This window comes from Caulobacter sp. GW821-FHT10C03 (genome assembly GCF_059415485.1).
In genome coordinates this window covers 1-57671 of the sequence record NZ_JBWKNI010000001.1, presented here as the reverse complement: position 1 = coordinate 57671, position 57671 = coordinate 1, and the positions used below count along the sequence as shown (strand labels likewise).

Genomic DNA, 57671 nt, shown 5'->3' with positions numbered 1-57671 from the left:
GCCTGGGGCGTCACGCCCTGGTCGTTGACCACCTGCTGCTTGGCGTCGAACAGGTTGTCGACGCCGAGGCTGACCCGCGAACCCTTCAGCCAGCCGTAGCGTTTGGCCCAGTCCTTGCGCGCATCGAGGTCGATGAAGCCCTGCAGGCCCAGCGTCGGCAGGTCGGAGAAATAGAGGTCGTCGCCGTTCAGGCCGCCGTCCACCCAGGTGGACGAGCGCCAGTTTCCCCGCAGGGTGGCGCCCATGCCGCTGCGCGCCAGCACCGCCTGAAGGTAAAGTTCGTGGCGCGGCGTGCCGCCCCGGCGGCCCAGCGAGGCGCCGTCCAGCAGGTTCAGCGGCGCCATGCCGTCGCGGATCACCACCTCGTCCTTCAGCCGCCAGGTGTGGTTCATCGAGATCTGCAGCCGGGTCTGGCCGGGCGGGATGGCGCCGCCGCCCATCCGGGACATCATGCCGCCGCCGGTGACCTGCACCCCGCCGGGAGGACGCGAACCGCCCGAAGGGCCGCCGGAGGTCGTCGTCCGCGAAGGCGCGCCCACCGCGCCCGTCCCGCCCACTGGCGCTGCGACGGTCGCCCCCGTGGTCGTTCCAGTCCCTGGGGCCGGCCTCGGCGCCGGACCGGGCGCGGCCGGAGTCGGCCCGCCCCAGCGCAGATTGTAGTTCACGCCCCAGCGCAGGATCTGGTTGTCGGCGTGGGCGAAGTTCACCGGCCGGCTGTCGACCGAGATCAACCGTCCCACCTGCGTCGGATCCGTCGAGGCCTCGCGCACGAAGCGCGACGGGAAGGCCGCCTCCAGTTCGGGCGAGATCGACGGGAACGAGGCGATCTGGTCGTCGATGCGGCTGGCCGTGTAGTTGCCCCAGAAGAAGAAGTCCGTCTTCTCGAACGGCTTGTAGAAGAAGTTCAGCTTCACGACCTGCCGACCGTCGGGCTTCAGGTTCGGGTTGCCGCCCTCGATGCGGGTGACGTTGACCGTGTCGCCGGTGGCGAAGTCGTACATCGAGATGTTGGGCGTCTGCACGACCGGGTCGTTGACCTGCTGCGGCGTCGGCTCGCCCTCTTCGGTGCTGTAGTTCAGCCCCAGGCTGACGCCCTTTATCGGCTGCCACGACACCCCGCCGCCGGCGGTGACCAGGCCTCCGATGTCGGAGAACTGCTCGTAGAGCCCGTTGCCGTTCAGCGACACCGAGCCGATGAAGCCCAGCGGCCCCTCGCCGCGCTCCAGCAGCGGCAGGTCGAGGCTGGCATAGGCGGTGGCGCGGTCGCGGGTCAGGTCGCGCTGGGTGGCGACGCCCGAGCGGACGCTGTCGGCGTCGACCCGGCGGCTGTCGACCCCGGTCTTGAAGGTGGCGCGCAGACGGCCCGTCGGCAGCTGCGCCAGGGCGCCGGACGCGGTGAACTCTGCCTTGGCGTTGGTGGTGACGGAGTCGGCGGTGTCCTGGGCGTTGTAGCGCAGCAGGTTGGCCGGGATCGGCCCGAACGGGTTCACCGTCGGGTCGTTGGCCTTGACCGCGGCGGTGAACAGCGAGGTGTCCACGCCCCGGCCGGTGCGGGTGGCGCTGTCGGTCAGGTCGAAATTGCCCGACAGGCTCCAGCGCCAGCCGCCGAACATGCCCAGCGCCGTCGTCGCCAGTTCGATCTTGTCGGTGTCGACCTTGCGGCGCAGGGCGTCGCGCACGTCGAGATAGCGATAGAGCGCCACGTCGCCCGCGAACGGCGAAAACGGATTGTCGTCGTAGAGGTCCAGCTTGACCCCGGTCAGGCCCAGATAGCTGATCCGGCTGGTGCTCTCGAGATTGCCGCTGAACGACACAGTGGTCTTGCCGAAGTTGCGGCTGTAGCCGCCCTGGATCGATCCCTCCTCGCCGCGCGGCAGCAGGGTGCGCGAGGCGGTCAGGTCGTCGGTCGCAAAGCCGCCCGCGCCGGCGACGAAGTCGGCAAGGCTCGGCGCGACGCCCGCGAAGGTGCCCGGAACCGCGGCCTTGGTCACGGTCGAGCCGACCAGGGCCGACAGGGCCGGGTCGATCTCGGTCGGCGTGGCCAGCGGCGGGCCGACGATGTTGCCCTGCAGGTCGTAGGGCGAGGTGCTGGCGCGGACGATGTCGCGCTCCTGCTCGTAGAGCGGGGTCTCGCGGCGATAGCGGACATTGACGGTCCAGCGGCCGTCGGCGTCGACCTTGAACAGGCCGCCCCGCTCCTCCGAGAAGGTGCGGCCGCCCTCGGTGGAGAAGCGTCGCTCGTCCTCGACGGAGACCTGGCGGAAGTTCTTCTTGAGGACGAAGTTCAGCACCTTCTGGTCGGCGCGATACCCATAGGCGAGCGCCTTTTCCTCGGGATAGATCTCGGCCTTCTGCACCGCCTCGGGCGGGATGCCGTTCATCTCCTGCGGTCCGGAGATGCGCTGGCCGTTGATGACGATGATCGGCGGCTCGTCGCCGCCCCGGCCGCGCGAGGAGACGGTCAGCGGCGCCAGGGCCGTGACCAGCTCCGACAGGCTGCCCGCGCCATAGGCCTGGATGTCGGCCTCATCGAGCACGTGCTCGGCCTCGATCGGCCCCTCGGTCTTGCCGCGCGGCGCGGCGTCGACCGTCACGCCGGCGACGCTGTCGATGTCTTCGGTGGTCGTGCTGGCGGGCGTAGTCTCGACGGGCGCGGTTTCAACGGGCGCGGCCGCCGAAGACGTCGTCGAGGATTTCGCATCCGACGACTTGGCGTCCGAGGCGGCGGCCTCGGCGCTCGCCGGCTCGGCGGGCTTGGTCTCGCCCGGCTGGCCGCTTCCCACGGCCAAGGCGGCCGCCAGACCTTGCAGCAGCGTTCCGCCCAGCGCCATCGCCCCACTCCCCACGCTCGCCCCGACGCTCAACCGTCGAGTGCCGCCCACAACCGAACCTTGGCCATGGATTTTGGCTGGATAGCGGCGTTTTCGCGGATGCGAAAATTAAAGCCCTGTAAGGTGGGAAACCGGTTTCTCTGGTCCCGGAAAGTGGGAGTTTCTACTCCTCCTTCGCCGCTTTCTGGGCGGCCAGCTTGGCCAGCACCCGGCCGCGCCCCTTCGACAGGGCGGTGATCACGCCGCGGAAGGTGCGGACCTCCTGGTCGGTCAGGCGCGCGCGGGCCAGCGGGACGCGCAGGTTGCGCACCATCGACGGCCTCTTCTCGGGCGGATGGTAGAAGCCGGCCTTGTCCAGCTCGCCTTCCAGATGCTCGTACAGGCCCTGCATCGCGGCCTGGTCGGCCGGCCCCTCGACGTTCAGTTCGAACCTCTTCCAGGGGCGGTCGTCGACCGTCATCTTCCATTCGTAGGCGTTGATCGACACGGCCTGGGCCAGGTTCAGCGACCGGAAGCGCTCGTCGATCGGGATCGAGACGATGGCCTGGCACAGGGCGATGTCGTCGGTCTCCAGCCCCGCGCGCTCGCCGCCGAACAGCAGCCCGACCTTGCGGCCCTGCTCGACCTCGGTCGCCAGATGGCCGGCGGACTCGCGCGGGGTGTAGACCGGCAGGCGCGTCTCGCGCGGGCGGGCCGTGGTGGCGTAGACCAGATGCAGGTCGGCGATGGCCTCGGCCAGGCTGCCGAACACCTTGGCGTCGTCCAGCGGCCAGCTGGCGCCCGAGGCGCTGGCCCAGGCCCGCTCCTGGGGCCAGCCGTCGCGCGGATTGACCAGCCGCAGCTCGTAGAGGCCGAAATTGGCCATCACCCGCGCCACGGCGCCGATGTTCTCGGCCAGCTGCGGGGCGCTGAGGATGACGCACGGCGGCGTGCGGACGACGTCTTCGGGAGCAGTTTCGGTGGTCATGGGCGTCCCTTTGCCGCCGCCGCGCGCCTCCGCGCAAGTCCGAAGCGCGTTCTGGCGCGTTTAGCCTCCGCTCACGCTTGTTCCGACCGGAGGCCCCATGCACCGCCGCGCCCTGCTCGCCGCCCTCGCCGCGCCGGCCCTGGCTGGGACGCTGGCGGCTTGCCGCGGCGGCTCGCAGGCCGATCCGGCCTTCGACCCGGAGACCCTGAACCCCAAGCTGGCGACCCTGGCCGAACGGGCCAGCCCCGGCATCCTCGGCGTCGCGGCCCAGGACCTGACCACCGCCCAGCGCATCGCCACGGCCGGCGACCTTCCCTTTCCGATGGACGGGGTCTGGAAGGCGGCCCTGGGCGCGGCCGTGCTGTCGGAGATCGAGGCCAAGGCCCTGTCGCCGTCCGAGACCCTGGCGATCGAGGATGTCGACCTGTCGCCGCCGCCCGGCGCCGTGGCCGACGCCTGGCCCGCCCACGGCCGCTACACGGTCGAGGACCTGCTCAAGCGCGCCGTGGCCCTGTCCGACAACACCGCCGCCGACGTGCTGCTGAAGCGGATCGGCGGCCCCGGCGCGGTCACCGCCTGGCTGGAGCTGCGCAAGGTCGAGGGCGTGCGTCTCGACCGCTACGCCCGCCAGCTGCTGCCCGAGCGATCGGGGACGGCCTCGTTCCGCGCCGACTGGAAGGGCCAGGCCTGGCGCAAGGCGGTGCTGGCGACGCCGGAGGCGCAGCGCCGGGCCGCCCGGCAGCGCTATCTCGCCGACCCGCGCGACACCGCCACGCCCCTGGGCGCGGTGCGCTTCCTCGAAGCCCTCAACCAGTTCGAACTGACCAGCCAGGACGGCCGGGGTCGCCTGCTCCGCCTGATGGAGGCCGCCGCCGGCGATCGCCTGCGCCCCGCCCTGCCCGCCGGCGCCCGCCTGGCGGCCATCACTGCCTCCGCGCCCTACGACCTTGGCCTCTGCGCCGCCGACGCCACCCTGGCCATGGTCCAGCTTCAGAACGGCCGCCGCTTCGCCCTGGCGATCTTCCTCAAGGCCTCGCCGCTGGAGGACGAGGATCGGACTGCGCTGGTGGTGGACATCGCGCGGACGGTGCTGGCGGCGGCGGAACAATCGGGCCGATAGCGGCAAGCAAGCACGACCTGACAGCGATCGCCGCCATCGGCTATGCTTGGACCTCACTCACGCGAGCGACCGCCATGTCATCCGCCGCCCCGCCCGACACGCCGCCCCTCGCCCCGGAGGAGACGCCCGGCCCGGACGGGCTGGCCATGCTGGGCCCCGCGGTGCGGGTCGACTGGCGCCGGCCGCCGGGCCGTGACGCCACGGTCGATTGGCGGATATTCTGGCTGGATGCCGAGGTGGCGGCGGGAACCCTGACCCGCGCCAATCCCACGACCGGCGTGTCGATGGTCGAGGCGACGCTGGCCGGCTCGATGAACCTCAGCTTCCTTCCGGACATGACGCTGTGGTGCGAACTGCGGGGTCCGAACCTGCCATGGACGCGGAAGACCCTGCAGGTCTGGCCCGCGCCGGCCGAGCTCGGCGAAACGGCGGACGGTTGCGCCCAGGAAAGCCCCGCGCTCTCTACTCCGCCGCACTGACCTTCGTCGTAAGGCGCGTGCGGGCGCCGGCCAGGGCCTGGACCAGCAGGCCCGGATTGAGCGGCTTGGCCACGTGCAGATCGGCGCCGGCGGCGTGGGCGGCGGCGATATGTTCGTCCATGGCGTTGGCGGTCAGCATGATCACCAGCATCCGCCGCGCGCCCTGGGCCGCCTCGCGGGCGCGGATGGCGCGGGTGGCGGTCAGGCCGTCCATCACCGGCATCTGCATGTCCATCAGCACCGCGTCGAAGGGCTGCTCGTCCAGCGCCCGCAACGCCGCCTCGCCGTCCTCGACCATGGTCAGGTCGACGCCGAACGGCTCCAGCACGATCTCGACCACCTTGCGGTTGCCCGGATGGTCCTCGGCCACCAGCACCCGCAGACCCTCCAGCGAGATCGGCCCGTCGTCCTCGTCGTCCTCGTGGCCGAGGATCTCGGTCGAGGGCTGCAGCGGCAGGTCGACGATGAAGGTCGCGCCCCGTCCGGTCACGGCCCGGGCGTCGATCGAGCCGCCCATCATCTCGGCCAGGGCCGCGCAGATCGACAGGCCCAGGCCCGTGCCGCCGAACTGGCGGGTGATCGACTGGTCGGCCTGGACGAAGCGCTTGAACAGGCGCTCGCGCACCGCGTCGTCGAAGCCCACCCCGGTGTCGCTGACGCTGAAGCGGACCACGTCGCCGATCCGCTCGACCGACAGGTCCACCCCGCCGACGCTGGTGAACTTCACCGCATTGCCCAGCAGGTTCGACAGGATCTGGCTGATCCTTCCGGCGTCGCCCTCGTAGCGGCCGATCGCCTCGGGCGACACCGACCACGAGAAGGTCAGGTTCTTGGCCTCGGCCGAGGCGCGGTGCAGCTCGGCCATGCCCGCCACCAGGGTCTCCAGGTCGAAGGGCGCGAAGGTCAGCTGGAACTCGCCGGCCTCGATCTTGGAGACGTCGAGAATGTCGCCCAGCACCTGCTCCAGCAGGCGGCCCGACGAGGCGACCAGGGCCGCCAGCTCGCGGCGGCGGGCCGGATTGCTTTCTTCGGCCAGGCGATCGCCGACGGCGATGACGCCGTTCAGCGGCGTCCGCAACTCGTGGCTCATATTGGCCAGGAACACCGACTTGGCCTGGTTGGCCTTTTCCAGTTCGCGGGTGCGGTCGGCGACCCGGTCCTCGAGCGAGCGCAGCAGGTCGTCGTGCACTTCCCGCTGCTTGCGCAACGCCCTGGCCAAGGCGCCGATCTCGTCGCCGCGGGCCTCGATGCGGGCGGCCGCGACGCCGTCGTCCTCGCGATGGGCCTCGGCCAGGCCCCGCAGCGGCGAGACCACCTCGCGCGCCATCAGGCGATAGAGCAGCAACAGCTGGGCGATCACCCCGACCACGCCGAACAGCAGCACCCACGAGGCCGTCTTCACTGCGTTCCAGACGATCTGGTCCGAGCGGAAGGTCATCAGGAAGTACCAGTCCGGCTCCTTCATCCGGCCATAGGCCACCACCCGGTCGCCGCCCCGGTCGCGCAGGGCGCCGACGTCGCCCCCATTCTTGCGGATCTGGGCCACCAGGTCGGCCACCCGCTCGCTGGACTGCACCCGCGCCAGCTGGGCGGCGTCGACCACCCCGTCCTTGGCCAGGCCCGGCGCGGCGATCAGCTCGCCGTCGGACGAGACGATCAGGTTCTGGCCGCCCGGCAGGGCGTCGCCCACCGCCCGCAGCAGGAAAGAGTCGAGCGACAGGCTGGTGCCCCAGGCCCCGACGTGGCGTCCGTTGAGGTCGAAGGGCGTCATGCAGGCCGCGTTCAGCCCGCGCCCGCTGGGATTGGAGATCAGCTTGCGCAGCTTGGTGCATTTCATCACCCGCTGCGGATTGGCCTCCGGCCGGGTCAGCAGGGTCATCTCCTCCTTGGAGATGTCGAGCGTCGGCGGCGCGTCCTGCCGGTAGTAGAGCAGCCGGTCCTTGCGCTTGGGGCCGAACATCACCAGCCGCGTGTCGGGCGTGAAGAAGTAGAAGTTGTCGTAGTGGCCGATCTCGGTCTCGCCGGCGTTGGCCACCACCTCCATGGCCCCCACCAGCAGGGCCTTGTCCGCGCGGGTCAGGTCGGCGGCGTGGGGCACGAAGCCGCCGATGCCGTAGACATAGTGGTTGCCCGTCCGACCGCCGTCATAGAGGCGCGGGGCGGTGCGGCGGGTGCCGTCGCCATGGTCGGGGAACAGCAGGTCGAACTGGCGGTCGATGTCGGGCTCGATCTCGCGCAGGCGGCGCAGCAGGGCCAGGCTGGAGGCGTCGTGCACCTTGACGAGGTCGGAGAACAGCCGGTCCTCGGTCTTCACCCGCTCGCCGACATATTCGGCCAGGTGGCGCATCTGGGTCTCGGCCGCGCTCTGCTGGACGAAGTAGAAGGTGACCGCCGTGACCAGCCCCGTGACCGCGATCGACACCAGGGCGGCGAAGGCCAGGAGCCGTCGCGCCAGGGGCGATTTCACGTCCGTATGGCGCCACAGGCTGCTCACGCATCTCCCCCAAACCGTCCCCCGCCAGGGACCTTCCGCACGATCTCAACCCATTAGGGCGCTGCGGGGGTGATGTCGCCTGCGGTGGAATGCCGCGCTCCCGCGCGAGGCGCCGCCACGCAGCCTTTCCCCAGCGGCCGCAACAGTCTATAGGGCTCGCCGTCCGCGCCACGTTCCGGCCCTGTGCGCCGAGCGTCAGAGCGCGCCACCGCGAGAGGAAGACCCCGCAATGGCCAAGATTAAAGTCGCCAATCCCGTCGTCGACATGGACGGCGACGAAATGACCCGGATCATCTGGAAGCTCATCAAGGATAAGCTGATCTTCCCGTATCTGGACCTGGAACTGGACTACTACGACCTGTCGGTCGAGAACCGCGACGCCACCGACGATCAGGTGACCATCGACGCGGCCAACGCGACGAAGAAGCACGGCGTGGCCGTGAAGTGCGCCACCATCACCCCCGACGAGCAACGCGTCGAGGAATTCAGCCTGAAGAAGATGTGGAAGTCGCCGAACGGCACGATCCGCAACATCCTGGGCGGCGTGATCTTCCGCGAGCCGATCATCTGCCAGAACGTGCCGCGCCTGGTGCCGGGCTGGACCCAGCCGATCATCGTCGGCCGTCACGCCTTCGGCGACCAGTACCGCGCGACCGACTTCAAGTTCCCGGGCAAGGGCACCCTGTCGATCAAGTTCGTCGGTGAAGACGGCGAGACCATCGAGCACGAAGTCTTCAAGGCTCCGGACGCCGGCGTCGCCATGGCGATGTACAACCTCGACGACTCGATCCGCGACTTCGCCCGCGCCTCGTTCGCCTACGGCCTGAACCGCGGCTACCCGGTCTATCTCTCCACGAAGAACACGATCCTCAAGGCCTATGACGGCCGCTTCAAGGACATCTTCCAGGAGATCTTCGACGCCGAATACGCCGACCAGTTCAAGGCCAAGGGCATCCACTACGAGCACCGCCTGATCGACGACATGGTCGCCTCGGCGCTGAAGTGGTCGGGCGGCTACGTCTGGGCCTGCAAGAACTACGACGGCGACGTGCAGTCGGACATCGTCGCCCAGGGCTTCGGCTCGCTGGGCCTGATGACCTCGGTGCTGATGACGCCGGACGGCAAGACGGTGGAAGCCGAAGCCGCCCACGGCACCGTCACCCGCCACTACCGCCAGCACCAGAAGGGCGAGTCGACCTCGACCAACTCGATCGCCTCGATCTTCGCCTGGACCCGCGGCCTGGCGCACCGCGCCAAGCTCGACGACAACCAGGAACTGGCCAAGTTCGCCGCCACCCTGGAAAAGGTCTGCATCGACACCGTCGAGAGCGGCTTCATGACCAAGGACCTGGCCCTGCTGGTCGGCGACAAGCAAGGCTGGCTGACCACCGAGGGCTTCCTCGACAAGATCGACGAGAACCTCCAGAAGGCCATGGCCGCCTAAGCGGTCCGACCTTTCGGAAAAGAGAAGGCCCTCCCTCACGGGAGGGCCTTTTTCTTTGGGCGTCATGGCCCAGGGCTTGCCGAAGCTCCCCCTCAAACATCCCGTCATTCCCGCCCTTGTGGCGGGAAACCCTCTATCAGCCGCAAGGGCGGAAGGAGCGGACTGCTCAGCAGTCCGCTGGCGCTTCACGTGCGAGCGGAACCAGGGGTTCCCGCCACAAGGGCGGGAATGACGGGAGAAAAGGGGTGGGATTGCACCAGCGTTAGCGCCCATGTCCGCTTAGCGGCGCCGCTCGCCACGATCCTGACGCGGGGGAGTGTTCACCTGCACGGGCGTCGGCGTTCCGGCGCTCGCCACGGACGCGTGATGCCAAGACCGCTGATCGACCACCCCGCCCGCCGCCGCCCCTCGCGCGCGACGCAGCTGGCGGCCGGCCTGGTCAGCGTCGGCGCCCACGGCCTGGCCCTGCTGGCGGTGCTGATGGCGCAGCCGGAGCCGCGTCCGCCCGAGCCCGAGCCGATCGCGGTCGATCTCGTCCAGCCCCCTCCCCCGCCGCCGCCCGAGCCGGAGCCCAAGCCGCCGGCCCTGGAGCCGAAGCCCGAACCCACGCCCGCCCGGCCGCCCTCGCCCGCCCCGCCCAAGCCGGACCCGAAGCCGCCGACCCGCACCGCTCGCCCGGCCGTGCGCCCGCCCGACGTCGAGCCCCTGGTCGCGACGCCCGCCGACACCACCATGATGGCCGCCGAACTGGGCGAGGCCGATCTCGCCGGCGCGACCACCGTGGGAACCGGATCCGGCAACGGCGCGGGCGACGGCGCCAGCTGCGACATGGTCCGGCGGCTGCAAGCGGCCCTGCGGCGCAATCCGCGCGTCCGCTCGGCCCTGGCGTCGGCGCATGGCGAGGCCGCAGCCTCCGGCAAGGCGGTGCTGGTCTGGCGCGGCAAGTGGCTGCAGAGCCCCGGCCAGGTCGGCAAGGGCCTGGCGGGCGTGCGCGAGGCGATCATCATGGAGGTCGGCTTTGCTCCAGCCGCCTGCCGCGCCGACCTGATGCGCGGCCTCGTCGTCGTCAGCTTGGCCGACGGACCCGGCGCGCCGCGCCTGGCGCTAGGCGACGCCTCCTGGCGCTGGTCGGACCTGCTGTTCGCGCCCGGGACGCGGCGGCCGTCTAGAGGATGACGACCTCGCCGTCCTCCTTGGTGAAGCTGGCCGGACGGCGCTCCAGCAGGTCGAGCACCCGCTCGGACGGACGGCACAGGGCCACGCCCTTGGGCGTCACCACGATCGGCCGGTTCACCAGGATCGGATGCTCGACCATGGCGTCGAGGATGCGCTCGTCGGAGACCCCCTCGGCCAGCAGGCCCAGGTCCTGGGCGGGCGTGCCCTTCTCGCGGATCAGGTCGCGCAGCGGCAGGCCGGCGCGGGCGGCGAGGTCGCGCAGCTGCTCGGCGGTCCAGCCGGCTTGCAGATACTCGACGACGACCGGCGCGTAGCCGGCGGCCTCGACCATGGCCACGACGTTGCGCGACGTGCCGCAGGCGGGGTTGTGGAAGATGGTGATCGGGAAGTCGGTCACGACGCGGTCTCCGCTTTCAGCAGCCAGCCGAAGACGCCCGCCGCCAGCAGGGCGCCGGCGAGCTGGGCGAGGATGAAGGCCGGGGCGCAGGACGGCGCGATCCCGGCGAAGGTGTCCGACAGGCTCCGCGCGATCGTCACCGCCGGATTGGCGAACGAGGTCGAGGCCGTGAACCAGTAGGCGGCGGTGATGTAGAGGCCCACCGCCATGGCCGTGCTGTCGGGCTTGAAGCGCACGGTCGCCAGGATCGTCGCCACCAGGCCGAAGGTCGCCACCACCTCGGCCAAGGCCTGGGCGCCGCCCGCTCTCAGCTTGGTCGAGACCTGGACGATCGGCTCGCCGAACATGGCGTGGGCGATCCAGACGCCCAGCACCGCGCCGGCGACCTGCACGACCGGATAGGCCAGCGCCAAGCGCCACGGCAGCTCGCACCGCAGCGCCGCGACCAGGGTCACGGCCGGATTGAAGTGCGCGCCGGAGATCGGTCCGAACACCCCGATCAGCACCACCAGCGCAGCCCCCGTGGCCAGGGTGTTGCCCAGCAGGGCGATGGCGACGTTGCCGCCCGCCAGGCGCTCGCCCATGATCCCAGAGCCGACCACCACCGCCAGCAGCAGGGCCGAGCCCAGGGCTTCGGCGACGAGGCGGCGCGACAGGTCGAAGCGCGCCATGTCAGCAGCAGGCCCCGGCCTTGGCGACGATCGCGCCCAGGGGCGCGCAGACCTCCGGAGCGCCATTGCAGCAGTCCTCCATCAGGAAGCCCAGCAGGCCGCTCATCGCGCCGTAGTCCGCCGAATAGATGATCGACCGGCCCTCGCGCCGCGAGGTGACCAGCGCCGCATGCGACAGGACGTTGAGGTTAGCCGACAGGCTGTTGGGCAGGACATCCAGCGTCCGCGCGATGTCGCCGGCCGCGATTCCGACGGGACCGGCCTTCACCAGCAGGCGGAAGATCGCCAGGCGCCCTTCATGGCCGAGGGCGGAGAGCATGTTGACAGCGGACTTCGATTCCATATTTCCAATATGATGGAATTATTGGACAGTTCAATGACGCTCTTGGAGTCGCCCGTGACCGAGTTCCCCGCCCTCGACCGCAAGTTCCTCGCCCCGGTGGATCAAGCCCGGCTCGCCGTGGCGGCGCCCGCGACGCATCCGCCCCGCATCCTGCTGCTCTATGGCTCGCTGCGGGAGCGCGCGTTCAGCCGGCTGCTGGTCGAGGAGGCGGCGCGGATCCTCCAGGCGCTGGGCTGCGAGACCCGGACCTTCGACCCGCGCGAGCTGCCCCTGCCCGACGCCGCCGGCCCCGACCATCCCAAGGTCCAGGAACTGCGGGCGCTGTCGCAGTGGTCGGAGGGCCAGGTCTGGTGCAGCCCAGAGCGCCACGGCGCGATCACCGGGGTCATCAAGTCGCAGATCGACTGGATCCCGCTGGAGATCGGCAGCGTCCGCCCCACCCAGGGCAAGACCCTGGCGGTGATGCAGGTCAGCGGCGGCTCGCAGTCGTTCAACGCGGTCAACACCCTGCGCCTGCTGGGCCGCTGGATGCGGATGATCACCATCCCCAACCAGTCGTCGGTGGCCATGGCCTACAAGGAGTTCGACGAGAACGACCGCATGAAGCCGTCCAGCTACTACGAGCGCGTCGTCGACGTGATGGAGGAACTGGTGAAGTTCACCCTGCTGACCCGCGACCGGGCCGACTATCTCGTCGACCGCTACAGCGAACGGAAGGCCGACGGGCGCATCCCCGAGCATGTCGCCCTGGGCGCCGAAGCCATGCGCCACGAGACCGTGGCGGCTGACTAGCCGTCGGTCGGCCAGGGACCGATCATGTCGACCACGCGGCCGGCGCCTTCGGCCCCGCCGAGGGCCTCGGTAAAGGCGCGGCTCTCGATGAACTGCAGGCCCATCTGGCCGTCGCCCTGCCAGACCATGCGGGTCAGGTGGACGAGGCGCCGGGCCGGGTCGACCAGGTGCAGCGGGCCGGCCTGCGGCGACAGCTCCGGCCCGGCGATGCGGGCGCCGCCCTTGGCGATGTCGATCAGGCGACAGCGCAGCGGCTCGCCGCCCACCACGAGGTAGGCCTTGCGCGAGGCGGGGTAGCGTCGGTAGGCGCGCTTTTCCATTCCCTGGACTTCAATCTGGCTCATCGCGGCGATTCTACACCCGACTTGGTGAATACAGCTTTGCGATTGTACGAACCGCGTCTTCGGCCTCGGCGCGGTCCGGCGTCTCGTCGGCGACGCCGTAGCCGAACATCTCGCTCTCGCCCACCTGCTGCACGACGATCCCGTCCGGACGCGGCAGCACCGAGACGTGACGGTAGTAGAGGCCGTAGCGGACCTCGGGCTGCGGCGCCAGCCAGGCGATCTGGCCGCGCACCGGCGTGACGCTCTCGTCCTTCCACAGCGCCCGCGCGCCATAGCCCGTGCAGTTGACGACCACCGCCTCCTTCAGGCGGGCCAGATCGGCCGGCGTGTCGAAGGTCATGGTCTCGATGCGCCCGCCTTCCAGCAGGAAATCGGTGGTCAGCTGGTGGGCCAGGTCGGCGACGTTGAACTGCATCTGCACGCCCCGCCGCGCGCGGGCGACCGGGAACGGATGCGCGCCCGGCGGCAGGTCGCGCATGCTGGGCACCAGGCCCGCCAGGCGCTCGTTGTAGGCGGCGAAACGCACCGCCGGCGCGGCGTTGACGGGGCCGGGGCCGCGCGGCGGCGGCAAGGCGTCGAACAGGGTGTAGCGGTCGCTCCACGCCACCGGCTCGCCCGGCAGGCCCAGCAGGGTCTGGTAGGCGGCGTAGGAGGTGCGGGCCATCCGCTCCCACAGCGCCGGAAAGTCGGCTGACACACGGTCGGCGTCGGCGATGCGGCTGTCGGGCGACCAGGTGCCGGTGGCCCGGGCCGAGCGGGTGTAGGGCGTGCGCTCCTTGGCGTAGATCGTCACCTTGGCGCCGGCCCGCTGCAGGGTCAGCGCCGTGGTCAGGCCGATGGCCCCGCAGCCGATGACGGCGACCTCGCGGGTCCCGCCCTCCAGCGCCTTGCCCGCCGCGATCTCGGCAGAGCCCCACGACAGCGACCAGCCGCTGCCGCCGTGGCCGTAGTTGTGCACCACGCGTTTTCCGACGACGGTGTCGACGTCGAGACGCGGACCCGCCGCCCGGAACGGACGCAGGCAGACGGTGATCTTGGTGATCCGGTCGACCTCCATCCGCAGCGGGGCTAGCGGCGTCGCCAGGAAGCCGGACGGGCCGGCGACGGCGGGAAGACCCCGCCCCGTCGTGGCGCAGGCCGACAGGCTGGCGGCGCCCAGGCCGCCCAATCCCGCCAGCACCGTCCGCCGGCTGCTCGCCCCCGCCATGCCCCGCCTCCTGGAAATCCAGGGGCGAGCCTAGAGGCGCGGGGAAAGCCAGGGCAAGGCGCGAGGACGGATGGTCCCCAGGAAGATGAGAACTGACCCAAAACGAGGAACCTCCCCCTCTGGGGGAGGCGATCGCGCAGCGATCGGTGGGGGGAGCGACTGCGAGATCAACTCATTCAGCGAAAGCTGAGAACGCCCCCCCTCCGGCCTTCGGCCGCCTCCCCCAGAGGGGGAGGTTCCAGCCTACCCCGCCAGCTTCGAGTGCTTGCGCGAATAGCCGAAGTACATGACGCAGGCCGCCGCCGCCCACAGGCCGAACAGCAGGTAAGTGTCCCACGGCAGGCCGATGATCAGGTAGAGGCAGAAGGCCACGCTCAGCACCGGCAGCACCGGATAGAGCGGCACCTTGTAGCCACGCGGCAGGTCGGGCCGGGTGCGGCGCAGGATGATCACCCCGGCCGAGACGATGGCGAAGGCGATCAGCGTGCCCATGCTGGTCAGGTTGACCAGCACGTCCAGTGGCACGAAGGCGGCCAGGAAGGCGATGAAGGCCGCCACGATCACCGTGTTCCAGACCGGCGTGCGGGTGCGCGGGTCGGTCTTCTGGAAGAGGCGCGGCAGCAGGCCGTCGCGGCTCATGGCGAACAGGATCCGCGTCTGGCCGTACATCACGACCAGGGTGACGCTGAAGATCGAGATGATCGCGCCCAGGCACAGGATCAGCGAGGTCCAGCCCGCGCCGGTCAGGTTGCGCAGGATCACCGCCAGCCCCGCTTCCTGGCCCGCGAAGGCGGTCCAGGGCTGGGCGCCGACGGCGGCCACGGCCACCAGCACATAGACGGCGGTGACGATCAGCAGGCTCAGCACCACGCCCAGCGGCAGGTTGCGGCGCGGGTTCTTGACCTCGTCGCCGGCGGTCGAGACCGCGTCGATGCCGATATAGGAGAAGAAGATCGACGAGGCCGCCGCCCCGATCCCGGCCACGCCCATCGGCGCGAACGGCGTCAGGTTCTCCGACCGGAAGCCGGTGAAGGCGATGACCACGAAGAACAGCAGCACCAGCAGCTTGGCCACCACCAGCACGGCGTTGACCGTGGTCGACTCCTTGGCCCCGCGCAGCAGCAGCACCATGCACGAGCCCACCAGCACCACCGCCGGCAGGTTGAACACCCCGCCCGCTCCGGGCGGCGCGGCCAGGGCCTCGGGCAGGCGCCACCGGAAGAGGTCGAAGAACAGTTCGTTCAGGTACTGGCCCCAGCCCACCGCGATGGCCGAGGCCGAGACGGCGTATTCCAGCAGCAGGCACGCCCCGACCAGGAAGGCGACGAACTCGCCCAGCGTCGCATAGGCGTAGGAATAGGACGACCCCGAGACCGGGATGGTCGAGCCGAGCTCGGCGTAGCACAGCGCCGTCAGGGCCGCGGTGATCCCGGCGATGACGAACGAGACGATCACCGCCGGCCCCGCCAGCGGCACGGCCGTGGTCAGGGCCACGAAGATGCCGGTGCCGATCGTGGCGCCGACGCCCAGCATGGTCAGCTGGAACAGGCCGATCGAGCGGTGCAGTTCACCGGACAGGTCGTTGGGATTGTCGTCCCCCTCGGCCGCGATCGCGCCCACGGGCTTGCAGCGGAAAAGATCGGCGAGACGCGGGCCGGCCATGGGCGCTCCGGAAATTCCTCAGGGGCGGCGGGCGCTTAAGCGCCGCCGCGAGCGGCGACCCCATAGAGCGCCCAGGCCCGTCAGGAAAGCGGATTCCATCAATGGAACTCCCGGCGCGCGAACGCCCTTGCAGGAAGGGCATGAATGCCCATTCTAGGCGGCGTTAACCGTGCGGGGGCGCAATGACTTTGCAGAAGCGGATCTGGGACCTCATCGTCCTGGCGATCTTCGTGTTCGCCGCCGCCTACGCCACGGCGCCCTGGTTCGCGTTCCGCGCCCTGAAGGCGGCCGCCCAGTACGAGGACGTGCAGGCGATCGGCGAACTGGTCGACTTTCCCTCGGTGCGCCGCAGCCTGACCGGCCAGCTGGACGAAGCCGCCCCGGCCGCCAAGCCCGAGGCCCCGTCGATCTGGAGCAACCCGCTGGGCGTCTTCAAGCGCGCCATCGAGCCGATCGCCCCGCCCGAGCCCAAGGTCGACCGCTACCTCACCGTCCCGGGCCTGCAGGCCCTGACGCGCGGCTACGCCCCAGGCGCGGCCCCGCTGTCGCCGCCGCGCCCGCCGACGGTGCTGGCACGCATGCAGGCCGTCGTGCGCGGCCCCTACCCGACCATCGCCTACTGGGACCCCAACCGCGTCCGCATCGCCGTGCGCCGACCGGACGCCAAGGATAAGGCGACGATCTTCACCTTCCAGCGCCGGGCGCTGTTCGAGTGGAAGCTGGTCCACATCCGCCTGCCCGGCGACGAGCGGTAGCCTGCCTCAGGCCACGTAGGTCTTCTGGAACTGCTGGGTGAGCTTGATGGCCGCGCCCTTCGACGCCTCCGGGCCGGCGTTGGTCGCGGCGATGATCGCCGCGCCGCGGCCGGGCGCGATCAGCACCACGTCGTGCCACAGGGTGTTGGAGCCCTCGTGGGCCAGGATTGGACCCCGGCTCCAGGGCTTTTCCGGCACGACCACCCAGCCCAGCGCATAGGTCGCGCCCGGCGCCGGCGTGGTCAGGCGGCGGATGCTGTCGGCCGAGAGGATCGCGTTGTCCTTCAGGAAAAGCCGGGCGAAGCGGGCGTGGTCCTGGAGCGTCATGTGCACCGTGCCGGCCGGACCGAGCGCCGGCGGATTGTCGGCCGGTCCCGCCGGATCGACCGGCGTCAGCCCGCCGCCCGGCGCGGACACGTGCCCCCAGGGGACGTCGCCCTTCGGCGCGCCGAAGCCGGCGCTTTCGATCCCCAGCGGCTGGAACAGGCGCGTGCGGATCGCCTCCTCCCAGGCGACACCGGTGATCGCCTCGATCGCCGCGCCCGCCAGCACGTAGTTGAAGTTGGCGTATTCGAAGGTCCCCGGCTTGCCGGTCGGCGGCGCGGACAGCACCTGGGCCGCGACCTCGGCCCGCTGGACGGGAAGCAGCCGCTTGTCGAGATTGGCGCGGACCAGCCACGCGCCGGCCATCACCGGCCCGTCACGGAGCCCCGCGCTGTGGCTCATCAGCTGCTCGATCGTGGTCTCGCGCCAGGCCGGATCGAGCTTAACGCCCGGAAACAGCGCGCCCAGGGTCGCGCCCCATTTGGCCTGGCCGGCCTCGACCAGCCGGGCGTAGAGCGCCGCCGTCATCGCCTTGGTGTTGGAGCCGATATGCCAGGGATCGGAGGTCGTCGCCGGATCGGCCGCGCCCAGCCGGCGCACGCCGCCCGCGACTTGCGCGATCACCTTGTCTCCGTCGCTGATCAGCCCGGCCACGGCCGGGGCGCCGGTCTCGGCCAGCACCGCCGCCGGGTCGACCGGCGCGGCGGGAGCGAGCGCGGCCTGCCGCGCGACCGCCAGGGACGGCGCGGCTCCCGCCACGGCGGCCAGGGCGAGCAGTCGGCGGCGGTCGAGCATGGTGAACCCTTCGCGTACAGAACGAGGTTCGTTCAAGCTCAACCCCTCGGCGATGGCAAATGAAGGATCGGTAAGGCCGGCTTGCCGAGCCGGCGCACGATCGCTACGAGCGAGGCCGAACGGCGGGGGCGACCATTCTCGACATGACGAAATTCCGACTGAACCGTCGCTACTTCTGGCTGGGCATGGTCCTGACCATCGCCTTCACCGCCGCCGCGACGGCGATCCATCCCTCCGCGATCAACGGCGCTTTCGTCCTGCCATGGGTGCTCGTCCATGCCGGGCGGATGCGCGACCTGGGACTGCGCGGGGCCTGGGCCGGCTATGTCATCGCCGCCGTACTGTTCGCGCTCAGCACCCTGGCCGTCGTCTCGCCCCCGCCGTTGATCGCCGGCGGCATGGCGCTGGCGATCCTCTTGGCCGCGTTCGGCTTCACGGCATGGCTGGGCGTTCGGCGCGGCCAGGCCGACGACAACCGGTTCGGCCCCGCCCCGAGGGGCTGGCGGCTGGGCCACGCGGCCTAGCTCCGCGCCTCTAAGACCCGCGTCCACCCGCAGCAGATCGCCCCACGGCGGCTCCTCGACGCCTGGCCGGCCGACCTCGCCGTCCGGCGACGCTTTTGACCCCGGCGCGGGACGGGTGGTATCAGCGACCCCGCGTTTTCCGCCGAGGCCCTCGCGCATGACTCTGTTCCCGCCCGCCAAGGCGCATCCGGCGTGATCGCCCTGACGCTGGAGGTCCTGGCGCGGGCCCTGCCGTTCTTCATGCTGGTCGGGGCCGGCGTGGTGCTGGCCCGGCTGCGGCTGTTCGACGGCCGCATGGCCCAGGGCCTTTCCGCCTACGTCTACTGGATCGGCTTCCCGGCCCTGCTGGTGCATTCCCTGTCGCGCATGGGCCGGCCGGGTCACGACCTGACCCTGGGCCTGGCCGCCTACGCCGGCTGCCTGGCGGCGATCATGGGCCTGCTGGTGCTGGCGGGTCTGGCCTTGCGCTGGACCCGCGAGGAGCGGGCCGGCACGGCCATGGCCGCCGGCGTCGGCAACAGCGCGTTCCTGGGCCTGCCGGTGGCCGCCGCCGTGTTCGGGCCCGAGATCGCCCGCCTGGGCGCGGGCCTCGTGGCCGTCGACTTCGTACTGGCCACCGCCCTGGGCGTGGCTTTGCTCGGCTGGGCCGGCGGGCGCTCGGTCTGGCGCTCAACGATGCAGGCGTTCCGCAACCCGATCGTCGCCGCCGCCCTGTTCGGCGCGGCCCTGGCCCTGATCGGCCTGCAGCTGCCCGGCGTGCTCGACCGCGCGGTCGGTGCGGCCGCCGCCTCGGGCAGCCCGGTCGCCCTGGTGGCGCTGGGCGTGGTGCTGGGCCTGCCGGTCGAGGCCGACGTCCCCGCCCCGCGCTGGAGCCCGGTGATCGCCGCCGCCCTCGCCAAGCTGCTGGTCCTGCCGCTGCTGGTCTGGACCGTGGTCGGCCTGACCCCGGCTCCCGCCGCCTTCCGCCTGGCCGCCACCCTGCTGGCGGCGACCCCGACGGCCGTCAACGTCTTCATCCAGACCCGCGCCTACAACGTCTTCGCCCGCGGCGGCGCCCGCATCGTGGCCCTGACAACGGTGGTCGCCTGCGTGACCCTGTCGGCCGTGGCGGTGTGGCTGAAGAGCTAGAGCCGCTGGGGTCTGAGAATGGACAGGAGCGGTTTCGCCTCCCTTTTCGAGACCGCCCTGCAACGCTCGCTGGAGCAAGCCGGCCTGCCCTCCAGTGGGAGCGACCTGCTTGTCGAATTCCATGGCCGCCCCAATCCACGCGATCCCGTCAGGCTGGACCAGGTCATCGACCTGCCGTGAATTTCGGCTGATCGCTTCTACTTTATCGTGGACGTCGGCGTGATCTTCGAGGGCGCGAAAGCGCCGCTGATCTTTGCAAGGCCGAGCGGCCACTTGCCGACCGATCAAATGTCCGGCGTCGTCTGGCAGATCATCACCCGGCCGGATTGAAGGCAAATATCTCAGCCCCCTGCGGGCCGGGCTCGTGACCTTGGCCTACGCCGCGGCCGCGCCCAACGAGGAAATCATGGGCCAGATCCGCCCCAGCACTTTGAGACCATGCGGGGCCATGTCCGCCGCGCCAAGCTCGCCGGAAGAGCCAGCAAGGTCGGGCTCTAGCTTGCCAGCGACTACCCGATCAACGCCATACCCGCGGTACCTTGACCTTGGCCAGCCATCGGGATGGTCTTCTTCCATTCCCGGGGGAATATCCATCATGACGATTTCGACCGCACGACAGGCTTTGGAGGCTTTCCTCTTGGGGCCCATGGCCCAGAGCGTGGCGATCACCGGACGCTGGGGCGTCGGAAAAACCTATACTTGGCGACGCGCGCGCTACGCAGCCAGCCGCAAGGCAACGCTGCCACCCTACAGCTACGTGTCTCTCTTCGGCCTCGCGGACATTCAAGCGGTCCGACGCACCATCTTTCTCAACGCTGTCGCGCCCGAGCCTGACACCCCGACGGCGCTTGTCGAGAAAACGCGGCACGGGATCGATAAGCATCTCAAGAAACTGTACGGCGTCGTTGAAAAGGCCATACCGCACCTCAAGGACGCCGATACCGCTACGTTGCTCAGCTGGTTCGTGAAGAACAACCTCATCTGTTTCGATGACCTTGAGCGCCGCAACCCCTCGCTCAAACTTGCCGATCTCATGGGCTTAGTCTCCTTCCTCAAGGAAGAGTGCGGCTGCAAGGTCGCCGTCATCGTCAACGACGAAGCATTTAAGGACGAAGCTCCCGATTTTCGCCGCTACTTCGAGAAAGTCTTCGACACATCGGTCCTCTTCGAGCCGTCGATAGACGAAGCCATGGACATCGGCGTCGCCCACGAAACGCGCGCATCACAGGCGCTAAAGGCGCACGCGCGCACCCTGGAAATCACTAATATCCGGCTGCTCCAAAAGCTCGATCGGTTTGCGCAGCGGTTCGACGCGGCCCTGACCCGCAGCGAGGCGCCGATCGTAGACGAGGTGATCCGATCGCTCGTCGTACTAGGCTGGTCGATGTTCGATCCCGACCACGCCCCTCCGTTTGAGTTTATCGACGAGAGCAGGCCGGAACGCGCACTGAGGCTACTTGGCCACCAACAAGACGCCGAAACCCCGAAAGAGGCCCGCTGGCGGGGGCAACTACGCTCCGTTGGCTTTTCCGGCCTTGGCGAGCTCGATCATCTGATCAAACGCGTGCTCGAAGGCGGTATCCTGGACGATGTGAGCCTGCAGGCCTTGTGCAAAGAGGGGGACGATAGATTTCGCCGTAACGTCGAATGCAAGCCGTTCATGGCGGCGATCACCGAGCTTGAGGTCGGGTGGGGCGGCTCAGTCGAGGACTTTATTCCTCGTCTTCTCGAGGCGATGCGCGCCGCAGGCGCGAACCTCTACACAGGCGATGTTGACTATGCCTACAAACTACTGTGCGAGTTCGGTCGGCCAGACTTGGCGGAGGCGGCTGCACAGGAATACCTGAGTCTCGTTCACCCGGCGCACCCGATCTTATTCTACGAAAACTCCAAGTTTGCTGACGGTTTCAACGCCCTAATTCGAGCTCACCGACAGCCTCATGCCGATGACCGTCCGACTTCCGAGATCCTGCGCTTCATCGTGGATGATCCCCACCACGTATCCGCGCTCGAGCACCTGGCGAAAACCGATCCTATGGAAATCGCTGCGGCGTTGAAGGTGTTCGGTGGTTCCGTTGATAAACTCTACCGCGAGGTCAAAATGCAAGGCGCAGCACCGGAGGCGCTCCCTCGCCTAGTGGCGGCCATTGACATCGTGGCTCGGGAATCCGACCTCAATGCTTTCCGGCTCCGCCACCTCATCGCAGCCGCCAGGATCGACCTCCAGCCGGCCGAACCTAACGCGGTCGACTGAATGACGGCGACGCCGCATCCGCTCTCGCATCATCGCCAGCACGGAGGCCGATGTCCTGCTGATTTTCGAGGCGTGCTTTCACGACAAGGTTGATCCATCGGATGGAGATCCCCTTCGCCAATTCGACCCCAAGCGTACGAATTGAGTGGTTAGGCACATGCCCAAGTTCCGCAACGGGTCGCGAGCCTCCTCCAGCCCCCTACCCGCCCCTCTTCCGCCCCAGCCGCGCCAGCCAGGGCTGGGTCGGGTAGGCGATGGCGCCGGCGACGCTGAGGGTGATGGTCGTGCCCTTGCCGGCGGCGCTCTCTATGGCCAGCTGGGCGCCCATCTTGCTGGCCCGCTCGTGCATGCCGATCAGGCCGTAATGGCCCTCGCGGCTGGCCCAGGCCATGCGGTTGGCGCCGATGCCGACGCCGTCGTCGCGGATGGTCACCTGCAGCTGCCGCACGCCGTACGAGACGCGCACCTGCACCTGGCCGGCGCGAGCGTGGCGGGCGGCGTTGAACAGGGCCTCGCCGCCGATGCGGACGATCTCCTCCTGCACCAGCGGCTGGATGGCGCGGGCCACGCCCTCGACCACCAGCTCGACCTTCACGCCGGGCTCGAACGGCTGCTCGGCCATCAGCTCGCGCAGCTGGATGTCGAGGCGGCGGGTCTCGCGGCCGCGCAGGTCGCGCACCCGGTCGCGGCCCTCGACCAGCATCTGGTCGGCGCGGTCCAGCGCCTGGTTGATGACGTCCTTGGCAGGCAGGTCGTCGGGGATCTGATAGGCCACCGACTGGAAGCGCATGATCAGGCCCTGGACGCTCTGCAGCAGGGTGTCGTGCAGCTCGCGGGCGATGCGCTCGCGCTCGGCGGCGCGCTCCTCCAGCCGGTCCTTGATCTGGGCCGACACCCGCCGCAGCCGCAGGGCGTAGACGCCCCACAGCGCCAGGCCCACGGCCGCCATGCACAGCAGGCGGAACCACCAGGTCTCGGCCAGGGTCGGCGGGATGGTGACGACCACCTGTGCGCCCTGCTCGTTCCAGACGCCGTCGTTGTTGGCCGCCTTGACCCGGAAACGGAAGGTCCCGGGATGCAGGTTGTTGTAGAGCACCTCGCGCCGGCCGCCGGCGTCCACCCAGTCGCGGTCGACGCCCTCCAGCCGGTACTGGAAGCGCACCCGGCCGGGCACGGCGAAGCTGAGGGCCGTGTACTGGATGCGCAGGCTGGTCGTGCCGGCCGCCAGGCGCACGGCCGAGGGGTCGGCGAAGCGTCGCTCGCCCGCCACCACCGCGCGGATCGCCACCGGCGGCGCCACGGTGTTGAGCGCCAGGCGGGCCGGATCGACGACCAGCACGTTGCGCCGGGTCAGGATCCAGACGCGGCCGTCGCCGCCGGCGGCGATCTGGGCGCCCGGCGACTTCTGCACGAAGCTGTTGAGGCCGTCGCGGAAGTCGAACACCTGCCGGGCCAGCGGCGCGCCGGGCTTGTCGAGGGCGCGGTCGAGATCGGCCGAGCGCATCCGCACCACGCCGGCGTCGCCGATGGTCCAGGTGTCGCCGGCCGGGGTCTGGACCAGGCCGTTGACCGAGGCCAGCCACGGATAGCGCTCGGCGTCGAGGGTCGCGGTCTTGCCGTCACGCAGGCGGGCCAGGCCCTGGCCGCCGCTGAGATAGAGCGCCGCCGCCCCGGGCAGAACGCCCTCGATCTCGCCGATCGCAAAGCGCTCCTTGTAGAGGGGCTCGAACGGCGGCCGGCCTTGCAGCGGCGGCGGGGTGCGGAACAGGATCGCCGCCCGACCGTCGGGCTGCACGGCGGCGTTTGAGGCCACACCCAGGGTCGGCGACAGGCCCGGCCAGCGGTTCCAGGTCCCGCCCTCGCGCCAGTAGAGGCCCTTGTCGAGCGCGGCCATCCACAGGCGGCCCTCGGCGTCCTGCGCGCAGCCGTAGGCGCTGGCCTCGGAGGGCTTGGGATAGGTCTCGACCTTGTCGGCCCGCACCTTCAGCACCGTGTCGCGCAGGGTGACCCAGACGCCGTCGTTCTCGTCGGCGCACAAGGCCCCGGCCGACCAGCTGGTCCGCGCGACGGGCCTGGGCGCCTTGCCGGGGGCGATGGCGTAGACGGTGTGGGCGTCGGCGACCCAGACCGTACCGTCGCGGGTGGCGGTCATGCGATAGCCGCGCGCGGAGTTGGGCGGGATCGCCTGCTCCACGACCACGCTGGCCGGCCGCATCATGTCGAGACCCAGCTCGGTGCCGAACCAGACATTGCCCTCGCGGTCCTCGAACACGGCGTGGGTCTGGTCGGAGGTCAGGCCGTGCACGGCCTTGTAGGCCTGGATGCGCAGGCCCGCCGCGTCGGCGCTGCGGGCCGCCACGCCGGGCGCTGGAATGTGCACGACGCCGTCGGTCCAGGTCGCGCCCCACAGGTCGCCCTTGTGGTCGAACAGGATCTTCGAGCCGCCCACCTCGTCCTGGCGCGGATAGGCCCGGGCCAGCGACGAGGCGGCCGGGGCCTCGCCGGCCAGCAGCCGCACGCCCTTGGTGTCCGACACCCAGAGGCGACCAAGGGCGTCCTGCGCCAGGCTGGCGCGGCGGGCGACCTTGACGCCGGTGGCCGAAAACCGGGTCTGGCCGGGCGCGCGGCGCAGCACGGTGTCGCCCAGCACCAGCCACTGGACCCCGTCACGGCTGAAGAAGATCTGCCAGACCTCCTGCTCGGGCACGCCGGCCTCGGCCCCGAACTCCTGCCAGCGACCGTAATGCCAGCGGGCCAGGGTGTTGCGCTTGCGGCCGCCGCGCGCGACCCAGATCCCGCCTTCGCGGTCTTCGGCCAGGCTCGTGACCTCGCGCGAGGGATTGGGCATGCGGGCGTCGATCAGCTGGCCGTCGCGATAGACCGCCACCCCGCCGCTGCGGCCAAGGCCCACCCACAGCGCGCCGGACTTCGCGCCCAGCACCTGCGAGACGTTCAGCCGCCCGGGCTTGGGCCCGCCGCGCTGGATCTGCTCGAAGGCGACGCCGTCGAAGCGGAACAGGCCGTCGACGCTGCCGATCCATAGATAGCCGTCCTTCGACTGGCCGATGCTGTTGACCCGGCTGGGCGCGCCGCCCTCCAGAGACCAGCTGACGCGCTTGTATTCGGCCAGGGGCTCGAGCCCCGGCGCGGCCTGCGCCGAGACGGCGAGGCCCAGGGCGAGCGCGACGCCCGCCAGTGCCGTGCGAAAGCCCCCCGCCCGGCTCAAAGGTCGATGATGCCGCGCTTGGCGGCCACGGTCACCGCGTGGGTCCGGTCGTTCACATAGAGCTTGGCGAAAATGCTCTTGATGTTCGACTTGATGGTGTCTTCCGAGAGGTTCAGCTCGCGGGCGATGTGCTTGTTGGAATTGCCGTTGGCGATCAGCTGCAGGACAGTGATCTCGCGGGCGTTCAGCGTCTCGTCGATGGCGTGGATGGCGATGCGCTCGGCCACCTCGGCCTGCAGGTGGCGGCGTCCGGCGTGGACGCCGCGGATGGCGTCCAGCAGGTCGCGGCGCAAACTGCTCTTCAAGAGATATCCCGCCGCCCCGGCGCGCAGGGCGTGCAGGGCCTGGGCGTCGCCGGTGAAGGTGGTCAGCACGATGATCCGCGCCTCGGGGTGAGCCCGGCGGATGGTCTCGATAGCGACCACGCCATGGCCGGGCATCTGCAAATCCATCAAGGTGATGTCGGGACGCAGCGCCTCCCAGCTGGCGACCGCCTCGTCGCCGGTGGCGGCCTCGCCGACCACGACCATGTCGGCTTGCGTCTCCAGCACCGAGATCACCCCTTCGCGCAGCATCGGGTGGTCGTCGGCGATCAGTACGCGGATGCGCTCGTCGCTGGCAGGGGACGCGCCGCTGGCGGGGTACTCGTTCATTTCGGCGGCGTCCGGGGACCGGTCCTTGCGCATGGGACTCGTACAGGTGACGTGTTTGGCGAACCGCGACCATACACGAAAGCGGCGCAGCATTACCCTTTCGGGGGTTGACGTGGAACCGGCCCGATCAAGCCTGCGCGGGAATGGGACGCCCATTGGCCAGAGCCCAGTCGAGGGCGAAGTCGGCGACGTCCTCCCAGCCCGGCTCGTTGCACAGCCAGTGCGAGCGGCCCGAGAAGCATTGCAGGTCGGTGCGCGAGGCCGCGCGGCGCTGCTGGCGGGCGCTGGCCGCGACCATGGCGACCGGCGCGACCCGGTCCTCGTCGCCGGCGATCAGCAGCAGCGGCGGCCGGCGACAGCCCGTTCCCTTGCGACGCCTCCAGGGGCCTAGCAAGGCCTGGCGCACCACCCTGGCCGGCGCGGACACGATCTGCTCGGCATAGGCCGCGCGGCGGTCGGCCTCGGGCAGGGTCTGGGCGAACAGGGCGGCAAAGCGCTCGGGGCTCAGCGGCGCGGCGCCGTCCCAGTCGCGCCAGCGGGCCAGGATCCGCCGCAAGGCCCAGGCCGCGCGCGGCCGCTCCAGCAGGCCGAACGGCGGGGTCGAGGCGATGGCCACCCCGCAGGCGCCGCAGCCGCGATCCAGCAGAAGCTGCACCACGAGACCGCCAAAGCCGTGGCCGATCAGGATCGGCGGCTCTGAAAGCGCGGCGGCGCGGGCGGCGTAGCTTTCAACCACCTCCTCCAGGCTCAGCCGGCCGAAGGCGCGGGGCGGCGAGCGGCGCAGGGCCTCGACCGGCGCGTCCAGCAGCGGCCAGGCCGGCGCCAGCACGCTCAGGCCGCGCGCGGCGTAGCGGTCCTGGAAGCGATCCCAGTGCCTGGGCGTCAGCCAGGCGCCGTGGATCAGCAGGACGGTGGCGGTCACGACGGATCCTCGTTCATTCCGCCGCGATCAGCGGCCAGGCCGCCTCGCGCTCGCCGCCGCGCAGGCGACGCCAGACGCTGGGCGACTGGCCCTCGAAGCGACGGAACATCCGGCAGAAGTGGGCTTGGTCCGACAGGCCGCAGGCCAGGGCGATGGCGGCCAGGCTGTCGCCGGTCGACAGCATCATGTCCTTCGAGCGGGCGATCCGGCGGCGGTTGACGTAGGTCTTGGGCGCGTCGCCGAAACTCGCCCGAAAGGCCCGCGAGAAGTGGCTGGGGCTGAGGCGGGCGGCGGCGGCCAGCTCGGCGCTGGTCACCCGGTCGGCCAGCCGAGCCTCGACCAGCGCCTTGACCCGCAGCACCTGCCAGGGGGCCAGGCCTCCGCGTTGCAGGGCCGGCGAGGCGGCAGGCGCGCCCGCCGTCTGGGGGGCGAAGCTACGGGAGGCGGCCGCGTCGATCTGCGGCAGCAGCCGCACCGCCACGGCGATGCAGCGTTCGGCGTCGGCGGGGTCGGTCGCCAGGACGTGGCGGGCCTGCTGCAACAGCTGGCGGATCTGGTCGTGCGCCGGTTCGGGGGCCGGTTCGGCGCCTGTGTCGGAGGCGCGGGTCATGACGGTCTGGGCTTGCATCGTCGCTCTCTTGGGAAGGTGGTCAGTCCAGGACGCCGCCGACCACTTGCCGGCGCAGGAGCAAACTCAACCAAGGCGCGCCGCCGCGCCATTCCCGCACGGGTGAAGCGCACTCACCCAGGCGGGTGAAAAATCCCGCCCCTCTGGGACCGCTATCTCCTCCCCCTATTTCACCGCCACGCCCCGGGCCTCGTCCGAGAACAGCGACAGCAGGCCCAGCGCCGCCGACGGCCAGAAGGCCGCGGGCCCCAGCAGGGCGAAGGCCAGAGCGCCAAGGCCGCAGCCGGCCGCGAACAGGCCGACGGCCACCGACAGCTTCCTGATCCGGGCGATCGAGGCTCCCCGATCGGGTCCCCGGCGGATCAGCTCGGCGACGTCGAGCATGATCTGGGTGGTCGAGCCGGTCATCAGGGTGGTGGGCGGCGCGGTCGGGATGTGCACCCGGTGGGCGGCGTTCTGGATGGCCATGGCGCAGACGAAGACCGCCGCCACCAGGATCAGCTGCCAGCTGTCGCCCTTGGCGAACGGCGCCAGGGCCACGGCCAGGGCCGAGCCGGCGACCAGCAGCAGGGTCTTCACGCCCAGCATGATCCGCAGCACCGGCAGGCCCTCGGCCTCCAGCCGGAACGTCACGAGTCTGCTGATCACCACCGCCGCGCAGAAGATCGGCAGCACCAGCAGTTTGGCCACCGCCCCGTCGGCCCCGTGGATCATCGCCGCGCCGAAGGTGACGAAGTTGCCGGTGACGTGGGCGACGAACAGCCCCTGCAAGGCCAGGAACCCGACCGTGTCGAGATAGCCGCCGTTGAAGCTCATCACCTTGGAGAGGCCGGGAAAACGCATGGTCACCATCCGTACTTGAGCTCGACGCCGAGATAGTCGCTGTCGTCCCGGCCGGCGGCGCGCAGGGCGCTTCCGGCCTCGAAATGGACGGCCTCGATGGTCCCCGTTAGGCTCCGATTGAAAGCATAGTCGGCCCGCAGGTGGCCGTAGGCGCCGGTCCAGCGACCGCCCTGCCCGGCCGTGCCGGCATAGGCTGCGAAGGGCTGGCCGTAGATCGCGTCCGCGCTCGTGCGCCGCCACTGGCCGGCCAGGGCCGCCATGACGGTCAGCTTGCCGGTCGGCGACACCGTCACCGACGGCTTCAGGTGCGCGATGTTGGCGTAGCCGGTGTAGCCGGCGCGGGTGAAATAGGCGGCGTTGGGATAGAGCGGATTGAAGGTTCCGAGCCGTCCGTCCCCCTTCCGGGTGTCGCCGCTGGCGAGATCGCCTTGCAGCCCCAGACGCGGCGACCAGGGGATGCCCGCGAACGTCCAGCCGCCCCGCGCCCCGGCCGCCCAGGCGCGGACGTCGGCCGAGCCGACCTCGCCGCGCTGGGTCATGGCTTCGAGGTCCCAATCGAGGGCTTTGGCCTTGCCGGCGTAGCGCAGGTCGTAGATCTGGCGATCCTCTTGCCCGACCGCGTCGCCATAGCGGGCGGTCGAACGGGCCAGGCGGCCGGCATAGGCCGAGACCGCGCCGCCGAAGGCCTTGCGCTCCACCCGTGCGAAGTCGAGCCGCACGTGGCCGCTGGACGCATCATCGAAGGCCTCGTCATCGGCATATTGCACCGGCTGGCTGACGACGCCGGCCAGGGTCCAGGGACCCCGGCTCCAGTCGACCCACACCGCGTCGAACGACTGGCGCACGCCCGGACCGTCGCGGGCCGACAGGAAGCGCTGCTGGTCGATCGGAAAGTCCTGGCGGCCGACCCGCACCGTCGCCTTGCCGCCGGCCAATTGGCCCGTGCGGTCGATGAAGGCCAGGCGCAGATCCAGGCGGTCGGCGTCGGCCCCGCCGACATGCCGACGGCCGAAGGCGCGCACGTCCTCCAGCATGACGAAGGCCCGCCAGGCGCCGGCCCGGGCGTCGGCGTGGATTTGCAGGCGCTGCGACAGGCTGGTGTCGGGCGTCTCCTGGCCGAAGGTCGCCGCGTCGCCCAGCTCCAGCCGCTCGCGCAGGGTCAGGCCCAGCGACAGGAAGGCGTCGTCGCCGAGCGGGACGTATTTCAGGCCGTCGAGAGGCTCGGTGCGCTTGGCCGGATCGGCCAGGACCGACCAGTCCTCCTGCCAGCGGTTGACCTTGATCGCGGGACGCTCGGCCGCCAGGGCGGGACCGGTAGCCGCGAGCACCAGGGCCGCGGCCGCCAGCGTCCTCATGACCCTCTCCGCGCGTCGAGATCGTGCCAGGCGACCAGCAGGAAACCGCCGACCAGGCCCAGGTGCTCGAAGAAGCTGTTGGTCGCGCCGAACCGTTCGGGCGGCGCCATCTGCCAAAAGCGGTTGGCCATGAAGGTCGCGCCCAGGGTGAACGCCGCCAGGGCCAGCGCCCCCAGCCAGCGCAGCCGGCCGCTGAGGATCATCGCCGAGGCGGCCAGCTCCAGCACGATCACCGCCACGGCGAACGGCGCGGCCGGCGACAGGCCGAAGTGGGCCATCTCGCCGACGGCCCCGCCGAAGTCGAAGGCCTTGGTCAGCCCGCCCTGGATATAGGCGGCGCACAGGCCCAGCAGCGCGACCCAGCGCACCGCCGGCGAGGTGAGGACGGCCCGCATCAGACCGCCCAGCAGGCGCAGCCCAGCGCGCCCCAGAACGACTTCAGGTCGCTGATCGGCAGGCTCTTGGTCCAGGCGGTGGCGTGGTCGTGGCCGTGCACGCCGCAGCCGCTGGCGCAGGCGCACGACGCGGCCGCCTGGCGACGCAGGGCGGCGTCCTTCTCGGGCTCGGCCCAGGCGGCATAGCCGCCGAACACCCGCACCGGCGACCAGTCGGGCATGGCCGGCGGCACCTCGTTCTCGTCCAGCTTGGCGAAGTCGCCCGCGCCATAGACGATCTTGCCGCCGACCATGGTCAGGTCCGAGGTCATGTCGGCGATCTCGTCCTCGGGCACGCCGAAGAAGTCGCGGTCGGGCACGATCAGGTCGGCCAGCTGGCCTTCCACGATGCGGCCCTTCTTGCCCTCCTCGTTGGAGAACCAGGTGACGTTCTCGGTCCACATGCGCAGCGCCGCCTCGCGGTCCAGGCAGTTGCGCTGCGGATAGATCCGGGTTCCGCCCACCGTCTTGCCGGTGATCATCCAGGCCAGCGAGACCCAGGGATTGTACGAGGCCACCCGCGTCGCATCGGTGCCGGCCGAGACCTTGAGACCCTTCTCCAGCATCTTCGCGATCGGCGGCGTCGCCTCGGCGGCGGCGGCGCCATAGCGCTCGAGGAAGTATTCGCCCTGGTAGGCCATGCGGTGCTGCACGGCCACGCCCCCGCCCAGGGCGGCGATGCGGTCGATCGACTTTTCCGAGATCGTCTCGGCGTGGTCGAAGAACCAGTTCAGGCCTTCCAGCGGGACGTCCTTGTTGACCTTCTCGAAGACGTCCAGCGCCCGGTCGATGGTCTCGTCATAGGTGGCGTGCATCCGCCAGGGCCAGCGGTTCTGGGCCAGGATGGTGACCACCTCCTCCAGCTCGCCCTCCATCTGCGGCGGCATGTCGGGGCGCGGCTGGCGGAAGTCCTCGAAGTCGGCGGCCGAGAACACCAGCATCTCGCCCGCGCCGTTGTGGCGGAAATAGTCGTCGCCCTGCTTGTAGGTCGAGGTCTTGGTCCAGTTCAGGAAGTCGTCCTTCTCGCCCTTGGGCTTCTGGGTGAAGAGGTTGTAGGCGAGGCGAATGGTCAGCTGGTTGTCGTCGGCCAGCTTCTGGATGACCTCGTAGTCGTCCGGATAGTTCTGGAAGCCGCCGCCGGCGTCGATCGCCCCGGTCACGCCCAGCCGGTTCAGCTCGCGCATGAAGTGGCGGGTAGAGTTGACCTGGTAGTCGAAGGGCAGCTTCGGGCCCTTGGCCAGGGTGGCGTAGAGGATCTGGGCGTTGGGCTTGGCCAGCAGCAGGCCGGTGGGATTGCCCTGGCTGTCGCGGATGATCTGGCCGCCGGGCGGTTCGGGCGTGTCGCGGTCGTAGCCGATCACCCGCAACGCCGCCGCGTTCAGCAGGGCGCGGTCATAGAGGTGCAGGATGAACACCGGCGTGTCGGGCGCCACGGCGTTCAGTTCCTCGATGGTCGGCAGGCGCTTTTCGACGAACTGGTGCTCGGTGAAGCCGCCCACCACCCGCACCCATTGCGGCGGCGGGGTGATGGCCACCTGGCGCTTGAGCATGCCCATGGCGTCGGCCAACGAGCGCACGCCGTCCCAACGCAGCTCCATGTTGAAGTTCAGCCCGCCCCGGATGATGTGCAGGTGGTTGTCGATCAGGCCCGGCAGCGCCCGACGGCCCTTCAGGTCGACCACCTTGGTCGCCGGCCCGGCCAGGGCCATGACCTCGGTCTCGGTCCCGACGGCGGAAAAGCGTCCGCCGGTCACGGCGACGGCCTGCGCGTTGGGATTGCTCCGGTCGAGAGTCGTGAAGCGGCCGTTGCGCAGGATCAGGTCGGGCGAGGTCATGCGGATACTCCGGGGGAACTGGGGCCGAGGGAACTGGGGGACGTCAGGCTTGGGGATGGGGAGGCTCGGCGCGCGCCTGCTCGGGAGGCTTCACGGCCCCCGGCAGGCTGCCGAACATGTGCGGCCCCACCTGGTGACGCAGCCACGAGATGGCGGCCGGCTGGCGGGCGGCCAGGCTCTTGACCAGCGGCGGGATCTGCTCGCCGACCAGTATGCCGAACAGGCCGATCAGGGCCACGACCGGCGGCGCCGGCGAGCGCACCTGCACCAGGGCGTAGAACACCCCGACGGCCAGGCCCGCGGCGAGCGACAGGAGATAGATCTTCATCTTGGGACGCCTTGTTGAAAGGCGGTCCGCGCCGACCTGGAAGGTCGGCCGGCGCGGGCCGGTTCGTCAGCCCTCGTGGGCGTTGAACATGGTCTTGGCGTAGATGATGCCCAGGCCGTAGCCGCCGCCGAACTTCTTGGCGATGCCGGTGGTCAGGTCGTAGGTCTCGCCGCGCGCCCAGTCGCGTTGCAGCTCCAGCAGGTACTGCAGGGCCGTCATCGGACGGGCGCCGGCCTGGATCATGCGCTGCACGGCCCGCTCGTGGGCCTCGTCGGAGATGTCGCCGCAGGCGTCGGTGATGACGTAAACCTCATAGCCCTGCTGCAGGGCCGACAGCGCCGGGCCGACGATGCAGACGCTGGTCCACAGGCCGGCCAGCACGATGCGGCCCTTGCCGATCTTGTTGACCTCCTCGATCACGCCGGCGTCTTCCCAGCTGTTCATCGAGGTGCGGTCGACCAGGGCCTTGCCCGGGAACGGATCGGTGACCTCGGTGAACATCGGGCCCGAGAAGCTTTTCTCGGCCACGGTCGTCAGGATGGTCGAGACGCCGAAGCCGGCCGCGCCGCTGGCCACCAGGGCGGCGTTGTTGCGCAGGGAGACCGGGTCGATCGACTTGGTCGCGAACGCCATCTGCGACTGGAAGTCGATCATGATCAGGGTGTGGTCGGTCGGGGTGATCAGTTGATCGCCAGGGGTCGGGGTGGCCGTGATCGGCATCGACGGTGTCCTTGGAAAACGGAGTGGATAGAACGCCGCCGATACTGTCGGCGGAGGGCCGCGGGGTCTTGTTTAGGTCGGCCTCGATTTGGCCGCGCGGGCTGTGCGGACGTCGCCCTCGAGGTCGTCGCGACCCGGGTCGGGCCGAGCCTTTCCGATACCGGCGATATGTTCGCCCTCAACCTGAGGCGCTGAAAAAGCCAAGCAAATCCTCACGTTGCCGCGATTGGCCAGATCGGCGCTTTCAGCCCATTTCTAATACGACATATCGTATCCCACTCGACATTTCCGGAGCGAGGCGGTTATCATCCCGACTATCGGGATAAGTTCCCATAATATGAAAACTGTCGATCTCGGCGTCGCGCCCTCCCCCGGGTCGCCTCCGAGCCACGTCAGGCACAGGAGGAAACGATGAAGTCGTCGACCAGCGCGCAACTGTGGGCGGGTGTTTCGAGCGTCGCGGTGGCCGCCGCCGTGTTCGCCGCCCCGGCCATGGCCCTCGCCCAGACCGCGCCCGCCGCTCCGGCCGGCCAGACCGTCGAGCCCGACGCGGTCGAGGAAGTCGTCGTCACAGGCATCCGCGCCTCGCTCCGCAGCGCCATGGACACCAAGCGCAACTCGCTGCAGGTGGTCGACTCGATCTCGGCCGAGGACATCGGCCAGTTCCCCGACAAGAACCTCTCCGAAGCCCTGCAACGGGTGACCGGCGTGCAGATCAGCCGCCAGGACGGCGAAGGTCGCGGCGTCAGCATCCGCGGCGCCGATCCCAGCCTCAACCGCGTCGAGATCAACGGCTCGTCGGCCCTGTCGCTCACCGTCGGCGGCAGCGACCGCGCCGTGGACTTCCGCGACATCCCCGTCGAGTTCGTCTCGCGCCTGGACGTGGTCAAGTCGCCGACCGCCGACATGGCCGAGGGCGGCATCGGCGGCACCGTGCGGGTGATCACCCGCCGGCCGTTCGACAGCAAGGAGCCCTATGTCGCCGGCTCGATCCAGGGCGTCTATTCCAACCTGGCCAAGGAATACGACCCCAAGGTCGCCCTGATCGGCAGCCGCACCTTCTTCGACGACAAGCTGGGCGTCCTGCTGTCGGGCACCTGGGAAAACCGCCACCTCAACAGCAACAACGCCCGCACCACCGGCTGGATTCGCCGGGCGGCCACGGCCACCGGCACGGGCGCGACGCCCGGGCGCAGCACCGACGTCAACAATGACGGCACGCTGGACTGGATCCCCGAGATCCCGCGCCTGATCATCGACCGCCGCGAGACCGAGCGCAAAGCCCTGAGCAGCGTCGTCGAATGGCGGCCGACCGACAACTTCAAGGCCTATTTCGACGCCACCTACGCCACCGCCAGCGAGAAGGTGAACAGCTCGTTCCTGCAGCTGGGCGCCTCGGGCGGCCTGATCGACTACAGCAAGACCACGCTGGGCGCCGACAACACGGTCAACCACATCGAGCTGACCAGCGACGCCAACTTCCCGATGGACCTGGCCTACCGCAACATCCTGGGCGGGCTGAAGCGCACCCAGTACACGACCGCCGTCGGCGGCGAGTGGAAGCTCGACCACTGGGTGTTCGACGCCCGCTTCGACTATTCGAACGCCGAGGTCCAGAACAACGAGATCAACTCCACCGCCACGGTGTTCGGCGTTCCGCGCGCCGTCGTCGACTACACCGGCGGCCAGGGCGCGCCGAACTTCTCGTTCCCGGGCCTGGACGTCACCACCGGCCAGGGCGTCAAGCGGATCGACGCCCTGTTCAACCCGCGCAACAACACCTCCGAAGAGACCGCCCAGCAGTTCAACGTCACCTACAAGCCGGAAAGCTCGTGGCTGACCTCGATCAAGGCCGGCGTCCAGGCGCGGCAGTTCGAGACCGACCAGATCCTCTACCAGCGCACGACGCGCCTGAATTGCCGTAACGACGCCAGCAGCGGCGCCGTGGTCGCGGTGGCGACCTCGTGCGCCACGCTCGAGAACATCGTCAACATCAACTCGATCGTGAACAGCATCCCGTTCTTCGAGACCGGCGACCTGGGCTATTCCGGCGGCATCCGCCAATGGAACGACAACACCATGGGCACCTACGCCGCCACCCTGGCGACGGCGGGCCTGATCAACGACGTCTACGGCGTCAATCCCAACGCCAACACCGCCGAGACCTATGGCGGCCGCGGCACCTTCCAGGCCTTCCTCGACACCTGGTCGGTGGAGGAGAAGACCCGCAGCGCCTACGTCCAGGCCGCCTTCGACTTCCGTGAACTGCCCGTGGGGATCAGCGGTACGCTGGGCGTCCGGGTGGTCGACACCGAGACCGTCTCCACCGGCTACAACCGCGTGCAGACCGGCACGACCTCGGCCCCGATCGTCAACTTCGTCAAGGGCGAGCAGGACGGCGGCTACACCAAGACCCTGCCGTCGCTGAACCTGCGGTTCGAGTTCATCCCCGGCAAGCTGATCGGCCGCGCCGCCGCCAGCAAGGTGATGGCCCGCGCCGCGCCCAGCCAGCTGGCCCTGCGCCGCAGCATCGACCAGATCGGCTTCACCGGCTCGCGCGGCAATCCGGACCTCCAGCCCTTCGAGGCCACGGCCTACGACGCGGGCCTGGAATGGTACTTCGCCAAGGACAGCTTCATCTCGGCGACCTACTTCCGGAAGGACATCTCGTCCTTCATCATCAACCAGACCACTTCGGAGGTCATCGACGGCCAGACCTACGCCATTTCGCGCCCGGTCAACGGCACCGACGAGGTGTCGATCAACGGCCTGGAGATCGGCGGCCAGTACGCCTTCGACTTCCTGCCCGCGCCGTTCGACGGCTTCGGGGTGCTGGCCAACTTCACCTACCAGAAGGACAAGGGCTTCAAGGGGGTCAACCTGCTGACCAACGAGATTCTGCCGTTCCCGGGCCTGTCGCGTAAGAGCTACAACGTCTCGCTCTACTACGAGAACGACAAGTTCAGCGCCCGCGCCTCGTACAACTGGCGCGACGACTGGCTGATCACGGCCGCCGGCCGCGGCAACCTGCCGGAGTTCAACAAGGCCTTCGGCTCGCTCGACGCCTCGGCCAGCTACAACGTCAACGACAAGATCACCGTCTTCGTCGAGGGCGTGAACCTGACCGACGAGGTGCGCATCGAATACAACAGCGCCGCCCGCCGGATCGGCAACGAAACCTTCGGCTCGCGCTACTTCTTCGGCGTCCGCGCGAAGTTCTAGGAAGCCTGGGTCCAGGCGACAGGGGCGCTCTTTCCGAGAGGGAGGAGCGCCCTTTTTCGTTTGAGGGTGCGTGGCTTTCGCCCCGGGACGGGCCACCATCCCAAAATCCGTCTCTCCCCGCGAAGGCGGGGATCCAAGCTGGCTTTCAGAATGTGGCTTGGCCGTGGATCATCATCGACCTCGGCTTGGATCCCCGCCTTCGCGGGGAAGCTCGGGTGAGAGGCGCCCAAGAGGGTCGATTGTCGATGCCCCCTAGGGCGCGACCTCGACCGCGTCGCTGCCCTTCAGCTGCAGCCAGTCGGTGAACGGCAGGTGGTAGTAGAGGTCGAAGACCTCGGCCTGCAGCTTGAAGGGCAGGCTGCTCTCGCTGTTCCACAGCATGACGACGCCGGTCTTGGTCGCCGGGTCGAACATCATGGTCGAGCGGTAGCCGTCGACGGCGCCGCTGTGGCCGGCCAGGCGGTGGCCCTGATAGCCGAAGCTGCGCATGCCCAGGCCATAGGCCGGCTTGTCGAGCGAGCGGCCGAGCGGCGAGTTGCCATAGGGCCGGTTGGTCAGCACGCGCGGACGCTGAATCTCCTCCAGCACCTTGGCCGGCAGCACGGCGGGCGCCAGGCCCATCTGGGCCTGCATCCAGCGCGCCAGGTCGACGATGTTGGAGTTCACCCCCGCCGCCGCCGGCACGCGGTAATAGGCCTCGGCCAGGATCGACTCGCGGCCGTAGCGGGTGGGCCGCGCCCAGTGCCGCTCGCCACGGATCTCCTCCATGCCGATGGTCGTGCTGCCCATGCCCAGCGGCAGGAACAGCTTCTGGCGCGCCTCTTCGGCGTAGGGCCGGTGCGTTGAGGCCTCGATGACCTCGCGGATCGTGTCGTAGGCGAGGTTCTGATAGGTGTGGCAGGTGGCCGGCGGGCACTGCGGCGGCACCGTGCCCAGGGCCTGCCGGATCGTCTTCGGATCGCGGCCGCCTTCCAGCCAGCCGTCATAGGCGTTGCGCGGCAGGCCGGTGCGCTGCGACAGCAACTGCTCGACCGTCAGGGTCTGCTCGGCCCCGCCCGGCAGGCGCAGGCTGACGCCGAACCTGGCCAGCGGGTCCTGCAGCGAGAACGCCCCCTCCCCGGCCAGACGCGCGCTGAGGGTCGACGACACGGTCTTCGACAGCGAAGCCCAGCGGAACACGGTGTCGGCGTTGACCGCCTCGCCGTCGTTCGGCGTGGTCTGGCCATAGCCCTTCACGAACGACAGCCGGCCGTCCTCGACCACGGCGACGGCCAGGCCCGTCATGCTGCGGTCGGCCATCATCGTACGGATGCGGGCGTCCAGCGCGCGGTAGTCGATCTTGCCGCGCCAGTCCTTGGCCTCCAGCGGCAGGACGACGGGGGTCGCGGCCGCGGCGACCTGACGCTCGGCCTTTGTACCGGGCTCGGACGGCCGCGTGCAGCGCGAGACGGTCAGGCCGACGCCGCCGCCGATCACCGCCACCATGGCGGCAAGGCCCAGCCAGACCCGCCAGGCGCGACGCTCGGCGGGATCGGGCATGATGTTGTGGATCTTACGCAGGCGCTGGTCCGCCGATACTGACTTGAGAACGAAGTCGGCCCGCTTCGACGAGGAAGCGGGCCGATCTAAGGCGATCAGCCGGCCAGAACGGCCTTGATGGCGGCCAGGCCGTCGTCGGCCTTGGTCGCGTCCGGGGCGCCGCCCTGGGCGAAGTCGGGCTTGCCGCCCGCGCCCTGGCCGCCCATGGCGATCACGGCGGCCTTGGCCAGTTCGGCGGCGCTGAACTTGGCGACCAGGTCTGTGGTCACGGCCACGGTGACGGCGGCCTTGCCGTCGGTCGTGCCCACCAGGGCCACGACGCCGCTGGTCAGCTGCTTCTTGAACTCTTCGGCGACGCCGCGCAGTTCCTTGCCGCCGACGCCGTCGAGGACGCGGGCGATCAGGGCGGTGCCGTTCACGTCTTCCGGACCGGAGGCCGCGCCGCCGCCGCCCAGGGCCAGCTGCTTCTTGGCCTCGGCCAGTTCCTTTTCCAGCTTCTTGCGCTCGGCCACCAGGGCGTCGACGCGCGCCAGAACCTCGGCGACCGGGGTCTTGAACTGGTCGGCCAGGGCCTTGGCGACGCCGGCCTGGTCGAGCAGGAAGCGGCGGGCCGCCTCGCCGGTCAGCGCCTCGATGCGGCGCACGCCGGCGGCCACGCCCTGCTCGGAAACCATCTTGAACAGGGCGATGTCGCCGGTGCGGGCCACGTGGGTGCCGCCGCACAGCTCGACCGAATAGGCCTTGCCGGCTTCGGTCAGCGAGTCACCGAGGGTCAGCACGCGCACGCTGTCGCCGTACTTTTCGCCGAACAGCGCCACGGCGCCGGCCTCGATGGCCTCCTGCGGGGCCATTTCCTTGGTCTGGGCCGCCACGTTCTGACGGATGACCGCGTTGACCTCGGCCTCGATGCGCTCGATCTCGTCGGGCGACAGCGGGCCGCCGTGGCTGAAGTCGAAGCGCATGCGCTCGCCGTCGACCATCTGGCCCTTCTGGGCGACGTGCGGACCCAGCACATGGTGCAGGGCCGCGTGCACCAGGTGGGCGGCGGAGTGGTTGGAGCGGGTGGTGTGGCGACGCTCGGCGTCGACCGAAGCCACGACCTGGTCGCCGACCTTCAGCGGACCGGCCAGTTCGACGCGGTGCACGTGCAGCTCGCCGGCCTGCTTCTGGGTGTCGAGCACGCAGCTTTCCGCGCCATTGGCCTCGATCACGCCGGTGTCGCCGGCCTGGCCGCCGCTCTCGGCGTAGAAGCTGGTGCGGTCGAGCAGCACGTCGACGGTCTGGCCGGCCGAAGCAGCCTCGACCTCGGCGCCGTCGGCGACGATAGCCTTCACCACGCCGGTGGTCTCGGTGGTCTCGTAGCCGACGAAGTCGGTGGCGCCGGCCTTTTCCTTGATCGAGAACCAGGCGGCGGCCGCGCCCTGCTGGCCCGAACCGGCCCAGTTGGCGCGAGCCATCTGGCGCTGGCGGTCCATGGCCACGTCGAAGCCGTCGGTGTCGACCGTGATGCCCTTGGCGCGCACGGCGTCCTGCGTCAGGTCGAGCGGGAAACCGTAGGTGTCGTAGAGCTTGAAGGCGGTCTCGCCGTCCAGCACGCCGCCGCTTTCGAGCCCGGCGGTAGCTTCGTCAAGAAGCCCCATGCCGCGGCCCAGGGTGACGCGGAAGCGCTCTTCTTCCTGGCGCAGGGTCTCGACGATCGAGGCCTCGGCGCGGCGCAGTTCCGGATAGGCCTGGCCCATCTCGGCCACCAGGGTCGGGGCCAGACGGTGCATCAGGGGCTCTTGCGCGCCCAGCAGATAGGCGTGGCGCATGGCCCGGCGCATGATCCGGCGCAGCACGTAGCCGCGGCCTTCGTTCGACGGGGTGACGCCGTCGGCCAGCAGGAACGACGACGAGCGCAGGTGGTCGGCGATGACCCGGTGCGACGGAGCCTGGTCGCCCTCGGCCTTCACCCCGGTCAGCTCGACCGAAGCGGCGATCAGGGCCTTGAACAGGTCGATGTCGTAGTTGTCGTGCTGGCCTTGCAGGACGGCGGCGATGCGCTCCAGGCCCATGCCGGTGTCGATCGAGGGCTTGGGCAGCGACAGGCGCTCGCCGCCGGCCAGCTGCTCGAACTGCATGAACACCAGGTTCCAGATCTCGATGAAGCGGTCGCCGTCTTCATCGGGGCTGCCCGGAGGGCCGCCGAAGATGCCTTCGCCGTGGTCGTAGAAGATTTCCGAACACGGGCCGCAGGGGCCGGTGTCGCCCATGGACCAGAAGTTGTCGCTGGTCGGGATGCGGATGATCTTGTCGTCGGACAGGCCGGCGATCTTCTTCCACAGGTCCGCCGCCTCGTCGTCGGTGTGGTAGACCGTGACCAGCAGCTTGTCCTTGGGCAGGGCGAACTCGCCGGTCAGCAGGGTCCAGGCGTGGGTGATCGCCTGTTCCTTGAAGTAGTCGCCGAACGAGAAGTTGCCGAGCATCTCGAAGAAGGTGTGGTGGCGGGCGGTGTAGCCGACGTTGTCCAGGTCGTTGTGCTTGCCGCCGGCGCGGACGCACTTCTGCGAGCTGGCCGCGCGCGGATGCGCGGGGGTCTCGGCGCCGGTGAAGACGTTCTTGAACGGCACCATGCCCGCATTGACGAACAGCAGGGTCGGATCGTTCTGCGGCACCAGCGGCGCCGACGGCGTGACGGCGTGGTCGGCCTTGCCGAAGTAGTCGAGGAAGGTGCTGCGGATCTCGTTGAGGCTAGGCATCGTCGTCTCGGGAATCTCGAAAGGTCCGGTGTCGGCCGGAAGTCGGCGCTGCATAGCGCGGTTTCAAGATTTGTGGAAATCGAACCTGGGATGTGACCGGTTTCGGACGGCGCGCCGCTGGCCGGGCTCGGCGTGGTCGCGCTATGGGACTCGGGGGCGACGCGGGGGACGCGGGATGGTCGATCGAAATCTTGGCGTGACGCGGCGGCCGCGCCCCGCCCGCACCGCCGGCGAGGTGCGGGTCGAGGGCCGCAGGCCGCCACCCTGGCCGCTGCGGCTGATGCTGGCGGTCGCCATCGTCTCGCCGCTGTTCAGCCTCTGGTGGGAGGCCGAGCACAAGGCCGAGGTCGAGATCGAGCAGGCCGGCGAGTGGAGCCTGGACGGCGAGCCCTGCCCGGCCAGCACCGCCGCCGACTTCGCGGCGGCCTCGCGGCGCGCGCCGATGACCACGGCCTTCGACGCGGTGCGGCTGTCGCGCCGGGCCGGCCACGTGCGGTGCGCCCGCCACGTCTATCGCCTGGACGGCGGCAAGCAGGAGGCTCAGGTCTGCGACTTCACCAGCCCCGGCGCCCTGGCGGTCGCGAGCCCCAAGACCGTGGTCTATTACACCGCCCCGGGTTCGGCCCGGGTGGCGGTGATCGACGGCCAGCCGCGCTGCGTGCAGACCGCGCGCTTCCGAATGGGGCAGTGACGGCAGGCGAGGAGCGACATTCCCCGGCTCGCCCCAACCCGTTCCTCCCCGCGAAGGCGGGGGTCCAAGCTGGTTTTCAGGATGAGGCGGGGCGGCGGATCACCTGCGGCCTCGGCTTTCCCCCTTCGCGGGGACCCTCGGTGAAAAGGGACAGAGTTTCCCGACGGCGTCCGGCCTGACGCCGTAGCTCGGCAGGTCCGTCTCTCTATTCGTCTATTGGCGTACGCATCCCGCCGCTCCTACTGTCGCCGGGCGGGAGGACCAGGATGGACGCTGCGGAGATTGGGGAACGACCGGGGGCCGTACGGGTCGATGGACGCGCCAGGCGCGGCGTCTGGATCTTCTGGGCGGCGATCGCCCTCGCCATCGCCGCGCCGCTGATCGTCTTCGTCGCCTGGAAGCAGCGCGAGGCCGCCGGCGCCGCCGAGGCCTATTGGAGCCTGGCGGGAACGCCCTGCCCGGTCCTGACCCAGGCCGCCTTCGAGGCCCGGCAACGCAAGCCGATGGCCTTCGCCTTTGACAGTCTCAGCGTGGCGCGCGGCGCCGGCCACATGGAATGCACCCACCGGACCTACGCCCAGGCCGGCGGCAAACGCGAGGCGCCGGTCTGCGACTTCAGCGGCCCGATCGCCCTGGCGGTCGGCGTCGGCGGGCGGCAGGCCTTCTATGCGCCGACGGGATCGGCGCGGGTGGCCGTGATCGACGGCGCGCCGGTATGCGTGCAGCGGCCGTGGACGAAGATCGGGAACTGAGGGGGCTGGGGCTTCTACTCATCTGACGGAATTCGGCAGACGCTCTGGAAGCTGAAAACGGCCCCCCTCCGGCCCTCCGGGCCACCTCCCCCAGAGGGGGAGGATCTGATCCGGCGCCGCGCCAGGAAGATGCTCCCCCTCTGGGGGGAGCTGTCGCGGAGCGACTGAGGGGGAAGGCCAGCGCCCTGCGGCGGTCGCCCCCTCCGTCACGGCGCGTTTCGCGCCGCGCCACCTCCCCCGCTTTGCGGGGGAGGACAAACGAAATCGGACGCCTGGCATGGGGTCCAGGCGTCCGGGGATCGCGGCCGTCGTGGCGGTGTAGGTCCGCCGCGGGCGTATGGCGGGGTCGCCCTCGGCGGGCGGCGGCCGCGAAACTCGGAGCAGGCGCGCCCCGAGCTGTCTCTTATTCTTCCTCGCCGTCCTCGGGACCGCCGACCAGCAGCTCTTCCTCGATCTTCTGCGAGGCCTTGCGCACGGCCATCTCGATCTCGTTGGCCAGGTCCTTGTTGTTCTTGAGGAACTCGCGGACGTTGTCGCGGCCCTGGCCGATGCGCTGGCTGTTGTAGGAGAACCAGGAGCCGGCCTTGTCGATGATGCCGCCCTTGACGCCCAGGTCGATGATCTCGCCCAGCTTGGAGATGCCCTCGCCGTACATGATGTCGAACTCGACCTCGCGGAACGGCGGGGCCACCTTGTTCTTCACCACCTTGACGCGGACGTTGTTGCCGATGATCTCGTCGCGGTTCTTGACCGAGCCGGTGCGGCGGATGTCCAGGCGCACCGAGGCGTAGAACTTCAGCGCGTTGCCGCCCGTGGTCGTTTCCGGGCTGCCGTACATCACCCCGATCTTGTGACGGATCTGGTTGATGAAGATGACGATGGTGTTGGCCTTGTTGATCGAGCCGGTCAGCTTGCGCAGCGCCTGGCTCATCAGACGGGCCTGGAGGCCGGGCAGGCTGTCGCCCATCTCGCCTTCGATTTCGGCCTTCGGGGTCAGGGCGGCCACGGAGTCGACCACGACGATGTCGACCGCGCCCGAGCGCACCAGGGTGTCGGTGATCTCCAGAGCCTGCTCGCCGTTGTCCGGCTGCGAGACCAGCAGGTTGTCGAGATTGACGCCCAGCTTGAAGGCGTAGCCCGGATCCAGCGCGTGCTCGGCGTCGACGAAGGCGGCGGTGCCGCCGGCCTTCTGGACCTCGGCGACGACGTGCAGGGCCAGGGTGGTCTTGCCCGAGCTTTCGGGGCCGTAGATCTCGATCACCCGGCCCTTGGGCAGGCCGCCGATGCCCAGCGCGATGTCCAGGCCGAGCGAGCCGGTGGAGACCGACTCCATCTCGACCTTGCCCTTTTCGCCCAGCTTCATCACCGAGCCCTTGCCGAAGGCCCGATCGATCTGCGCCAGGGCCGCTTCTAGCGCCCGCGCCTTGTCGCCTTCTTCCTTGCCCACGAGTTTCAAAGCCGCCTGACTGGTCATTGGATGATCCGCCTTATTCCATGATTCCGACCGTCCGGCCGGAAGTTCGAGCGCCTCGGCGCCCACCGCCTGTGGAATGATTAATGCGTACACATTTTGTTCTATGTTCGCAAGATGTTCTTTTTCGGTCCGGCGCGCCCGCCGTACCTGCCTGCGACGGGCGGTCGCAGCCCCATCGGCGACCCGCCCCCGTGCACGGGTCTTTAAGCTAAGGCGCGCAAGCTGCCCCACCTCTGGGGAGCTCTGCCTTGTCGATCGATCCGCGCCGCCTGCTGGGACTGGCCTTCGCCAGCGCCGACCTATTGCTGGAACTCGAGGGCGACCGGGTCAGCCTCGCCCTGGGCGCGGCGCAAAAGATCATGGGCAAGCCTGAAACCTCCTTGATCGGCCGCGTCTGGCGCGACCTGTTCACCGCCGCGGACCGCCCGCTGATGGACGCCGCGCTCTATGCTCTCGACGAGGGCCAGCGCCGGGGTCCGGTCACCGTCCGCGTCGCCGGGGAGCCGGAGCGCTTCGTTGGAGTCACTCTGCGCGCCCTCCCCGACAATTTCGGTCGCACCTCCATCGCGGTCACCGCCGCCCGCGCGCCCGCGGGAGGCCTCGACGCCGCCGGCCTGCGCCCGCGCGAGAATTTCGAGGAGATCGCCAAGGGCCTGTTTGAAGCCGCGCGGGTCACCGGGCTCGAGCTGGAACTGGCCATGGTCGAGTTCGCCGGCCTGTCGGCCCTGCGCGAAGGCCTGAACGCGCCCGACGCCCTGGCGCTGGACATGAAGATCGCCGGCGCCGTGCGGGCCGAGTCCCACGCCGGCGCCATGGCCACCCAGGTCTCTCCCGAGCGCTACGCCCTGCTGCGCGCCAAGGACGACCGCCCCGAGGCCCTGGCCGCCCGCCTGACCAAGATCGCCGCCCTCGACGCCAGCGCCCACGTCGTGCCGCTGGACGGCGGGACCTCGTCGCGCGGCCTGCGCGCCCTGCGCTACGCCCTCGACGACTTCCTGCGCGAGGGCCTCAAGGACACCCCGCCGCTGACCCTGTCCGAAGCGATGAACCGCTCGGTCAAGCGCACCCTGGCCCGCGCCGGGGCCCTGGGCGCGGCCGTCAGCCAGCGCCGCTTCACCCTGGCCTACCAGCCCGTGGTCGACCTTTCGAACGGCCAGGCCCACCACCACGAGGCGCTGGTCCGCTTCGAGGACGGCGCCAGCCCCTTCGCCCTGATCCGCATGGCCGAGGAGTTCGACATCATCGAGGAGCTGGACCACGCCATCGCCGAGCAGGCGGTGCGCCGGATCGCCTCGGACCGCAGCGGCGCGGTGAAGCTGGCCGTCAACGTCTCGGGCCGCACCATCGTCAGCGAGACCTTCGTCGATCACATCAACCGCCTGCTGACCCAGACTCCGGCCGCCAGGGGCAAGCTGATCTTCGAGGTCACCGAGACCAGCGCCATCGACGACCTGCCCCGCGCCAACCGCCACATCCAGGCCCTGCGCGGCCTGGGCTCGCTGGTCTGCCTGGACGACTTCGGGGCCGGCGCGGCCTCGTTCGCCTACCTCCAGGAACTGACCCTCGACATCGTCAAGATCGACGGCCGCTACGTGCGCGAACTGGCCGGCAACAGCCGCGACGGCGCCATGGTGCGCCGCCTGGTCGAGCTGTGCCGCGACCTCGACGTGCGCACCGTCGCCGAGATGGTCGAGACCGCCGAGGTCGAGGACGTGGTCCGCAAGGCCGGCGTCGACTTCGCCCAGGGCTGGCTCTACGGCAAGCCGGCCGACCAGCCGCAGCCCTCGCAGAAGCCCTTGGCCGTCACCCCGATGGCCCGACGCGCTGGCGTGTCGGAAGGCTGGGGCTGAAAAACTCTACCCTGATCGCGTGGAACCGTTGATCGCGCCAAGCGTCTTAAGCCTCTAGTCGATAGGCGCGTCGGCTATCCGACGCCGCCGGTGATTGAGGGGGGCCTCAAGTTTCGCATGGACGCCGCCGATCCGGCGGAGCGTGAGGCCGATCGCCTCGCGGCGCTCCGCCGTTACGACATTCTGGACACCCCGCGCGAGGCGGCCTTCGACGAGATCGTCGCCCTGGCGGCCGAGATCTGCGGCGCGCCCATCGCCGTCGTCAACCTGATCGACGAGCACCGTCAGTTCTTCAAGGCCGAGGTGGGCCTGGGCGTGCGCGAGACGCCGCTGGAGACGTCGTTCTGCGCCAAGGCCATCTTGGAAGACGACTTCCTGCTGGTGCCCGACGCCACGCGCGACCACCGCTTCGACGGCAATCCGCTGGTCACCGGCGAGCCGCACCTGCGGTTCTACGCCGGCGCCCTGCTGAAGACCGCCGAGGGCCTGCCGATCGGCACGCTGTGCGTGCTCGACACCGCGCCCAAGGAACTGTCGCCCCTGCAGCAGCGCACCCTGCAGGTGCTGGCCCGGCAGGTGATGAACCAGCTCGACCTGCGGCTTTCGCTGCAGCATCGGGCCCAGAGCGAGCAGCTCTACCGCACCCTTTTCGACTCGATGGACGAGGGTTTCTGCATCATCGAGTTCTTCGACGGTCCGCACGGACCGCTCAGCGACTACGTCCACGTCGACGCCAACGCCGCCTACGCCCGCCACGCCGGCATCCCCGAGGTGGTCGGCCAGAAGCTGCGCGAGATGGTGGGCGACGAGGCCGACGCCTGGGTGGCGCGCTACGGGCAGGTGCTGCGCACCGGCCAGCCGATCCGCTTCGAGCAGGAGCTGGTGGCCACCGGCCGCTACCTTTCGCTGTCGGCCTTCCGCATCGAGCCGCCCGAGCGCAGGCAGGTGGCGGTGCTGTTCCAGGACGTCACCGAGCGCCGCCGGGCCGAGCTGGCCCTGCGCCAGCTGAACGAGACCCTGGAGCAGCGGGTGGCCTCGGCCCTGGCCGAGCGCCGGGTGCTGGCCGACGCGATGGAGGGCGCCAACGCCTTCATCCAGGTCGCCGACCAGGACTTCCGCTGGCTGGCCATCAACAGCGCCGCGGCCGACGAGTTCGAGCGGGTGTTCGGCGTGGCGCCCCATGTCGGCGACAGCATGCTCGACCTGCTGGACGACCAGCCCGAAAACCGCGAGCAGGTGCGCGCGGTCTGGTCCCGCGCCCTGGCCGGCGAGGAGTTCGTCGCGGTCGAGGCCTATGGCGATCCCGCCGGCTACCGTCGCTATTCCGAGATGCGCTTCGGCGTGCTGCGCGACGAGGCTGGCGTCCAGGCCGGCGCCTATCAGTTCGTCTACGACGTCACCGAGCGCCTGGCCGAGCAGGACCGCCTGCGCGAGGCCGAGGACGCCCTGCGCCAGGCCCAGAAGATGGAGGCCGTCGGCCAGCTGACCGGAGGCCTGGCCCACGACTTCAACAACCTGCTGTCGGGCATCTCCGGCTCGTTCGAGATGATCGGCACGCGGCTGTCGCAGGGCCGCATGGTCGATGTCGACCGCTACGTGGCCGCCGGCCAGGGCGCGGCGCGGCGGGCCGCCGCCCTCACCCACCGCCTGCTGGCCTTCTCGCGCCGCCAGACCCTCTCGCCCAAGCCGATCGTCATCAACCGGCTGATGGCCGAGTTCGTCGAACTGGTGCGCCGCACCGTGGGACCGGCGATCAAGGTCGAGACCGTCGCGGCCGGCGGCTTGTGGCCCACCCTGGTCGACGCCAACCAGCTGGAGAACGCCCTCCTCAACCTCTGCATCAACGCCCGCGACGCCATGCCCGACGGCGGCCGCATCACCATCGAGACCGGCAACAAGTGGCTCGACCGCCGCTCGGCCGACGAGCGCGGCATGGAACCGGGCCAATATGTCTGCATCTGCGTCAGCGACACCGGCGTGGGCATGGACAAGGCGGTCCAGGAGCGGGTGTTCGACCCCTTCTTCACCACCAAGCCGATCGGCGAGGGCACCGGCCTTGGCCTGTCGATGGTCTACGGCTTCGCCCGCCAGTCGCACGGCCACGTGCGGATCTATTCCGAACTGGGCCAGGGCACGATGGTCTGCATCTACCTGCCGCGCCACTTCGGCAAGGAGGAAAGCGACGAGAGCGACGTCGCCGCGGCCCTGCCCGCTCCCGCCGCCGCCGGCGAGACGGTGCTGGTGGTCGATGACGAGCCGACCGTGCGGATGCTGATCGTCGATGCGCTGCAGGAGCTGGGCTACGCCTGCATCGAGGCCGCCGACGGCCCGGCCGGCCTGCGCCTGCTGCAGACCGACGCCCGCATCGACCTTCTGATCACCGACGTCGGCCTGCCCGGCGGGCTGAATGGCCGCCAGGTGGCCGACGCCGCCCGCGCCCTGCGGTCCGACCTGAAGGTGATGTTCATTACCGGCTACGCCGAGAACGCGGTCCTCAACCACGGCCATATCCAGCCCGGCATGGAGGTGCTGACCAAGCCCTTCGCCGTCGCCGACCTGGCCGGGCGAGTGGATCGTATGCTGAGGGGTTGAGAGTCAGGAATGTGGCGAAATCCGGCTTGAACTCGACCATCCGGTTAGGCATGATTCCACTCAGCCGGCGGGGCGATAACGACATTTGATCAAGGCGTAACCAACGTGACTAAGGCACGTCGGCGCGAAAGCGCACGCGTGTCTGTTCGAAGTCTCCGTTCTCCCTGACGCCTTGGGGGCGACGGCGTTTGTGCGATGTGGCGGCTCGCTGCGTCGGTCAAAGGCGTCGCCATGTCGCCGACCGAACCAGACGACGCCCCAAGGAGGGTGTTATGGTTGCGGTCAATCTCGAACTGAACATTCAGGGCGCACGACGCGTCGAGGGCCAGCGACGCTCACGCACTTTGGGGGGTGATCGTCGCGAAGAGATCCCCTCGCCCGGGGGGCCGCCCCGATGGTCGTAGACGCCGCAACGCTCGCCGCGGCCGCGAAGCACGGCTCATGGGTGGTGGCGCTCAGCCTCTTGGTCCTTCTGGCCAAGGTAGTCGCCCCTCACATTGCCAAGCTGTCGGACAATTTCGTCAAATGGGACGAGATCCGACGCCACTACAAGCTGGCCGACCGGACCCTCGACAAGTTGCCCGAGGGTCCGCTTTCACGCGCCGAGGTCAAAGACCTCTTCAAGCAATCCGAACCGCCGCCTTCTCCTCCCACTTCCACCCCTCCTGCTCCTCCAACGCCTCCGGCTCCCCCCTCCGAGCCGCAGCAGTTGCCGGAACCGAATACGGACGATCCAAACAAACGGGCGGCCAACGATCAGCGCTGATCGTCTCGACCGTTGATCGGAAAGGGCGGCCCCGCCTGCATTGACGGACGCCGCGGGTCGTGGCTGGCTCGCCGCCTCCGTTCGGGCGTCGCCCGTCCGCTTCCGTGAAGGACTCCCATGGCCAGGCTGATCTTGAGCGTCGTCGGCAGCGACCGGCCGGGCCTCACCCAGGCGCTGGCCCAGGCGGTGCTGTCGGCCGGCGGCAACTGGCTGGAGAGCCATCTCAGCCGGCTGGGCGGGCTCTATGTCGGCTCGGTGCTGGTCGAGCTGGACGAGGCCAGGGTCGACGCCCTGCGCGCCGCCGTCGGCGCGGTGGACGCTCAGGGCCTGGAGGTGCGGATCGCCCCGGCCGTCGAGGCCTCCGCCGGCTTGGGGGAAAGCGCAGGCGAGGCGATCCAGCTGGCCCTGGTCGGCCAGGACCAGCCGGGCATCGTGCACCAGGTGACGGGCGTGCTCAGCGGCCTTTCGGCCAATATCGAGACCTTCGGCACGCGCCTCAGCGTCGAGCCGCATTCGGGCGCGCCGCTGTTCCACATGGAGGCCCGGCTGCGGCTGCCCGCCGGCCTGTCGGTGGCGACCCTGCAGGCGGCGCTGGAGGACATCTCGGGCGAGATCATGGTCGATATCGCCCTGGCGCCCGCCGAGGCAAACTAGCTCCCGCCTTCGCCTTTCCCATCGGGCGGCTTGCGCAGCACCACCATCACCTCCACCCCGCCCGGCCGCCGGGCCAGGGCGTCGCGCAGCATGGCCAGCAGGGTCTCCTCGGAGACGTGCAGGTCGACGATCCGCGCCGTCTCCTCATAGACCATGTGGAAGTGCGGCTCGGGCTGGGTGTCGAACACCGGCTCAGGACCGGTGGTGGGCAGGCGCGAGACCAGGCCGTGGTCGGCGAAGGCCTCCATCTGGCGGGCCAGTTCGCCGAGCGGGATCGAAAGGCCGGCCTCGGCCGCCAGGTCGGCGACCTCCGGCAGGGTCAGGTGGGTCTCCTCCGAGGCGCGCAGCAGCGCCAGGAGTCGGGGCGCCGGGCCGCGGCTCGGCAGTCCCGCCCGGCGCAGCGCGTCCTGCAGGACGGCGTCCACGGCGTGAGGCATCGAAGGCGTCCTCCCGAGGGCGGAGGAACGGTCGCGCTCTTTGACGGCGTCGCGACCTGTCCCGCGCCCTAATTCCGGCGACGCCCGAGGGCGCCGCCGCGAAGGACCTTCACGCAGACTCAGATTGAATAGAAGCGCCAAGATCCAATGGTTGCGATAGGCTTCCCCTATCGGGAGGAACCATGAACCTGCGAGACCTGCGCTACCTGCTGGCCGTGGCCGAGCACGAGCACTTCGGCCGCGCGGCCCGCGCCTGCGGCGTCAGCCAACCCACCCTGTCGGTGCAGATCCGCAAGCTGGAGGAACTGCTGGGGGTCACCCTCTTCGAGCGCACCAGCAAGACCGCCGCCCCGACCGCAGCCTGTCGCGAACTGCTCGACCACGCCCGGGCGGCGGTGACGGCGGGCGAGGCGGTGCTGGCCACGGCCCGGAACCTGCGCGACCCGCTGGCCGGCCGCTTCCGCCTGGGGATCATCCCGACCCTGGCGCCCTACCTGCTGCCGCTGATCTTCGCGCCGCTGCGCGAAGCCCTGCCCCATCTCGAGATCGAGCCCTGGGAGGACCAGACCGCCGCCCTGCTGGAGCGTCTGCGCACCCACGAGCTGGACGCCGTCCTGCTGGCCACCGACGAGGCCGCGCCCGACCTCGACGGCCGCGCCCTGTTCGCCGAACCGTTCCTGGCCGCCCTGCCGCCGGACCATCCACTGGCCGGCCAGGAGGTCATCGCCGAAACCGACCTGGCGCGCGACATCCTCGTCCTGGCCGACGGCCACTGCCTGCGCGACCAGGCGCTGGAGGCCTGCGGCAAGTCCAGCACGGCGCTGAGCACGGCCCTGCGCGCCTCCAGCCTCTCGACCCTGCTGAACATGGTCGCCGCCGGCTACGGCACCACCCTGATCCCGGGCCTGGCCTCGGGCGCGGCGCAGGACGCTGGCATCGTGCTGCGGCCGCTGTCGGCGCTGACCAGCCGCACCGTCCGCATCGTCTGGCGCACCCATTTCCCCCAGCGCCCCGCTGCCGAAGCCGTGGGCGAGATCATCGCGGCGCGGCTGAAGGGCTATGCGGAGGGGGCGGCGGCGGGGGCGGTTTAATCTCCCCTCTCTCTTAGAGAGAGGGAGGGGCCCGCCGCGAAGCGGTGGGAGGGTGAGTGGTTACGAGGTCTGACGGCGTGCCGGCACGCCGGCTAGCAGCGTACCCCCTCACCCCAGCCCTCTCCCCATGGGAGAGGGAGCTACAGCTTCACCACCCAGTTCTTCCGATACATCACCCAGCCCAGCAGCCAGCACACCAGCATGTAGGCCACCGCGCACAGCAGCGAGCCCACCGGCCCCGGCGCGAGCGCCTGGAACACATGCACGCCCACCCACTCGTAGGGACCCACGCCGCCGATCGCGAACTGGTTCAGGGTGACCACGAACAGTTCCGAGAACAGGTAGATCACCAGCGGATTGAGGCCGAACACCTGGAAGAAGCGGGTGGCGGCGTTGGGCTCGCGGCCTTCCAGCACGGCCGTCAGGGCGGCCAGCAGCAGGAGGTCGATACCCACCGTCAGCAGCACGAAGGGGCCGGTCCACAGTTTCTTGGCGATCGGGAACCACGGGTTCCAGGCCAGGGCCGCCAGGATCAGCACGCCGCCGATACCGGCCATGCGGACCAGGGTCTTGCGGGTGTCGGTGGCCTGGCGCAGGGCGCGGGCGGCCAGATAGCCGGCCAGCACGTTGACCGCCGACGGCAGGGTGCCCAGCAACCCCTCGGGGTCGAAACCGCCGTCCTTGCGATAGAGGTGGTCGCGGCCGACGACCAGCAGGTCGAGCTTGGTGCCGGCGTTGCCGAGCTTGGAATAGGGATCGCCGTCGCCAAACCCCAGCAGGATCGCCCAGTAGCCCAGCAGCAGACCGGCGCACAGCGCCAGGATCCAGCGCGGCGACAGGAACCGCGCGGCGAAGGCGGCGATCAGGTAGCACAGGGCGATCCGCTGCATCACGCCCATCACCCGCGTCTGCGAGAACGGCGCCAGCGCCCAGTGCCCGTCCACGTGATGCACGAACGGGAACCAGTACATCAGGAAGCCGAGCAGGAAGATCAGCGCCGTGCGCTTGGCTACCTTGCCCGTGAAGTCCGGCAGCGGGATCGGCCGCGAGAAGGCGAACGCCATCGAGCAGCCGACGGCGAACAGGAACGAGGGAAACACCGCGTCGGCGGCCGTGAAGCCGAACCACTTGGCGTGCACCAGCTGGGTGAAGGCCTTGGCGCCGGGTCCCGCGGTGTTGACCACGATCATCAGGCAGACCGTCAGGCCGCGGAACACGTCCAGCGACAGGAAGCGGGGGGCGGGCTTGGTCGTCATGGCTCTGTCTCTCCCCCTTTTAGGCCCGGTCGATGCGCGCGATCAGCGCCCTGATCCCGGCGACCGGATCGGCCGGCGCCTGGCGGCGATAGGCGACGTCGGCGGCCACCCAGGCCTTTTCCCAGACGATCCCGTCCTTGACCACGGCGGCCTCGTCGAAGGCCCCCGTGCCCGCCGCCTTCAGGGCGTCGAGGAAACGGCCCCAGCGCGGCAGGTAGAAGTCGGCATAGAGCCCCTGCCAGGCCTTGGAGGCGTAGTCGTTGAGGTTGCCCTCCCCGCCCCACACCGTCACCTGGGCCTTGGCGTTGCTCACATAGGTCGCCTTGTCGGCCGGCGTGTCGCCATAGGCGCGGGCGTCGTCGATCCAGGTGGCCAGGGTCTCGGGCTGAACGCCCAGCAGGGCGTCGACGGCCAGGGCCAGGTCTTTGACCTTGCGGCGGGCGGCGTCGCCGGCAACCGCGTCGCCCTTGCGATAGGCGGCGACGGCGGCCTGCAGCTGGACGTCGATCTCCAGGCTGGCCAGTTGCCGGGCGGCGTCGACCAGGTCGAGCACGAACAGCTTTTCCTTGGCGTAGCCCGGCGCCAGGGCGCTCAGCGCCCGCACGGCCTGATCGAGCTTGGCCCGATCGCCCGGATGGCCCGGGAACTCGCCGATGGTCGCCGTCGGCCGCTTGAAGAAGAGATAGGCCCCGGCCTTGCTCTTCCACCAGCGCGAGGACCAGTAGCGGGTCGAATAGGCGCCCTGGACCAGCAGACCCATGGCCGCGTCGAGCTGCGGCGAGGTCTTGCCGTAGCGGGCCTTCGAACGGCTCGACAGCCAGGCGCCCGTCGAGGCCCCGCCGCCGTTCCAGGCCAGGTCATAGACCGCCTCGTAGACGATCGAGTTGTTGTGCAGGCCTTCGGGGAACATGCCGAAGCCCGACAGCTTGCCGGTCTCGGAGCTAGCGGCCACCGCGGCGATGTCGCGGCGGTAGTAGTCGAGGTCGCCATAGACCGGGTTGCTGCCGCCGTAGTTATGGACATAGCCGTAGATCCACGGCTTGCCGCCGAAGGCCTTGGCGTTCTTCCAGACGTCGGGATAGCGGTCGTTGCCGATGTCGAGGATCATCAGCTTCTCGTCCGGCACGCGGCTGAGATAGGCGCTGATCGCGGCCGGATCCCAGAAGTGGCTGTCGGCGCCGAACAGCCAGCCCTGCATCACCCACACCGCGTCCGGCCGGGCCTGGCGGATAGAGTCGTAGATCGCCTTGCCGTAGGCGGCCAGGCGCTCGGCCTTCAGGGCCGGATCGACCTCGACCTTGGTCTTGGTCGCCGAGGTGTTGGCCGTGCCGTCGCCATAGGCCGCGTCGCGCGCGTCGGCGCCGTCGGCGTTGATCGGCGGCAGCATCTCGTTGAAGGAGTCGGCGAGATAGTAGGTCCCCGCGCCATAGGTCTCCGTGTAGAGCGCCAGGAACCGGCCGGCGATCCTGGCGAACAGCGGGTCGGCCGGATCCAGCCAGTAGGTCTCGTGGAAACCCTCCCACGGCCGCATGCGGTAGATCTTGGCCTTGGGGTTCTTCTTGGCGAAGGCCTTGGGCACGTAGCCGCCGAAGGCCGGCAGGATCGGCGTCATGCCAAGGCCGCGCATCCGCGACAGGATCTTGACCTGCAGGTCCTTCTTCTTGTCGATCCAGGCGGTCGGCAGCGGGGCGGCGTAGCCCTCGATATTGCCCATCCGATGCCAGGGCGTGAACGCCGCCCCGGAGAAATACTCGGCCAGCTCGGCCTCGCTCAGCCCGAACTCGCGCCACAGGGCCCGCCAGACATATTCCTGGCCTTCCATGGCCAGCGGCATGTCGACGCCGTGGACCGCCATCCAGTCGATCTCGCGGCTCCAGCGGTCCCAGCCCCACCAGGGCGTGGTGTAGCCGTAGGTGCAGGTGTTGAGATAGGCGCGGTGGGCGAAGGGGCTCTCCACCCGGCCGGTGTCGGCGTCGGGCAGGCGGGCCGGCAGGGCGACGCGATCGCCTTCCCAGCTGACCGAGGCCGCGCCGTTGTCTTTGAGATAGGCGTAGGCGCCGCGGGCCAGGGCCACCGGCGTGTCGCCGCTGATCGCCGCCTTGCCGCCGGCCGCCTTCACCACGTAGCCAGGCTTGCCGCCCTTGGACGCCGTCAGAGCCAGCTGGATTCCAGCGGCCTTGGGTCCGAACCGCCGCGCCAGCACCGCCCGCGCCGCCGCAACGCCGCCCGGCTCTCCAGCCGCCTTGCCCGCCGTCTTGCCTGCCGCCTGGGCCAGCGACGGCGCGGTGGAGACGGCCATCAGGGCCAGGGCCTGCTTCAAGGTCTGGCGACGCGAGGGGATGGGCGGCATCGTTGGCTCTTGCTCCAAAACGAAAATCTGGTCGCCGCCCAGGAGTCAGGCGGCGACCAGCAGTTGCGCCGCACGGAACGGCGTCTCCGGGGAGGAGATACGGGGTTACATCTTGTACTGGAACGACAGGTAGTAGCTGGGGCCGGTGACCGAGGTCATCTGCCAGCGGCTCTCGTTGCCGAGATAGGCCTTCTCCTGGGCGTTGTTGATGTTCATCGCCGCGAACGACAGGCTGAGCTTCTCGTTGATGTTGTAGCCCAGGTTCAAGTCGAACTGGGTGCGGGCGTCAACGGTGTGGCCCAGCGGGCCCGAGAAGAAGCTTTCGACCGAGGTCTGGTCGTAGGCGCTGCGATAGTTGGCCGACAGGCGCGCGCTGAACGTCTGGTTTTCCCAGTAGATCGTGCCGTTGGCGGTGTGCTCCGACAGGTTGGCCAGCTTGAAGCCGGTCACCGAGGTCGCCGGATTGACGTGGGTGTAGTTGGCGATCAGGCCGAAGCCCGCGATCGGCAGCCAGGCGTCGAGCGACTGTTGCCAGTTCAGCTCGTAGCCGTGGATGTCGACGGTGCGCGCGTCGTTGAAGCTCTGGGTGATGGTGTAGGTGTCGCCGGCGGCCGAGACGCAGACGCCGCTGCTGTCGGTCGACAGCGAGGTGCCTTCGTACGCGGCCGGGCACATGGTCGAGGTGTAGACGCCGTTCTTGACCTTCTTCGAGAAGAAGCCCGCCGACAGGCCGTTGCCCGAGCCGTAGTACCACTCCAGGCTGACATCCAGCTGGTTGGCGGTCATCGGATCCAGCGAACCCTGGCCGATCGAGATCGTGTAGACCTTGTGGCCGGTGGTGTCGGTGGTGCTGGTCATGGTGGTGGCCAGCTGGTTGTTGGAGTCGATGATCGGACGCACCAGCACCTTGGCCGCGGCGACGCGCAGCAGCAGGTTGTCGGTGATGTCGAAGCTGAAGTTCGCCGACGGCAGGACGTTGTCGTACGACTTCTTGGTCGTGTAGGTGCCGGCCACCAGCTTGACTTCGGTGTTCAGCGGGTTGGCCGCGCCGCCGACATAGCCGTTGACGGTCTGGTCGGTGCTTTCGCGACGCACGCCGATGTTGCCGCGGAAGGTGCGCGACAGCACTTCGCCCTTCAGGTTGGCCATGGCGTAGAGCGAACCGAGGTCACGCTCGACGCGGAACGAGCCGGCCGGATCGAAGGCTTCGTAGACGGTCACGCCCTGGGCCTTGAGGGCCGCGCGATAGGCGTCGAGGTTCGGCGACACCCAGCTGCCCGGCAGGGTCATGTCGCCGTCCAGGAAGTTGGTCACCAGGATGCCCGAGCCGGCCATGGTCGGCGAGTACGAGGCCGGGATGGTGTTCTGGCCGTCGCGGCGCACGACGTAACGCTTGAGCACTTCCTGGCGGATCTTCGCGCCGAACTGCACGGAGTCGAGGATGCTGAAGTTCACGTAGCGCTTGGCGTCGAACTGGCCGGCGTTCTCGTAGGAGTCGATCGTCCGGTAGGCGCCGTTCGGGTAGGTGTTCCGGATCAGGGTCGAGGTGTTGTACTGGGCGGTGTCGTCCAGCGCCGTCGCCGTCGAGAACACGATGTTCTTGGGGTTGCTGATGTCGAGCGTGGCGCTCGAGATGTTGACCCCGAGGATCGCCGCCTCTTCGTTGAACAGGGCGTGGCCGCGCGAATAGTGGCCGACGCCGCTGAAGTCCCAGTTCTCGATGCCGGTCCAGCGCACCTTGGTGGTGAAGGCGCCGGTCGACTGCGGACGGTCCTCGTGCTGGTGGTTGTTCTCGAGGCGGAAGTTGTTGATCTGCACCTTGGTGGCGGTGTTGTTCGCTGTCGCCAGAGTCACCACGTTCGAGGCCGAGGGCGTGGTGAACAGGAAGACCTGCTGGTGCAGTTCCTGCGTCGTCTCGTCCTTGGCGTAGGTGGCGATGGCGTCGATCTGCAGGTCGTCGGTCGGCTTGAACTGGATGGCGCCGTTGACCATGCTGCGCTTGGTCTCGCGGTCGATGCGGCGGTAGCGCAGGCGGGCCGGCGTGTAGACGCCGTTGCTCACGGTCCAGCGGTCCATCCACAGATAGTCGCCGCGGTCCTTCAGCTCCTGGTAGCCGGCGCCGAGGAAGACGCCCAGCTTGCCGTCGAGGAAGTGGTCGACATAGGTCGCGCCGAACTTGGCGGTCGGGTCGCCGCCGATCAGCTCCTGCTGCTGCAGCTTGCCGGCGAAGATCAGCTGGCGGCCCTTCACGTTGAAGGGGTGCACGGTGTCGATGTTGACGGTGCCGGCCAGGCCGCCCGCGTCCATGTCGGCGGTCGGCGACTTGTAGACCTGGATGCCCGAGGCCAGCTCGGTCTGGATGACGTCGTAGCGGAAGCCGTCGGTGAAGTTCGAGCTCTTGAAGGCCTGGCCGTTGACCGTGGTCAGGGCGTACTGCGGACCCAGGCCCCGGATGCTGATCGTCGAGCCGCGGCCGTTGATGTTGGAGATCTGCACGCCCGGAATGCGCTGGATGGCTTCAGCGATGTTTTCCGACGGGAACTTGCCGATGTCCTCGGACGAGATGCCGTCCGAGACGCGCACGTCGTTGCGCTTGGTGTCGAGCGCGGTGGCCAGACTCTTGCGGAAGGCGGTGACCACCACCTCGTCGACGGCCTCGCTGGGCGCGGCGTCTTGCGCGGCGGCGACGCCGGCGAAGCTGACGCCCGCCAGCAGGGCCAGGGCGAAGGCCTTACGCTGGGCGGCGGGCCTGAAACTCGTAAGCTTGTGACCGATCATCCTGTTATCCCCTCAAGCTGGCGCGGTGCGCGCGCCCTGTGAACGCCGCTCCCCCGCGGCGTTGTTTTTGAGCAGACCATTTAAAGACCTTTTTTCGCTGCTCACCGGCAACCTAGGGGCCGACGCGATACCCGTCAAAGCCGACAACCCGTTCTATTGCTTGTATTTCGGCAGAGATTGCCGGTTAGGCGCCCAATTTGTCGGGCTAAGCCGCGCCGCATATCGGCGATCGGCAACAAATACGAATGAAGTCAGTCGATTAGTGAAATTTTGTCCTTATTGGACAGGGTCAGGCATAATACCAATTTAATGCCTTTTTTGCGACCATTCGCGCCCAACACCCCGGGCGTACGCAAGCTCCGCGCGTAATCGCCCGACCTCCGCGCGCGCAACTTGCGCCCGGCGCCCACGAAAAGGCGCCCGCGCCCCGCGAGCGCGGCCCCGCATGACGCGAGTCGTCGAGTCTTGGCCAGGGATCGACCTCGAGCGGGAGCTCTGCCGCCCCCTCCCCCGTAAAACCCCCGCGAAAGCGGGGGCCCAGGCTTTTTCTGAAACGCGCGGCGCTCGACGATAAAACGCCTGGGTCCCCGCTTTCGCGGGGATTTGACGGAAGGGGGAGAGCCCTAGACGGCCACCGCCTCTTGCAGCGCCCTGGCCACGGCCTCGGCGTTGGGTCCGAGCACCAGGTGCACCACCGGCCCGCCCAGCCGCACGAGCGCGCGGACGCCGACGGCCTTGAGCGCCGCCTCGTCGAGCTTGGACGGATCGACCAGTTCAAGCCGCAGACGGCTGGAGCAGGCGGTGACGGCGAGGATGTTGGCCGCGCCGCC

At 69.6% G+C, this 57671-nt stretch carries 45 protein-coding genes and 2 pseudogenes (1 of these 47 running past the window's edge); 18 read left to right on the top strand and 29 right to left on the bottom strand.

Features of this window, described 5'->3' with window-relative positions:
- Both AC07NG_RS00235 and AC07NG_RS00230 read right to left on the bottom strand, forming a co-directional pair.
- Positions 1-2831, bottom strand: partial view of a TonB-dependent receptor gene (locus AC07NG_RS00235; protein WP_494591355.1) — the 5' portion only. 67 nt of this gene lie to the left of the window's left edge; 2831 of the gene's 2898 nt are visible here — the first part of the coding sequence; it begins with the start codon at positions 2829-2831; the stop codon falls past the left edge of the window.
- A 163-nt stretch (positions 2832-2994) separates the two neighbouring features.
- Entirely contained in the window at positions 2995-3798 is an 804-nt protein-coding gene (locus tag AC07NG_RS00230; protein ID WP_494591353.1) for an RNA methyltransferase, read from the bottom strand.
- 97 nt (positions 3799-3895) lie between these two features.
- On the opposite strand from AC07NG_RS00230, the gene AC07NG_RS00225 reads away from it, so the two are divergent.
- The gene (locus AC07NG_RS00225) at positions 3896-4918 is read left to right on the top strand and encodes a serine hydrolase (protein WP_494591351.1); all 1023 of its coding nucleotides are present in this window, start codon (positions 3896-3898) and stop codon (positions 4916-4918) included.
- 74 nt (positions 4919-4992) lie between these two features.
- Complete coding sequence (locus tag AC07NG_RS00220) at positions 4993-5397, top strand: hypothetical protein (protein WP_494591349.1); 405 nt, start codon at positions 4993-4995, stop codon at positions 5395-5397.
- On the opposite strand, the gene AC07NG_RS00215 is transcribed toward AC07NG_RS00220, so the two are convergent.
- A complete protein-coding gene (locus tag AC07NG_RS00215) occupies positions 5381-7891 on the bottom strand; it encodes an ATP-binding protein (RefSeq protein WP_494591347.1) in 2511 nt (836 codons plus the stop codon). The genes AC07NG_RS00220 and AC07NG_RS00215 overlap by 17 nt on opposite strands.
- A 229-nt stretch (positions 7892-8120) precedes the next feature.
- On the opposite strand from AC07NG_RS00215, the gene AC07NG_RS00210 reads away from it, so the two are divergent.
- The gene (locus tag AC07NG_RS00210) at positions 8121-9335 is read left to right on the top strand and encodes an NADP-dependent isocitrate dehydrogenase (protein WP_110121515.1); all 1215 of its coding nucleotides are present in this window, start codon (positions 8121-8123) and stop codon (positions 9333-9335) included.
- Positions 9336-9701: 366 nt separating this feature from the next.
- Positions 9702-10511, top strand: a complete 810-nt coding sequence (locus AC07NG_RS00205) for a hypothetical protein (RefSeq protein WP_494591345.1) — start codon at positions 9702-9704, stop codon at positions 10509-10511.
- On the opposite strand, the gene arsC is transcribed toward AC07NG_RS00205, so the two are convergent.
- Genes arsC through AC07NG_RS00190 form a run of 3 tightly spaced genes read right to left on the bottom strand, consistent with a single transcriptional unit; the run spans position 10501 to position 11922 of the window.
- Positions 10501-10908, bottom strand: coding sequence for an arsenate reductase (glutaredoxin) (gene arsC / locus AC07NG_RS00200; RefSeq protein ID WP_494591344.1), 408 nt, complete (start codon positions 10906-10908; stop codon positions 10501-10503). The two genes, AC07NG_RS00205 and arsC, sit on opposite strands and share 11 nt — an antisense overlap.
- Positions 10905-11579, bottom strand: coding sequence for an aquaporin (locus tag AC07NG_RS00195; RefSeq protein WP_494591342.1), 675 nt, complete (start codon positions 11577-11579; stop codon positions 10905-10907). Before AC07NG_RS00195 ends, arsC begins: the two co-directional genes overlap by 4 nt.
- A 1-nt stretch (position 11580) precedes the next feature.
- Entirely contained in the window at positions 11581-11922 is a 342-nt protein-coding gene (locus AC07NG_RS00190) for an ArsR/SmtB family transcription factor (protein ID WP_492855255.1), read from the bottom strand.
- Between the two features lie 54 nt (positions 11923-11976).
- Here AC07NG_RS00190 and arsH point away from each other — a divergent pair, with 54 nt between their 5' ends.
- Positions 11977-12714, top strand: a complete 738-nt coding sequence (gene arsH, locus AC07NG_RS00185) for an arsenical resistance protein ArsH (protein WP_494591340.1) — start codon at positions 11977-11979, stop codon at positions 12712-12714.
- Here the strand turns inward: arsH and AC07NG_RS00180 are convergent.
- From AC07NG_RS00180 to AC07NG_RS00170, 3 genes are all read right to left on the bottom strand, one after another.
- Positions 12711-13058, bottom strand: a complete 348-nt coding sequence (locus tag AC07NG_RS00180; RefSeq protein ID WP_110121521.1) for a PilZ domain-containing protein — start codon at positions 13056-13058, stop codon at positions 12711-12713. The two genes, arsH and AC07NG_RS00180, sit on opposite strands and share 4 nt — an antisense overlap.
- Positions 13059-13068: 10 nt before the next feature.
- Positions 13069-14265 carry an FAD-dependent oxidoreductase gene (locus AC07NG_RS00175; protein ID WP_494591337.1) on the bottom strand — a complete coding sequence of 399 codons (1197 nt, stop codon included), beginning with the start codon at positions 14263-14265 and terminating at the stop codon, positions 13069-13071.
- A 243-nt stretch (positions 14266-14508) separates the two neighbouring features.
- Complete coding sequence (locus AC07NG_RS00170; protein WP_494591335.1) at positions 14509-15927, bottom strand: amino acid permease; 1419 nt, start codon at positions 15925-15927, stop codon at positions 14509-14511.
- Positions 15928-16109: 182 nt separating this feature from the next.
- On the opposite strand from AC07NG_RS00170, the gene AC07NG_RS00165 reads away from it, so the two are divergent.
- Entirely contained in the window at positions 16110-16682 is a 573-nt protein-coding gene (locus AC07NG_RS00165) for a DUF2939 domain-containing protein (RefSeq protein ID WP_494591333.1), read from the top strand.
- Positions 16683-16688: 6 nt separating this feature from the next.
- On the opposite strand, the gene AC07NG_RS00160 is transcribed toward AC07NG_RS00165, so the two are convergent.
- A complete protein-coding gene (locus AC07NG_RS00160) occupies positions 16689-17801 on the bottom strand; it encodes a serine hydrolase domain-containing protein (RefSeq protein WP_494591331.1) in 1113 nt (370 codons plus the stop codon).
- Between the two features lie 143 nt (positions 17802-17944).
- Between AC07NG_RS00160 and AC07NG_RS00155 the strand changes: the two genes are divergently transcribed.
- The 4 genes from AC07NG_RS00155 (at position 17945) to AC07NG_RS00140 (ending at position 21707) form a co-directional block, all read left to right on the top strand.
- Positions 17945-18325 carry a hypothetical protein gene (locus tag AC07NG_RS00155; RefSeq protein WP_494591329.1) on the top strand — a complete coding sequence of 127 codons (381 nt, stop codon included), beginning with the start codon at positions 17945-17947 and terminating at the stop codon, positions 18323-18325.
- Positions 18326-18517: 192 nt separating this feature from the next.
- Positions 18518-19453, top strand: a complete 936-nt coding sequence (locus AC07NG_RS00150) for an AEC family transporter (RefSeq protein ID WP_492855263.1) — start codon at positions 18518-18520, stop codon at positions 19451-19453.
- A gap of 18 nt (positions 19454-19471) precedes the next feature.
- Positions 19472-19633, top strand: a complete 162-nt coding sequence (locus AC07NG_RS00145) for a hypothetical protein (protein ID WP_494591326.1) — start codon at positions 19472-19474, stop codon at positions 19631-19633.
- A gap of 415 nt (positions 19634-20048) precedes the next feature.
- Positions 20049-21707, top strand: coding sequence for a hypothetical protein (locus AC07NG_RS00140; protein ID WP_494591324.1), 1659 nt, complete (start codon positions 20049-20051; stop codon positions 21705-21707).
- Between the two features lie 199 nt (positions 21708-21906).
- Here AC07NG_RS00140 and AC07NG_RS00135 read toward each other — a convergent pair whose 3' ends face one another.
- The 10 genes from AC07NG_RS00135 to AC07NG_RS00090 form a co-directional block, all read right to left on the bottom strand.
- Positions 21907-24933, bottom strand: a complete 3027-nt coding sequence (locus tag AC07NG_RS00135) for a sensor histidine kinase (protein ID WP_494591322.1) — start codon at positions 24931-24933, stop codon at positions 21907-21909.
- A complete protein-coding gene (locus tag AC07NG_RS00130; RefSeq protein WP_110121527.1) occupies positions 24930-25586 on the bottom strand; it encodes a response regulator transcription factor in 657 nt (218 codons plus the stop codon). The genes AC07NG_RS00135 and AC07NG_RS00130 overlap by 4 nt, the downstream gene beginning before the upstream one ends.
- Positions 25587-25713: 127 nt before the next feature.
- Positions 25714-26508 carry an alpha/beta hydrolase gene (locus AC07NG_RS00125; protein WP_494591319.1) on the bottom strand — a complete coding sequence of 265 codons (795 nt, stop codon included), beginning with the start codon at positions 26506-26508 and terminating at the stop codon, positions 25714-25716.
- Between the two features lie 13 nt (positions 26509-26521).
- Complete coding sequence (locus tag AC07NG_RS00120) at positions 26522-27136, bottom strand: helix-turn-helix domain-containing protein (RefSeq protein ID WP_494591317.1); 615 nt, start codon at positions 27134-27136, stop codon at positions 26522-26524.
- A 165-nt stretch (positions 27137-27301) separates the two neighbouring features.
- Positions 27302-27979: a YoaK family protein gene (locus AC07NG_RS00115; RefSeq protein WP_494591314.1), complete on the bottom strand. Its 678-nt coding sequence runs from the start codon at positions 27977-27979 to the stop codon at positions 27302-27304.
- 2 nt (positions 27980-27981) lie between these two features.
- On the bottom strand, positions 27982-29334 hold the full coding sequence (locus tag AC07NG_RS00110; RefSeq protein ID WP_494591312.1) for an alginate export family protein: 1353 nt from the start codon (positions 29332-29334) through the stop codon (positions 27982-27984).
- A complete protein-coding gene (locus tag AC07NG_RS00105) occupies positions 29331-29729 on the bottom strand; it encodes a DoxX family protein (RefSeq protein WP_494591310.1) in 399 nt (132 codons plus the stop codon). Before AC07NG_RS00105 ends, AC07NG_RS00110 begins: the two co-directional genes overlap by 4 nt.
- Positions 29729-31603: an amidohydrolase gene (locus AC07NG_RS00100; protein ID WP_494591308.1), complete on the bottom strand. Its 1875-nt coding sequence runs from the start codon at positions 31601-31603 to the stop codon at positions 29729-29731. The genes AC07NG_RS00105 and AC07NG_RS00100 overlap by 1 nt, the downstream gene beginning before the upstream one ends.
- Positions 31604-31646: 43 nt before the next feature.
- Positions 31647-31931, bottom strand: a complete 285-nt coding sequence (locus AC07NG_RS00095) for a XapX domain-containing protein (RefSeq protein ID WP_494591306.1) — start codon at positions 31929-31931, stop codon at positions 31647-31649.
- Positions 31932-31997: 66 nt separating this feature from the next.
- A complete protein-coding gene (locus AC07NG_RS00090; protein WP_494591304.1) occupies positions 31998-32651 on the bottom strand; it encodes a hydrolase in 654 nt (217 codons plus the stop codon).
- A gap of 411 nt (positions 32652-33062) precedes the next feature.
- Here AC07NG_RS00090 and AC07NG_RS00085 point away from each other — a divergent pair, with 411 nt between their 5' ends.
- A complete protein-coding gene (locus AC07NG_RS00085) occupies positions 33063-35873 on the top strand; it encodes a TonB-dependent receptor (protein WP_494591302.1) in 2811 nt (936 codons plus the stop codon).
- 252 nt (positions 35874-36125) lie between these two features.
- Here the strand turns inward: AC07NG_RS00085 and AC07NG_RS00080 are convergent, their stop codons facing one another.
- The gene (locus tag AC07NG_RS00080) at positions 36126-37412 is read right to left on the bottom strand and encodes a serine hydrolase domain-containing protein (protein ID WP_492855275.1); all 1287 of its coding nucleotides are present in this window, start codon (positions 37410-37412) and stop codon (positions 36126-36128) included.
- 95 nt (positions 37413-37507) lie between these two features.
- The gene (alaS, locus tag AC07NG_RS00075; RefSeq protein WP_494591300.1) at positions 37508-40150 is read right to left on the bottom strand and encodes an alanine--tRNA ligase; all 2643 of its coding nucleotides are present in this window, start codon (positions 40148-40150) and stop codon (positions 37508-37510) included.
- 175 nt (positions 40151-40325) lie between these two features.
- On the opposite strand from alaS, the gene AC07NG_RS00070 reads away from it, so the two are divergent.
- Together AC07NG_RS00070 and AC07NG_RS00065 are read left to right on the top strand one after the other, a co-directional pair.
- Entirely contained in the window at positions 40326-40841 is a 516-nt protein-coding gene (locus AC07NG_RS00070; protein ID WP_494591298.1) for a hypothetical protein, read from the top strand.
- Between the two features lie 266 nt (positions 40842-41107).
- Positions 41108-41593, top strand: coding sequence for a hypothetical protein (locus AC07NG_RS00065; protein ID WP_494591296.1), 486 nt, complete (start codon positions 41108-41110; stop codon positions 41591-41593).
- 403 nt (positions 41594-41996) lie between these two features.
- Here the strand turns inward: AC07NG_RS00065 and recA are convergent, their stop codons facing one another.
- Positions 41997-43067: a recombinase RecA gene (gene recA, locus AC07NG_RS00060; RefSeq protein WP_487287918.1), complete on the bottom strand. Its 1071-nt coding sequence runs from the start codon at positions 43065-43067 to the stop codon at positions 41997-41999.
- Positions 43068-43315: 248 nt separating this feature from the next.
- Here recA and AC07NG_RS00055 point away from each other — a divergent pair, with 248 nt between their 5' ends.
- The 4 genes and pseudogenes from AC07NG_RS00055 to AC07NG_RS00040 all read left to right on the top strand — a co-directional run bounded on the left by AC07NG_RS00055 (position 43316) and on the right by AC07NG_RS00040 (position 48929).
- Entirely contained in the window at positions 43316-44917 is a 1602-nt protein-coding gene (locus AC07NG_RS00055) for an EAL domain-containing protein (RefSeq protein ID WP_494591294.1), read from the top strand.
- Between the two features lie 144 nt (positions 44918-45061).
- A pseudogene (locus AC07NG_RS00050) lies at positions 45062-47509 on the top strand (PAS domain-containing protein); the annotation flags it as partial.
- Positions 47510-47903: 394 nt separating this feature from the next.
- Positions 47904-48275 (top strand): hypothetical protein, encoded by a 372-nt coding sequence (locus AC07NG_RS00045; RefSeq protein ID WP_494591292.1) that lies wholly within the window; start codon positions 47904-47906, stop codon positions 48273-48275.
- Positions 48276-48392: 117 nt separating this feature from the next.
- Positions 48393-48929: a glycine cleavage system transcriptional repressor gene (locus tag AC07NG_RS00040; protein WP_494591290.1), complete on the top strand. Its 537-nt coding sequence runs from the start codon at positions 48393-48395 to the stop codon at positions 48927-48929.
- Here the strand turns inward: AC07NG_RS00040 and AC07NG_RS00035 are convergent.
- A complete protein-coding gene (locus AC07NG_RS00035; protein WP_110118725.1) occupies positions 48926-49366 on the bottom strand; it encodes a transcriptional repressor in 441 nt (146 codons plus the stop codon). The two genes, AC07NG_RS00040 and AC07NG_RS00035, sit on opposite strands and share 4 nt — an antisense overlap.
- A 182-nt stretch (positions 49367-49548) precedes the next feature.
- Here AC07NG_RS00035 and AC07NG_RS00030 point away from each other — a divergent pair, with 182 nt between their 5' ends.
- Positions 49549-50457, top strand: a complete 909-nt coding sequence (locus AC07NG_RS00030; RefSeq protein ID WP_110118724.1) for a LysR substrate-binding domain-containing protein — start codon at positions 49549-49551, stop codon at positions 50455-50457.
- Positions 50458-50476: 19 nt separating this feature from the next.
- Here the strand turns inward: AC07NG_RS00030 and AC07NG_RS00025 are convergent.
- The 5 genes and pseudogenes from AC07NG_RS00025 to AC07NG_RS00005 form a co-directional block, all read right to left on the bottom strand.
- Positions 50477-50569: pseudogene (locus tag AC07NG_RS00025) on the bottom strand (hypothetical protein); the annotation flags it as partial.
- 28 nt (positions 50570-50597) lie between these two features.
- Positions 50598-51713, bottom strand: coding sequence for an acyltransferase family protein (locus AC07NG_RS00020; RefSeq protein ID WP_494591287.1), 1116 nt, complete (start codon positions 51711-51713; stop codon positions 50598-50600).
- Positions 51714-51732: 19 nt separating this feature from the next.
- Entirely contained in the window at positions 51733-54063 is a 2331-nt protein-coding gene (locus tag AC07NG_RS00015) for an alpha-N-acetylglucosaminidase (RefSeq protein ID WP_494591285.1), read from the bottom strand.
- A gap of 105 nt (positions 54064-54168) precedes the next feature.
- Positions 54169-56841, bottom strand: coding sequence for a TonB-dependent receptor (locus AC07NG_RS00010; protein ID WP_494591283.1), 2673 nt, complete (start codon positions 56839-56841; stop codon positions 54169-54171).
- 623 nt (positions 56842-57464) lie between these two features.
- Positions 57465-57671: PTS sugar transporter subunit IIB (locus AC07NG_RS00005; RefSeq protein WP_494591281.1), on the bottom strand; the 207-nt coding region annotated here is incomplete at its 5' end.

Bases quoted from the DNA above. Each gene is read 5' to 3' on its own strand.
- AC07NG_RS00230 (WP_494591353.1), bottom strand. From the start codon at position 3,798: ATGACCACCGAAACTGCTCCCGAAGACGTCGTCCGCACGCCGCCGTGC.
- AC07NG_RS00225 (WP_494591351.1), top strand. From the start codon at position 3,896: ATGCACCGCCGCGCCCTGCTCGCCGCCCTCGCCGCGCCGGCCCTGGCT.
- AC07NG_RS00220 (WP_494591349.1), top strand. From the start codon at position 4,993: ATGTCATCCGCCGCCCCGCCCGACACGCCGCCCCTCGCCCCGGAGGAG.
- AC07NG_RS00210 (WP_110121515.1), top strand. From the start codon at position 8,121: ATGGCCAAGATTAAAGTCGCCAATCCCGTCGTCGACATGGACGGCGAC.
- AC07NG_RS00205 (WP_494591345.1), top strand. From the start codon at position 9,702: ATGCCAAGACCGCTGATCGACCACCCCGCCCGCCGCCGCCCCTCGCGC.
- AC07NG_RS00195 (WP_494591342.1), bottom strand. From the start codon at position 11,579: ATGGCGCGCTTCGACCTGTCGCGCCGCCTCGTCGCCGAAGCCCTGGGC.
- AC07NG_RS00190 (WP_492855255.1), bottom strand. From the start codon at position 11,922: ATGGAATCGAAGTCCGCTGTCAACATGCTCTCCGCCCTCGGCCATGAA.
- AC07NG_RS00180 (WP_110121521.1), bottom strand. From the start codon at position 13,058: ATGAGCCAGATTGAAGTCCAGGGAATGGAAAAGCGCGCCTACCGACGC.
- AC07NG_RS00175 (WP_494591337.1), bottom strand. From the start codon at position 14,265: ATGGCGGGGGCGAGCAGCCGGCGGACGGTGCTGGCGGGATTGGGCGGC.
- AC07NG_RS00170 (WP_494591335.1), bottom strand. From the start codon at position 15,927: ATGGCCGGCCCGCGTCTCGCCGATCTTTTCCGCTGCAAGCCCGTGGGC.
- AC07NG_RS00165 (WP_494591333.1), top strand. From the start codon at position 16,110: ATGACTTTGCAGAAGCGGATCTGGGACCTCATCGTCCTGGCGATCTTC.
- AC07NG_RS00160 (WP_494591331.1), bottom strand. From the start codon at position 17,801: ATGCTCGACCGCCGCCGACTGCTCGCCCTGGCCGCCGTGGCGGGAGCC.
- AC07NG_RS00155 (WP_494591329.1), top strand. From the start codon at position 17,945: ATGACGAAATTCCGACTGAACCGTCGCTACTTCTGGCTGGGCATGGTC.
- AC07NG_RS00145 (WP_494591326.1), top strand. From the start codon at position 19,472: ATGGACAGGAGCGGTTTCGCCTCCCTTTTCGAGACCGCCCTGCAACGC.
- AC07NG_RS00140 (WP_494591324.1), top strand. From the start codon at position 20,049: ATGACGATTTCGACCGCACGACAGGCTTTGGAGGCTTTCCTCTTGGGG.
- AC07NG_RS00130 (WP_110121527.1), bottom strand. From the start codon at position 25,586: ATGAACGAGTACCCCGCCAGCGGCGCGTCCCCTGCCAGCGACGAGCGC.
- AC07NG_RS00120 (WP_494591317.1), bottom strand. From the start codon at position 27,136: ATGCAAGCCCAGACCGTCATGACCCGCGCCTCCGACACAGGCGCCGAA.
- AC07NG_RS00115 (WP_494591314.1), bottom strand. From the start codon at position 27,979: ATGCGTTTTCCCGGCCTCTCCAAGGTGATGAGCTTCAACGGCGGCTAT.
- AC07NG_RS00110 (WP_494591312.1), bottom strand. From the start codon at position 29,334: ATGAGGACGCTGGCGGCCGCGGCCCTGGTGCTCGCGGCTACCGGTCCC.
- AC07NG_RS00105 (WP_494591310.1), bottom strand. From the start codon at position 29,729: ATGCGGGCCGTCCTCACCTCGCCGGCGGTGCGCTGGGTCGCGCTGCTG.
- AC07NG_RS00100 (WP_494591308.1), bottom strand. From the start codon at position 31,603: ATGACCTCGCCCGACCTGATCCTGCGCAACGGCCGCTTCACGACTCTC.
- AC07NG_RS00095 (WP_494591306.1), bottom strand. From the start codon at position 31,931: ATGAAGATCTATCTCCTGTCGCTCGCCGCGGGCCTGGCCGTCGGGGTG.
- AC07NG_RS00090 (WP_494591304.1), bottom strand. From the start codon at position 32,651: ATGCCGATCACGGCCACCCCGACCCCTGGCGATCAACTGATCACCCCG.
- AC07NG_RS00085 (WP_494591302.1), top strand. From the start codon at position 33,063: ATGAAGTCGTCGACCAGCGCGCAACTGTGGGCGGGTGTTTCGAGCGTC.
- AC07NG_RS00080 (WP_492855275.1), bottom strand. From the start codon at position 37,412: ATGCCCGATCCCGCCGAGCGTCGCGCCTGGCGGGTCTGGCTGGGCCTT.
- alaS (WP_494591300.1), bottom strand. From the start codon at position 40,150: ATGCCTAGCCTCAACGAGATCCGCAGCACCTTCCTCGACTACTTCGGC.
- AC07NG_RS00070 (WP_494591298.1), top strand. From the start codon at position 40,326: ATGGTCGATCGAAATCTTGGCGTGACGCGGCGGCCGCGCCCCGCCCGC.
- AC07NG_RS00065 (WP_494591296.1), top strand. From the start codon at position 41,108: ATGGACGCTGCGGAGATTGGGGAACGACCGGGGGCCGTACGGGTCGAT.
- recA (WP_487287918.1), bottom strand. From the start codon at position 43,067: ATGACCAGTCAGGCGGCTTTGAAACTCGTGGGCAAGGAAGAAGGCGAC.
- AC07NG_RS00045 (WP_494591292.1), top strand. From the start codon at position 47,904: ATGGTCGTAGACGCCGCAACGCTCGCCGCGGCCGCGAAGCACGGCTCA.
- AC07NG_RS00040 (WP_494591290.1), top strand. From the start codon at position 48,393: ATGGCCAGGCTGATCTTGAGCGTCGTCGGCAGCGACCGGCCGGGCCTC.
- AC07NG_RS00035 (WP_110118725.1), bottom strand. From the start codon at position 49,366: ATGCCTCACGCCGTGGACGCCGTCCTGCAGGACGCGCTGCGCCGGGCG.
- AC07NG_RS00030 (WP_110118724.1), top strand. From the start codon at position 49,549: ATGAACCTGCGAGACCTGCGCTACCTGCTGGCCGTGGCCGAGCACGAG.
- AC07NG_RS00020 (WP_494591287.1), bottom strand. From the start codon at position 51,713: ATGACGACCAAGCCCGCCCCCCGCTTCCTGTCGCTGGACGTGTTCCGC.
- AC07NG_RS00015 (WP_494591285.1), bottom strand. From the start codon at position 54,063: ATGCCGCCCATCCCCTCGCGTCGCCAGACCTTGAAGCAGGCCCTGGCC.
- AC07NG_RS00010 (WP_494591283.1), bottom strand. From the start codon at position 56,841: ATGATCGGTCACAAGCTTACGAGTTTCAGGCCCGCCGCCCAGCGTAAG.